Below are 57671 nucleotides of genomic sequence, written 5' to 3' on the forward strand. Positions count from 1 at the left end.
TCCTGAAGTTTTAAGTGCTTTTACTGATATGTGGTTATTCTTTTCATACAACCCGAAAATCGAAGAAGACATGGTAATGGCTATATCCATTACAGCTCCTAAAGAACCGATAAATAACCCTGCCAAAAACACCATTTTATAAGGACGAGTGATAAATTGCATCTCTTCATATCGAAGGCCCTTTTCGGAAGTTAACCACATAACAAGATAAGCAATGAACAGCGATAAAAAAGTCCCTAACAGTGTCGCAATAACCGCTGCATAGGTTTTTTCATTAAAACCATTAACGAGTAAAAGGGAAAAGACCGTAAATAGTATGATACTTATACTGCATATTAAAACCAAACCAATGTTTGATGTATTCAAATAAAAATCTAATGCATATGACAACAATATGGCATTGACTGCCAAACTAATAATTGAAAGCAGGCCTTGTTTTTTTCCAACGATAAGTAATGTAAAGATAAAAACCCATGCTATTATCAACACAAATTTATCCCGTTTTACGTCTTTTATGGTTCCAGTCAACTCTGAATTTCCTTTTGTCTTCGTATCAATCGAAACAAATAAATCATTTCCAACTCGATATTCTTGATCATAAGCTCCGGATTTGGAATATTCATTCTTTAAATGAATAAGTTTTCCTTTTTCTTCTCCATTTTGTAATTCGGCTATTATACTCTGGGTAAATAGGCGATCTTCATTTTGATACATATCATTCAATTCAGTTGTATTTTCCAGATTTGTTTTGATGACTTTGGCTATTGGGCGTTCATAGAATGAATAATTGTGATGAACAAAGAAAACAGACAAGACAAAACAAAGTGCTATGACGGCGTACAAAGAAACATGCTTGTATCCCATTTTTTTAAATTTATTTACGATAACATTCAAAATAAAACCTCCAAATATCGGGTGGGCAAAAAAGGCAGGGAGGAGCCAGGAATTGACTGACTCCACCCCGCCTTACTAGTATTTGATTTATTTATCTTATCATGAATGGATTTGGTTTGCGAAAACAAAGTCCGATTTACCACCTTAACGTCTCCCCAGATAAAACGCTAAGAAGAGATTGAGGTGACATCTCAGGAAAAACAAGCAGAGATCACATTGCGGATCATGAAGACACCCTTACCAGTAACAATCCGCTGACTCAATACCCATTCACGCATTAATGGACATAGAATTTTACCAGAGATGTTTTGTCTTAACTCTTTTGTTGTCTACCCTTTGTTCTCCTTACATATTTACAAACCACCGCTTTGTGTATTATCAAATTAAATATTCTAGCGAGGTCTATATCTAAATATATAATATTCTCTTGTCACTATTAGGCGTATCGTCAGGAAAATGCGGATTTACAACGTTAAGAAAAATACCATTATTAAAAGCCCAATTTCTCACCCTTTAAATTGAGGAATTGGGCTTCTTATAATGAACCTAATGCTGAAAATATGAATATACTTCAGTTGTTAAATGCTTAACTTGTAATACGGTTCACCGTACCTCACAGAACTGCGTTTTTTACTCCAATTTAACATAGTACTTCAACATTAAATCCTCCGGGCGCTTCTACGTAGAAAGTATATCTGTGTAAGTGTTGTGGGAGTTTTACCTTGTATCCATCATCTTTCAACCGCTTATTGATCCTGTTAACTTGTTCTTCATTTTCTTGTATGAATCCAACATGAAATGTCTTGGGGTATTGTACATCGCTTCCTTTCATTAGAGTCAATATGGAGCCATCATCATCTTTCATTGCAGCGAACCCATCTCCTCGACTTCCTGCACATGTTAGTCCAAAATATGTTTCTAAAAAATCACGTGAAGCTGTAACATCATTAACAGTTAAATTTAAATGATTGATCTTCATTACTTCCCCCAATTTTGGTATTATTGTTTTCTCTCGGTAAAAAAGTTAATTTTCCACTGGCTCGTTGTGATGTTGTTAGTCACTTTGTAATCGGACTTGTTATTTCTCCCTCCCTATTTTGTAAGGTATTCCTTCTTTTTAGTGAAAATGACAGTATCATCTTTCCGATTCAGTAAATAATCATCCAAGTTACCGCAATTACAAGATTTAAAAAGGCCAACCAGTAAAAACTGGCTAGCCTTCGATCAACTCAATTACAATATTTTTTCATTTTCAAAGTTAGTGTTTGACTCTACTTTCTTAGCCAATTTAAATTTATAGAATAATATACAGGCTACCAAAAATCCTATTCCATAAAACAGTCCAACTCGTTGAGTAGGGTCAAAGGCAAGGAATACTAGAATCAGTAAACAAAAGCCTAAACAAAATAACGGGACAAATGGGTAAAATGGTACTATGTATTGTAAATCTGCCGTTTTACCACCCGCTTTTATAAACTTCCTTCTAAACATATATTGCGATAAAGCAATCCCCATCCAAGAAATCGTGACGGAAATTCCAGCTATGGACATTAGTATCACGAACACAGTATCCGCCGCAATGAAGCTGGTCAATAACGATAGGAGCGAAAAGCATATCGTAAAAAGAAGGGCATTCAATGGCACTTTCCTTTTGGACAATAGACCAAACATCTTAGGTGCCATTCCATCATGGGCCATCGACCAAAGCAAACGTGTGGAAGCATACAGACATGAATTCCCCACAGAAAGAATGGCTGTCAAAATAATGAAATTCATGATACTTGCTGCATAAGGTATCCCCGCTATCTTCATTAAAGTTACAAAAGGGCTTTCCAATAAGCCTAATTCCGAAGAAGGGAATATGGCGGAAAGGATGATAATGGACGAAATGTAAAAAACAATGATTCTAACTAGTACGTTTCGAATGGCTTTAGGGATGTTCTCTTCAGGTTTTTCACTTTCCCCTGCCGCTATTCCTATTAGTTCTGAGCCTTGATAAGAAAATATCACATTCATCATTGTTACAAAGATAATTGTAATGCCTCCTGCTGGAAAAAGACCAGAAGGTGCCAAATTCTCAAAGAATGGGGTTGGACGATCAGATAAAGAGACAAAACCAAAGATGCCAGCGATTCCAATCAAGATAAACAAAATCACTGCAACGATTTTTATTCCAGCGAACCAATATTCCGCCTCTGCAAAACCTCTTGTCGTTAATGCATTCAATGTAAATAAAAGCACTATGAACACAGCACACCAAATCCAGGTAGGACTATGGGGGAACCATTGTTTCATCAATATTCCTGCTGCCGTAAACTCAACTCCTGCAGTTGCTGCTGAGCCTACGAAATACATCCATCCTAGAGAGAAACCAGCGGAAGGCCCAATATATTCGGCAGCATATTTTTGGAATGAACCTGTAACCGGCATATGAACGGCTAGCTCGCCAAGGCAGACCATGACCATATACAAAATAAGACCGCCGGCTAGATAACCGATCAGGGCTCCTCCTGCCCCCGCTTGGTTAATTGTATAGCCAGCATTTAAAAAAAGGCCTGTACCAATTACGCCGCCAAGTGAAAGCATAAATAAATGGCGTCTTTTCATTGAGCGTTGCAGCTGATCATTATTCTCCAGTCCATACCCCATAAAATCACGTCCTTATCTTATCTATTAGCCTATGCCTTCTCCCAAACCATCTTAGAACCTCAATGAGAGACAACTAAGGCCGCCATCTTGTTTTTGAAATTCAGTCATCTCCACTTCAATCACTGTGTATCCCAAATCTTCAATTTTTTTCTTTGTACCATCAAACCCTTTCGGGACAATAACGCAGTCGTTCATTCTGACGCAGTTACCCGAATATTCTTCTTCCTCTTTTACGATGATTTGATTAAAGCTAGAAAAAGCCTCGTGATTAATGAATTCCCCGGCCACTAATAAATTATTGTCTCCCAGGTAATTGACACCCGTTTTTAAATGAAAGAATTCCTTAAGGGGGATGATGGTCGTATCATAACCATACTTACCCATGATATCTTTGAACTGCAGAGCACCTGCTTCATTCGTTCTGGTTGAAAGGCCGACATAGAAGTGATTTTCAACTTGCATTACATCTCCGCCATCTAGCATACCTGGTGATTGAATATATTCGATTGTTTCATAAAAGTCCTTCAAAACTTCTTTCATTTCAATAATTTCACCATTACGGCTATCTGCACCAGGATTGGTTACAAGTGCACATTTTGGGGTCAACACTGCGGTATCTTCTACAAACGTAGAATCAGGGTATCTTTCATCCGATTCGAGAACGGTCACTTTCACACCGCAGCGTTTTAATGCTTCTACATAAGCCTCGTGTTGTATAAGCGCTTTTTCATAATCCGGGTTTCCTAAATCCGATGTTGTTAAGCCATTTACAAAACTTTTTCCAATCTTTCTTACAATCGCGTGATTAAACATATATTTTCCTCCTAAATAGGTAGTTTATCTTTTTAAAATGTGGAATACCTTTTTGCTCCTGCCGTACTTTAAATGGAGTTTCTTTTATTCCTGAAGCGGAATTATAAAAATATAGGCATGATAGAGAGAAGAGACAACCAAATTCCTCTCTTAAACTATAACGGGTGCCTCTTCTTAGCCCATGCTTTCTCAATTATTTTAATGACTGCACAATTTATCCGCTATTCCTACAAAATAGCTTACACCGTACCCTAAAGCCTTCTCATCGATTTTAAATTTAGGATGGTGTAAAGGATAAGCTTTTCCAAACTCATTATTATGGACGCCTAGAAACTGCATGGAAGATGGAACGATTTCGGAAAAAGCCGAAAAATCTTCTGTTCCAAACATGGGATCATCAACCTTGATGATGTTATTCTCTTCAAAAATACCTTCCATGACCGTTCTTGAAATATCAACAGCAGCTTTATCATTTACCACAGCTGGATACCCTAAATACCAAGTAATTTCACATTTTGCCCCATGCGCTTCCGAAATCCCCTTAACGATTTGCTCAAGATGCTCCCTTGCTTTCACTCGGCTATCCGAGTCCAAGGAACGAATGGTACCACCGATTTCCGCATATTCAGGTATGACATTGAGCGCACTTCCGGAATGGAACTGAGTGACTGAAATGACTGGTGTCCTAAGTGCTGAAATTTTTCTGGAAACGATATGTTGAATATTCGTCGTAATTTCTGCACCAATGATCAGCGGATCTACCGTTAATTCCGGAGTCGACGCATGACCGCCCTGACCAATGATTTTAATTTCAAAATCATCGGCTGCAGCACAGAATACCCCTTCCCTTAAACATATCGTTCCTGTTCGTTCATAAGAAGTAACATGCAGTGCAAAGGTATAATCCACTCCTTCCATGACCCCTTTTTTCACCAACTCCTGAGCTCCACCAGGCAGTACCTCTTCTGCGTGTTGGAAAATAAACCTGATTTCTCCATCAATTGCATCTTTTTTTCCGGAGAGGACTTTAGCAGCACCTAATAACATCGCAGCATGTGCATCATGTCCGCATGCATGCATAACCCCAGGATTTTTTGATTTGAATTCAATTTCTGCTTCCTCTTCAATCGGGAGAGCATCAATATCTGCACGAAAAGTTATGGTATTCGATTTTCGGGAAGATTTTTTAGTTCCTTTAAGAACCGCTAAAACGCTCGTTTCGGTTGGTCTCGTCACTTCCAATCCTGAAAAGGTTTTTAATTTCCTGTAGATAAATTCAGAAGTCTGGTGCTCCTGATATGAGAGCTCCGGATTTTCGTGAAAATGTCGTCTCCATGAAATCACTTCATCCACAACCGTCTCCTGTATTGTCTTCATCATAAACGCCTCCTTTTAGTGCCAATATTCAGATTTTTCAGATCCTTAAAAAGGGCCATACTGTATGCTTTGAGCAATGATCAAAAAGATAATCGCTATCGCAAACTGAATCAGAAGATATGGAAACACCCATTTTACCCATTTCGTAAATGATATGCCTGCCACTGCCAATCCAGCCAATAGCACTCCAGAAGTCGGAAATATCATATTCGAAATCCCATCCCCTAATTGGAAAGCTAATACTGCCGTTTGTCTTGTCACACCCATTAAATCCGCTAATGGAGCCATGATCGGCATCGTCAATGCAGCTTGCCCACTTCCGGATGGAACAATGAAGTTAAGAAATAATTGGACAATGAACATTCCGATTGCATTTATGGCGGGAGGAAGTTGTTCAACCAATCCTGCAGCATAATATAAAATGGTATCCAACAATCCGCCACTTGTAATGATGACCAGGATTGTCTGCGCAACTCCTATTATCAATGCCCCAGAAACCATATCGCCTGCTCCTGAAATAAAACCATTAGCCATCTTGGATGGAGTTAAGCCTCCAATTATGCCCATAATGATCCCGCTTAATAAAAACAAGCCGCCAATTTCACTTATATACCATCCTAATTTAATAACTCCGTATATTAATAGGATGAAATTCACCAATAAAATAATTAAAGCGGCGCTATGTCTTTTACTTATCCTAAAGTTTTTATCAAAATGTGCATGATCTTCACGCCTGAATTTCCCATACTCCCCCAGTTCAGGGTTTCTTTTAACCTTCATTGCATGGAAATAGATGTACAATACTGTAACGACATAAAACACTGCAAGAAGAGCGATTCGCAATCCCATTCCCGAATACATGGGCAGTTCTGCAATGCTTTGGGCAACTCCTACATTAAAAGGGTTCGTGATGCCCGAAATGAATCCAGTCGCCAATGTCCCAAGCATGACGATCGCAAAACCCGTAAGTGCATCAAAGCCTAATGCAATCGTCATCGGAACAATGATTGCGATATAAACTAATGCATCTTCAGCAGATCCGATCAGTGTCCCTAATGAAGCGAAGATCAATACCATCAACGGAATGAGCAATTTCACTTTTGTTCCGAATCGGACAGCCACAAACTTAATGAAAGAATCCAGTGCTCCAGTTGCCTGCATGATTCCCAATGCCCCGCCAAACAAAAAGACGAATAAGATAATTGATGCTCCTTCAATCATCCCTGCGTGAATGCTGCTGAACATTTCCAATAATCCCACTGGTGTTGATTCAATGAATTCAAATGAAGTTGGATCGACTACACTTCGGCCATCCTTTTCAATTCTTTCATATTGGCCTGCAGGCAAGATATAGGTTAAAACCGTCACGATTACAATTACGATAAACATTAAGACAAAGGGATTAATCCCTTTTTCCGGTAACTCCGTTAGTTGGTTAAGTGGCTTATTATTCTGATTAAGCGGCTCGGAAGTGATTTGACCATTAGGCAGGTCATTCATATAAATACCCCCAGTTAAAGTTTTATACTACTAATCCAGTTTTCCTGTCGGACCATCACTTCTCAACCAAACACTTAAACATACTCTTTATTAACTTCTCCAGCATAACGGGCGTATGGACGAAGGCACTATCGATGTGAAGGCGCTCAGTACGCTGGTGGGCATCCTTGCCGAACGGCCCCACATTAAGTACGGGTGCCTGAAGCCTTTGCATATCAGCAAAAGGAATGCTGTAAGTATCGCCCCAGACCGGTGTATTTTTTTCAAAAGCCGTCCAGCCATCAGACTCATCAGTATATTGAACATAGCTTAAATCGCAAATGCCATTAAAATAATGAATTTGGCTGACTTCTTCATCAAGCAATCTAGCAGTTTCCTTCATTAATTTCACAGATTCCATGATAAGCGGATCATCGGACGTATTGACGGCTGGATAATATGGCGGTGCGAACAGCAATACGATGGCGGGTGAAAGCTCCTGACATTGTATCATCAATTTTTCTGCGACCCTAAATGATTTTTCCCGCTCATCCAAATCCATGTTTCCTTTAACTTCACTTTTTATTTGCTCAACAAAACTGCCGCCAAATTTGTCCTCGGCATATGAAAGTAACTTTTCGTAGCGCAATACTTGTACTTCACCTACACCTTCAATATGTTCTCGCAGACAAAGAGCTTTATAAGATTCATTGCATTTTATCGCTGCTTCGTTTGCAACCTGCTCGAATAAATCCATTATTTCTGCAGCTGTCCTTTTCATAATGAACACATTATATAGCGCTGCTGCACGATAGGGTGTCTGTGTTGAATATTGTAGTTTCAGATCTTTTTGCTGAAGCGATACTGGTAAAGGTGTTTCCTCGCCAAGATCACTTTCCTGAAAAAGAGTGTTCCACTCCATGAGCTGCGTAAGGAATGAGGCTATATAGTTAGCCGTTATGCCCTTTAATGGCTCACCCACATGAGTTTCTTTCCCATAAAAAAGGGCAGCCGGCATGATTTTCCCCAAAGTTCCGGAATAAATATAATGTCTATTATCGCCCGGCTTCTGTGAAAAGGAAGGTTCACTATTAAAAAACATTTTATAGGAAAGGTCATATTTATCACGTAAAGACACAAGTTCTTTAACTGCAGCCCTCATTCCCGCAGAATTCACTTCCTCATCAGGAACGGTTAACAGCAGGAGATTGATCGGCCATTTTTCAACGCTTGCCTTTTCGATGATAGCCATATGAAGGGCAAGCCCCATTTTCATATCCATTGTTCCTCTACCAAACAAGTACTTTCCTGATTCAAGATCAATGCGCGCTTCTTCCGGCAGATCATCTTTTCGGTCATGAAGTTTTTTCGTGAGCTCCTCCGGCTGAAATGCAAGAGTCTCAAGATCACCGTATTCTTCAGTATGAACCGTATCAAAATGGCTGATTAATACAACGGTCTCCTTGCTATCGGGATGTTTATAAAAGGCATTGACAAAGTTTCTCCCTAAATCAGCCTCGTGAAGCGATAAGTACGCCGGATTCCTTTTAAAATATTCAAGCTCCCTCAATTTCTCTTGAACCTTATAAGGGAACACTAGCTCCCCTGGTGTAAGAGTACGGCTTTCCCAGCTAACAAGTTCACACAACAAAGCACGAAGCGTTTCTGGAGTACCCCATAGTAATTGACTCATTTCAATCCCCCTTCATCAATATTTGTACGAACCACCGGGCAGGTTAAACAAGTTGGACCGCCAGTGCCTTTGTAACTGATTTCAGTTCCTTTGTATTCATAAACCGTTGCTCCGGCATCAAGAAGCTGTTGCTTCGTGTAAGCGTTACCAGAAGATATAACGCAAACCCGCGGAGCGATGGCAAGCACATTACAGCCCAAGTTCAAGTACTCATCAACCGGCACTTCGATAAGCTGAATGCCTCGTTCAATAAGCAGTTTTCTGAAAAAGACAGGCATAAGGCGGGAATGAACTACGGCTAAATCATGGTCGACAAGGCTGATGAAAGACATTAGATGGAGACACTCTCCCTCTCCTTGATCATGCGGCAGCTGAACTACGATGAAATCATCCACAAGATGTGCGGTCATTTCCTTTAATTGCCGAATGGCTTCTGCGTTTGTACGATAACCATGTCCGACAACCAGGGTTTTATCATCAAGCCAAATGATATCACCGCCATCCGCGACCGCATCACCCGTTAAATACCCAATAATCGGGATGTTCTTTTCCTTGCAAAATTCCTTGTATACATTAGCTTCAGGCTGCCTCAATTCTTTCCCTGACTTTAAAATAATGGCCCCTTGGCTTGTGAATTTGATCGGGTCATGCGCATATAAGGAGTCAATCCCGACTACCGAAGATGCTGGCAAATAATCGATGTTTGGAACATATTTCTCCAAAATGGAAATAAAGTCACCATACTCGGTTAGAGCTTCGTTAAAATCTGGCTCTTCCGCAAAGTTGAAGTTCCGCCATGCTTGGCTTAAATGCTCTTGACTAATAAAAGCTTCTTTCGGATGTTTTACAATGACACGTTCCAATGGTTTGTACATGGACGAACAATAAGTCACTGCCTCCCCCTCCTTTTCCGCATATCGGAAAACGTTTCCGCTAATAGGAATATTTTCTTTTATTATAAAATTAGTTTTGGTATAATGTCAATATGTTTTAAATATTCAAATAAATCAACGTTTTATACAACTTGGAATGAAAGATAGGTGGTTTGTTTATGCAATCGATCGACCGTGCCATGAACGTTATAAAGGTGCTCGTTTCCAATTCATCGGAAAACTGGCTGTCAATTACGGAACTTTCTCAAGAGTGTGATCTTCCTGTCAGCTCCATGCATCGTTTGTTAAAAGCGATGTCCTCGCATGGGTTAATCCAACAGGACGGGCAAACCAAACAATATGGTTTGGGGAATATTTGGCTCGAATACGGTTTACGTATGTATGACAAAATGGATTACATCAGCCAAATAAGGCCTGAACTGGAAAGACTGATGAACAATGTGGAGGAAAGCGTCTATCTTAGCCAGCCAATCGGAATGGAATCACTTGTTATCGAACGAATCGACAGTGAAAAAAGCCAAATCCGGGTTTATGACCAGCTTGGCTCACGAGTTCCTATGCATATTGGGGCAGCCAATAAAGCGATGCTCGCCTATATGCCATATAAACAAGCGAAAAAAATTGTAGATGCTCTTCTGCCAACTCAAGAAAGAGCAGCTTTTTGGGATATATTGCAAGAGACTAAAATGAAGGGACATGGAATCAGTCACAGTGAAAGAACAGAGGGAACATGTTCTGTTTCCGTGCCGATATTGAACCATTTTGGGGAAGTTCATGGTGCGGTGAGCATAGGTTTTGTCAGCTTTAACCTGACAGAAGAAAGACTTGATTTCCTCATTAAGAATGTGATGGAAACTGGCAATCGGGTTTCTGCAAAATTGGGGTATAGGGGACAATGAATAAGCGGGCAGTGGTGGATTATCGGATAAGCCAAAAAAAGAAGATGAATCATTTCATCTTCTTTTCGTTTTTATATTAATCGCTGCCGGTCACGAATAAATCTTCCCTGAAATAGGCAAGGACCTCGCCGGCCACAACAGGTTCTCCCTCCAATACCTCTAATGATTCTATCTTTCCGCTGACACCAATATCAATGATTTCCACACAGCCATCTGCCTTCTTAATCTGAAATAATTGTTCCCATTCATAAAACCTGGAATTTTTGGATATTGAAATTTTTTCAATCCTGCCTTCACAAGGACTTAGAATCACATCAACGTACATTTAAATCATTCCTTCCTTCAGTATTCTTCAAAATGAAATGGGGTTTGTAACACTAACCTGAGAAAGTTTTGGAACTCAGGTATATCTTCTTGTTCAATGCCCAGGGTCGGAGCCCAGTACTGATCTAAATTAATATCATTGGCACAAAGCAGGATCATTCTTCCGCTTTGCATGGAAGTCACCATTGCTTTACCGAAAAACTGGCCCGAATATACAATGGTCACATCATATCTATAATCTTGTGACAATAAGCAGTAATGATGAATAGCCTGGTTTTCTTTATTTTCGGAAAGAATATCAAAATTCAACGGATTGCCTCCTTTCTTGTAAGCCCTAATTCGTTCAGAACCTGATCCAACCCCGAAGCTGGGATGCTTCAGCTATTTTGCGGATCCCTTCAATATAAGCCGCAACTTTCATGTTCACGGAATATTTTTGTGAAGTATGGTAGACATTTAAAAAGCTGGCCGTTATCTTTTCCTTCAATCGTTCATCCACAAGCTCTTCCGTCCAGTAATAGCCTTGGTTGTTCTGGCACCATTCAAAATACGAGACTATCACCCCTCCTGAATTCGCCAAAATATCCGGAACTAGCACTATACCTTTATCATCAAGAATCTTGATTGCTTCCTTTGTGGTCGGACCATTTGCTGCTTCAATCAGGATTTCACATTTTAATCGTATTGCATTATCTTTATTCACCACTCCGCTGATGGCTGCAGGAATCAGCACATCACACTCTTTTTCCAATAATTCTTGATTGGATAACGAATCTTTGTATAAGTTCGAAACGACCCCAAACGAGTCCCTGTTCTCCAAAAGGTAAGGAATGTCCAGGCCATTCGGATCATATAAACCTCCAAGCTCATCCGCTATTCCGACAACCTTAGCCCCCATTTCATGTAAATACATGGCCAAATGACTGCCAACATTACCGAATCCCTGAATGATTACCCGCATGCCTTCAATAGGAATCCCCTTTAAATCACATATCATTTGAAGTGTGTATAATACTCCTTTGGAAGTGGCCTTTTCCCTGCCCTTCGATCCCCCTAACCTCAGAGGCTTTCCTGTAATGAAGCCGGGTGAATCAAATTCCCTGATGTGATCGTATTCATCCAGCATCCAGGCCATGATTTGTGAATTCGTATACATATCAGGTGCCGGGATATCTTTTGTAGGTCCCACTATTTGACTTACTGCCCTGACATACCCTCTGCTTAATCTTTCAAGCTCAGAGGAACTCATCTGTCTGGGATCACACACAATGCCGCCTTTCGCACCTCCATATGGAAGATCTGTTATTCCGCATTTCAAGCTCATCCACCCGGCCAATGCTTTAACTTCTTCGGGAGTGACATCCGGGTGAAACCGAATCCCCCCTTTAGTTGGACCGGCTGCATCATTATGTTGAGCCCGATATCCTTGAAACATCCTTGTCTCCCCATTATCCATTTGAATAGGAATACAGACTTCCAGAAAACGCATTGGCGCTTTTAGAAAATCAAAAACCTGATCTGGATAGTTCAAAACATGAATCGCTTCTTTTAAGATATCCTGGAATTCTTGCAGTGGATTATCCAATTGACGTTTTTCAATTACCTTAATTTTCTCTGTCATCTTAGCACCTCACTTATATTCTTATAACTTATTAAGCAACTTTCATGCCAGCTTTGAGGATATTATGTGGATAGCAATATACCGCCATTTCCCAATCATCAGCATCATCAGGAAATATGTATTAATTCATAAGCAATTCAGATTTGCATATATAAACAGTAATGATTAAATACATAAAAAAAGCATCCTTTTTAGGTTGCGTCAGATTGTAGACAAACTCGATTTTCATCGAGTTTGTCTACAGTCATTTAAGGGGTTGTACAATTTGAAAGTTGCCTCCAGGCACTCGCTCCTATCAAATTTGTATTAAAATTTAGTTAGAACTCCTTTTTTTACAAACTGGATATCGAAGCGATTTTTACCACATTCTTAAAACTAAACCATTGGTTACCCTTTATTTATTTTTACTGTTTTATATGATGAAAACTCGCTGGATTGAAGAAATTTGCGACACTCCTGCCGAATAGTGGCTAGCCGAGACCCGGGAGAAGCTTACTTTAGCTGCCATGAATTTAAAGAAGATTTCCAACTGACAGGCAAGGGACGAAAATGGTTGCGGTCATCTGTTCTCTATACCTGCTTCAAATCCAATTAAAAAATCAAAAAGGTTTCGGAATGAAACCATTCCGAAACCTTTTTGTCTATAAACTGAAGCATCCTTATCGGATGCGTTTTTTCTTGGAAAATCTTATAGCTGAATTTCTTCAACTTGGTATTGGGGCGGAGCTTTCCGGAATGCCTTTGTGATATATAATAGATAACAAAAACCGATAATGAACCAACTTGTCCCCATTATTAGGGAACTTGTCTCAAGGTTGATCCAAAGAATGCCAATTGCTATAGCACCAATTAAAGGCATGATTAAGTATTGAATACACCCCTTTATCGTTCGATGCTTCTTTTCCCGAATGATAAAATGGCTGATCACTGACAGATTTACAAAGGTAAATGCCATTAAAGCACCAAAGTTGATCAGTGACGTTGCTGTGACTAGATCAAAGAATAAAGCCGACATTGAAATGACTCCAACTATGAGTACATTAATGGCTGGTGTCTTCCACTTAGGATGAATAAATCCAAACCATTTTTCCGGAAACACTTTATCACGGCCCATAACATACAAAAGACGGGAAACGCTGGCATGTGATGCTAGTCCCGAGGCTAGCGTATTGACGAAAGTCGTACAAAGAAAAATGGATTGAAATAGCTTCCCGCCTACATAAAGGGCGATTTCCGGTAATGCAGCATCCGGTTCCTTAAAACGGGATATATCCGGAAAAAAGAGCTGAATAAAGAAAGATGCGGTAATGAAGATGATTCCACCCCAAAGTGCAGTTAAAAATATCGCTTTTGGAATCGTTTTTTTCGGATCCGGCGTTTCCTCAGATAGTGTCGTTACCGCATCGAATCCCAAAAAGGAAAAACAAAGGATCGTGGCCCCGGTTATTATGGCCGAGAAATCCATTCCTTCATTTACGAAAGGGATTATTGTAAACACTTCTCCTGTACCTTCTCCATTATTCAAACCTTTGACAACAAGAATGATGAACACTGCCATGATGGCAATCTGAATTAAAACAAAAAGCGCATTAAAGTTAGCAAGTACATTGACGCTCCTGAGATTGAGAATGGTGACGATTGCTACGAACAATAATACCCAAATCCATGTAGGGACTCCTGGAAATAATGCAGTCAGATAAATTTTGGTTAACAATGCATTTACCATAGGTAAAAACAAATAGTCTAACAACGAAGACCATCCTACCAAGAATCCTAAATGCGGGTTTATTGCCTTTTGTGTATAAGTGTAGGCAGAACCTGCAGCAGGAAAAACCTTTACAAGTTTTCCATAGCTGGCAGCTGTAAAAAGCATCCCCACCAATGCAACGATATAGGCAGTCGGCACATGGCCGCCCGTAATCCCAGATACAATGCCGAATGTATCAAATACGACCATGGGGGTCATATATGCTAACCCCATCATAACGATTTGCCATAACTTCAGTGATCTTTTCAATGTAACCTCATTTTCCACCTATCATTCCTCCTTGAAACCGCTTTCAAACTAGTGGGTTCATTTTCTTAACTAGATAAATCTCCATGCCTCCCTCTTTTTTAAAAGTTTTACCTATATACCTAAATGCAATTTCTGTGCCACATGATTTCTGTTTACTTCGACAAACGAAAAACGCCTAAAATGCTACTTAATTCCTGTATTTTTAATCGAAAAAGATTGATTCATAGAAATGAAGTCTTTCAGCATCTCTTCCATCGGCGATTCAATCTCCCATAAATTATTCGCCTTTGCATATTCCAAGCACATGTTACCTGGTTAGAAACCGCAAGAAATCACTGCCTGTGACTTGGCATGGTAATTGCATAAATACCTATATGAGTTTCAAAACTATTAAGTTATAAGAAAATGGAGGAATAGAAAAATGAAATATCCTTTATCACCTGATGTTCAACCAGAGTTTTGTACCACAGGGTCATTTATGCGCTTACCTTCTACAAGAGAAAATGCCAAATTGGCAGTGGTAGGTATGCCTTTTGATACAGCTGCTTCATTCAGGGTAGGAGCCCGTTTTGCTCCACAGGCAGTCCGCCAAGCATCCATGACGTTGTTTCCTTATCATCCCATTCACAAGGTATTTCCGTTTGACGAATGTAATGCAATTGATATTGGGGATGTTTCGGTGATTCCCCATAATATACATCGAAGCTATGAGTTAATTGAAAAGGCCATGTCAGACTTGATGAAAAACGGGATCATTCCAATAGGAATCGGAGGAGATCATTCAGTAACATTGGCTAATCTAAGAGCAGCCGCAAAAATACACGGTCCTGTTGCACTTCTTCATTTTGATTCACATACAGATACCTGGGATACTTATTATGAAGAAAAATACTGGCATGGTTCGCCGTTTATCCGTGCATATGAGGAAGGTTTGCTCCAAACGGATAAAGTTTTCCAGATTGGCATCAGAGGTACGCTCAATCATCCAGGAGATTTAGATTCCAGTACAGATCTAGGCTACAATGTGATAACAACGCCCGAGCTGAAGAAGAGAGGAATCGAAGATGTCGTGAAGGAAGTCAAGAAAACCATTGGGGATACACCATGTTTCTTGACCTTTGATATTGATTTTGTTGATCCATCCTGCGCTCCTGGAACTGGCACATTGGAGGTCGGCGGTCTAAATAGCTTTGAAACCCTAGAGATGATACGCTCTCTGCAAGGGTTCAACTTTATTGGGTTCGACCTGGTGGAAGTCCTCCCGCCGTATGATCCAACACAAATTACTTCACTATTGGCAGCCACCATCATTCATGACTTTGCCAGTTTAGTAGCCTTACAACTAAAAGAAGAACAAAAAAAGGAGAATTCAACCGAAAAAAGCTTATAGGAGCAAACACCCACTATTAACGTAGGGACAAATCAGGTACAAACTGTAATCGTTCAAAAGGCATCTGCTTTTAGTGAAAGCAGATGCCTTTTTTCTATGTAATCTTTTATCTTGTCCTGCTATTTCCACTATAAATCATTTCATATAGTCTGATGAACAAGTTCAAGCTACTAGGGTGTAGGATAATAAAAAAACACATCCCATCTGAAAGAATGGAATGTGTCTTCATTTTATTCGTCCGATTCTAACCCGGGACGATTGGATTGTGTTGGCAGGGTGTCCCAAAAGCTTGCATCAACCGTTTCAATTGAATCATCGGCAATAGCTCTGACAGCTGCATCCAAAGTGGTTACCGTTTGCTTTATTAGATAGCCATTACTTTTTTGTCCAAGCGCTACTGACTCGACATTGTGGTCCGACATACCTCGCATCTCAAAAAGAAGTGTAGCAATATCATAGCGAACGGCTGCACCATTACGGCCTATATTTTCTCCAGAACCGCCATCATACCTACCAATATGCCCCCAACCAGTTGGTTCAATGGAGTTATATACAACAGCACCCAGTTTTTTTGAGGCTTCTAACACTTCAGGCTTTACGTTTGCGTTTGTAGGATAAAGAATTGAACCTGAAACAAGTTCACCGTCCGTTTCGCTTAGCGTCCCTTGATGATGTAAATCTATCATGTAGTCTATATCGTATTTCGCAAATACATTTTCGTGTAAAGCCTTTACCTCTACTTGCATGTTATCAGTTTTTTTATCATGCTCACGGTTCAAGTCGATCCCATTTGCATTTGCCCGTGTTAGATGCCGATCACCTTTTGCTAAATAGTCATCAAGAGGGAAATTAACATCTCCCATGGCCCCATCTGCGTTTAACATGGGGATGATCAGTATATTAACATTTTCCAAAATACCTTTAGTCTTGTTCGTGCCTAGATGTTTAATGAATTCAAGTGCACCCTCAGTAGTCAGTTGTTCATTTCCATGCTGTTGAGTCAAAAATAGTATAGTAGGATTCTTAGGATTTGAGATGTACTTCGCTAGGTAAATATCCCTCCCTTTTACCGTTTCCCCGATTACTTCCAGTGCCAGCCTTTCTTGTTTTGCATCCTGCGTTTTAAGATAGCTTACAAGGCTTTCATATGTATGAAGATTTGAAGTTGTAACTTGTCCATTTCCAGCACTGGGGCCATTTCCAACCGCTCCGACTGGTAGCGCAACAGCTGTTACTGCGCTTAAGGTCATTAAACTAGATAATGAAACTGATAGAACCTTCTTTTTAAAATTCAATAAAAACCCTCCTTATCAAATATAATAAATAGAAAAATAACTATTAATAATATTCTGACATTTTTACTACTTTATGTTAATAGTGAAAAATAACTATGTTTCCAAATAGTTTTCTTCTACACAATATAACTTGAAGGAATTACTTCTGCAAAGGCGATATTCAAATGTTCCCGATGAAGAAAAACCAGGCGGACACCCGTCTGGTTACTTCAATCTAGGCTGGAAGTTGATACACTCACCAAATATTTATTATTGCCTGCCCTCCGTTAATGGAATTGACTCGTATTGTTCCGGATTGATTTTATATACAGATCCATCAGTAACTCCATCAATAATTCCATATAACCCTCTTTCAACTGCTTTAATGAGCATGCCTTTTTTCTTTTGGCCAAAGGACTGTGTTTGGCCTCTAACTTCAAAGAGCACTGTCCCACTTCCATTTAAAGCAAAGGCTCCTAAAGCCGTTCCAGGAAGGTTTTGGTTTTGCGGATATAAGGATATATTTCCATATGGAGAATTACCTTGTTCTTTCATAGCATTATATACCGCTACATTCAATTGTCTGGAAAAATCATAATTATAGTTTTTTGCATATTTGGCATAATCTTGTCCTGAAGACGAGCTTGGATCTGGAACAAATTGAGCGGAAATCGAGTATGTGACTAAATCATCCGTTCCATCAACTTCATAATAGGGAGCTTGGTGATGCAAGTCCACAAAAATCTCCACCTTTCCGTATTGCTTCAGTAGAGACTTGTAAACATCACGTGTTGTTTGTGATTCAGGTGTTATGAACCAGCCAGGGGTGGATGATTTTCCAGGGAAGTCTTTAGCTTGGGGAATATAATTCAAATCAGGATTAAAGTCACGATTGACATCGAAACCAGGTTTGGACTCATAATCGAATGATTCATTTTTGTATGTATAATAGTTCCAAGATGGATTCGCTCCTGCTAACTGTGGAAACTGTTCCACGACCTCTGCCCAGGTCATGTCATTTCCCCGACGGTTCAATTCAGCAGCATCTGGATTCATTTTAGGCAAAGCGACCAGGGTAATTTCTTTACGAATTTTCTCTGCTTCAGGAGAGTTGGTCCCCAAAAACTTCAAGATATTCAAGATGGCATCCGTACCGGTTTTCTCATTTCCATGAATCTCACTTTGAATTAAAACGACTTTGTCGCCAGTTCCCACGGTTGCTTTATAGATTTCTCTATTTCTATTGGAATATCCAGCTATATCCACTTTTACTTTACCTTGGCTATCACTCGCAATTTGTTCTAGCTTTTTCCCTAGTTCAGCATGATCTGTAAAACCTGAAACCGAATAAGTTTGTTGATTGGGTGTTCCCGGGGCTGTTTCATTAGCTGCAAATGTTGGTGCCGCAATACTCGCCGATAAAATGGCAACTCCCAGAGTTGAAATAACTTTCCTGTTTTTCATATTACAACAATCACTCTCCCTTAAATTATTTTTCTATCTCATTATACAAAATGGGAAAGTAGAAATTTGTTGGAATTTGATGTCGTATTATGGCTATTTTATGATTTGGGCATCTGCTTTAAGTTCACGCAAAAAAAAACGTGACATTTTTATCGAGGATTGTTGTTCGCGGTCTGTCGAATTGATGATTTGTACTATAACATCACATTACGTTATAATTAAAGGAAAAATACGAGAAAGGGGAAAATATGAAACTCAACACTAATAGTTCTACGCCATTATACATGCAATTAAAGCAATCTATCATCGAAGATATAAACAAAGGGATTTACTCTTCTGGCGAAAGATTGCCAACCGAAACAGATTTATGCGACATATATGGAGTAAGTCGCATTACTGTAAGAAAAGCGGTTTTGGATCTGGTGGAAGAGGGGCTGCTAATACGCCAACAGGGAAAGGGAACGTTTGTCCAATACCCTAAAGTAAAAAGAGAATTATTTGCTGTAAATGGGCATGCTGAATATATGTCAGAATTAGGGAAGATACCTCAAACTAAAATCCTTTCATTTGGAATACTGCCTGCACCGGCTAATATTTCCAAATCCTTGGAGATTACTCCTGAAAGTGATGTTCTTGAATTACAACGGATCTTATACTATGATAATCAACCTCTCACCTTAGAAATTTCACATTATTCCTTAAAGATCCTGCCAAATTTAAATCAACATGTCCATAACTCTGTTTCCATGTATGATATCATAAAGCATAAATATAATATAACTCCTGTTCATAACACGAAACTTTTAAATATGGTATTGGCAAATGCAGATGAAGCAAAATATTTAGAATGCGAAGTGGGAGATCCCCTTTTCAAAGTGGAGAAAGTGGCATATGACGGTAAGAAGCAGCCTATCCATTCATCCTTCCTATATTATCCTGCTAATCGCGTGACCTTTACGATTGATAGTTCAATATCGCAAGAAAAAGGTAACGAATCCCCCTCCTAATCCGGGATCTCGTTACCTTTATTCATCGATGCATCATTTTAAACCATCATATGATCTGGATTATATACTTTGCCATACCCAAAAGCACCATAATCCTGACAGGTTTGGGAGGCGACTGATGCTCCTTTTTGTAAAGCTTTATATACATCTTGTCCTTGAACGTACGATGAGAGAAAACCAGCAATAAAGGAATCTCCCGCCCCCAACGTATCTACAACTTTGGTTTGGATAATAGCTTGTTCATATATTTGATTTTCAGTCGATAAAAGTGCCCCCTTTTCCCCACGAGTAACACATATCACCTTTGTGCCGAATGAATGAACCTTTTGAATAAGTGCGTTGCACTCTGCCTCGTTTAAATTGCTTCCGGAAAAAAATGCATAATTCACAAACGGACAAACCTTTTGTAAATAGTGATCCTCTTGATTTGTCGAAAAATCAAAAGAAATTTCAATGAATTGGCTTAATATTGGAAGGTTATGCTCTATACGGCTATATACACTTGTATGAAGAAGGTCATGTTGCCGAATATAATTCAAATCCTTGTCATTCAGTACGATCCCCAATCTGGATTGAATTCCCCCTTTATTCGAACCAATAAAAATTCGGTCCCCGTCCTTATCCAACGCGACGACTGCCATACCATTCTCTCCTACTGCTTGTCTTACTCTACTAATCTCTATCTTTTCCTTTTGCAATGCCTCTAACACATGGTCTGCTGCCCCGTCATTTCCTACAATGCCAATATATGAAGATTGCTCATCATTTAAACGATTGCACAATACTGCCACGTTTAATGAATTGCCGCCAGGATATATCTTTCCTTGATCTTTATAAAAATCTACTACGTTATCTCCAATTCCAATTAATTTCATACCTGTTCCCCCTGTTATCATTTTACACTTCCACTAGCAATTCCACGGATAAAGTACTTCTGCATGAATAAAAATAAAATGACGATAGGTGCCGCTGAAATCGTTAATCCAGAAAGTAACACTCCCCAATCTGTTTGCAGTGCATCCCGAAATTGCATTAAACCGGCAGGTATCGTCCGTAAACTATCATCATCTATAAAGATGATCGCGAACATGAATTCATTCCATGTATAGTAGGCTGTTAAAATTGCCGTTGTTAATAAAATAGGCTTACTCATAGGAATGAAAATTCTAAAAAGGATTCCAAGGTTTGTGCATCCATCCAACCGGGCAGCCTCTTCAAGTTCTTTCGGAATGGACAGGAAGTAGGCCCGAATCAACAAGATGGTTAGCGGAATTCTGTATGCTACATAAGGTAAGATTAATGCCCAATGGGTGTTATATATACCTAGCTTCTGAATTATATTATACAAAGGGATCAGGCTTACTTGGGGAGATAGCATCAACCCCCCTAAGCATATGACCAAAATGAAAGCCTTTCCACGAAAATCAAAGCGAGATAATCCGTAGGCACCTAATGCACTTACTAATACCGTTAGAATACATGTCAAACCAGTAACCATGACACTATTTAAAAAGTAGGAAGAAATCCCACTATTCCAGGCTGTTACATAATTTTCAAACAACCATGTATGAGGAAGGGACCAACTATGGTTAAAAATTTCCTCTGTGCTTTTAAAAGAACTGATGACCATCCATAATAAGGGATAGGCTACAACAAGAAAGTATGCGATTAAACCTGCATAGACTAGTGCTACTCTCATATTATAGTCTTTTCTTTTCCTTGCATATTTTAGATTTTTAACAACTAATTCCGGTACTCTGATCGTTGATTTAGGCATCTCCATTATTAGTCCCCCTTTCCTGTTTTAAATATTTTCATTTGAACAAGAGAAATAAGTAACGTAATAATTAGGATAACCGTTGCAATGGCTGAAGCATATCCCATCATATCTTTTGAAAAAGCCGTTTTATATAAATAGGTACTTAGGACTTCCGAAGAAGTTCCCGGACCCCCTCCGGTTAAGATATATGGCTCATTAAACACTGTAAAAGCACCTGTCAGTGTTAAGATTACGGCTACAAATGTCATTTCCTTCGTTTCTGGAACCGTAATGTGAAAAAACGTTTTTATTTTATTCGCTCCATCCATTTCAGCTGCCTCATATAGCTCAGGTGAAATTTTTTGAATGGATACGATATATAACATGGCTATATAACCAATCGATTGCCACTGTGAGACAGCAATGACTGCATAGATTGCCGTATCACTATCGCCCAACCATGGCAGTGCTAAATTATTCAATCCAATCATTTTAAGAAACTGATTTAACAACCCCACTTCCGGGTTGTAAAAAAATGAAAACAGCAACGCTATGACTGTCATTGAAACGACGACTGGTAAGAAATAGACCGTACGAAAGATGGGTGAAAATTTACGGATCAATTTATCTTCTAAAACAGCTGCAACAATTAACCCTCCAAATACCTGGAAAACAATTGAAATGACTGCATAAAGAATATTATTTTTTAAAGCTTCATAAAATACGGGATCTTTAAACAAAGTAAAGTAGTTGTCCAACCCTACAAATGCTTTATTTGGTGAAAAAGTACTCCAATTATACAGACTGTCGCCAATATTCTGGAAAATGGGGATATAAACTAGCAGTAAAAAAACTAACGCTGGAAGAAGATATAGATAAGGTACAAATTTATCGAGTTTTATCATTAAAAGATCACTCCCTTAATAAAACGGAAAAATGATTTCCCTTATTTTCCCGCTTCGATTCTAACAGTATCGGCAGCTTTTTGAACATCACGCATGATTTGTTTAGGTGTTTTATCTCCATTTAACATCATTTGTGCTCCTGTTAAATAAGCATCTGCAATACGCGCATCAATACTCATGTCAAACCATGGAGCCATTTCATTGGCGTTCAATATGCTTTGAACCGCTTCCAGCTGTTCCGGGGAAGAATTATTTTCATTCACTGTACCTTCAACTGCACTATACTTGCCCACATCAGTGACTAGTTTCTCTCCCATCTGTTTAGTGGTTAAAAACTTTAAAAACTCCATCGCCTCTTTAGGATGCTTTGTCTTGGAAGAAATCATAAAGCCCTCAGGCGAACCCGTTAGATTTGTTTGATTGCCCTTTCCGTCTTCTACTTCAGGAAAGTTAAACATTCCAAGTTCAAACTTAGTGGGTCCAAATAGCTTGATTTCTGCCGATTCAGCATAAATCATGGGTGCCTTACCGTTTGAAAATTGCTGCCTAGCATATTCGTGATCTATTGAATTCGTATTCTCATTAAAATAAGGTAATAACTCTTGGAATTTTTCAAGCGCTTTTATGTAGTCGTCATCCTTGAATTTTCCGGTTTTTCGATTATAATCCATTGTCAGCACTTCCGGTCTAACAAGGCGTTGATTCAATGTGCCCAAATAATGTGAAATTGTCCAAGTGTCTTGACTGCCGAATTGAATGGCTGTGTAGTTATTCTTTTTTAACACTTTTAACACGTCGATTAATTCATTCCAGGTTTTAGGCGGGTTTATGTTCAATTTTTCGAAGACATCCTTGTTATAGAAAAACATTTTCCCATCCATTGTTACGGGGACACCATACACCTTATTATTAAATGTATACGGTTTGACTTGGGATGGAACGAGTTGTGAAGACCATTCCGGATCGTTTTCATAATAAGAAGTTAAATCCAAAGCTTTATTCCCTCGCACAAACTGACTGGCAAATTCATCACTCCATGAGAAATAAACATCAGGTGGATTATTTGTACCAGTCATTACTTTAATTTTGTCTTTATACGAATCATTTAGCACTGCTTCGGTTTTAATATTGATATCGGGGTTTTGTTTTTCAAATTCTTTTACAACTTCATTAAAGTAAGTTTTTTCAGGTTCCTTTGGCCACCTATGGAAAAATGTTAAGGTAGTTTTTCCAACATCTGATTCTGAAGATGTTTTTTCACCAGAACATCCCCCTAGCATTAAAGATAAACTTAAAAATGATGCGATTATAAGTTTTGTTTTTCTCATGAATACCCTCCTTATTATAAATGCTTTTATCATCAGGAAATTATACTATAATGTTATAAAACATTATAGTATAATTCGTAAAAAATATACAGAATATTAAGTTTTCTTTAATTATTAGTATTCTACTTTCCACATATAACGCCTCTTGCTTAAAGGATGATTACGCGCTTCCGCTAATTCTTCTGCATATTGACGCAATACACGATTTAAGATAAGCGGCGCAATATAACCTTTTACTTCTTCATCGATACCATCAAGATCATACTGTTTTGCATCTAGCACCGTTAGCTTTTTGCCATAACGCTGAGAAAAAGATAACGCTCTTTCTTCTAATGGTCTTGTTTCATCCAATCCCAATAGAATGATAAACGGTACATTTTCGTCAATAATTTCAAATGGTCCATGGAAGTACTCGCCCGCATGAATGGCATGTGAGTGTATCCATTGCATTTCCATTAAGATGCAAATACTAAAAGAATAGGCTGTCCCGTAGTTGGAACCACTTGCCATTGTATAGATAACAGGTTCTTTTGCGTGAGATTGGGCGAATACTCTTGCATTAGAAGCTTCTTGCTCTAGGGCTTTTTCATACACTGGTTGTAAATTCTCTAAACTAGATACTAGTTTTCCAAACTTCTCATTGTTTTCCGCTATATGAAGTACACCAAAAACTAGTTGATATAAAACACTCAGGTTTGTATCAAAGGCGTTTACACCATTACCCCATTCATATTTAATGAAAAGATCCGCATTTTGGGCTAATGGTGATCCTGGTTCGTTCGTTAATGCCACTGTAAACGCACCTTTACTTTTTGCAAACTTAGCCGCTTCTGCCGTTTCGGGAGTTGTTCCAGACATAGAGCATAAAATTACTAAGGATTCCTTCCCTAGTTGTTGTGGATTACGATGTATAAACTCATTTGAACTATATAGATCAGAAGTTATATTTTCAGCTTCACGATCCAGAATATACTTAGCTGAATACATGATGGCAGAAGATCCCCCGCATGCTACAAAATAAATATTGTTAATTTTCTTGCCCTTTAATTGATCCAATACTGTTTTTACATTACTTTTTACATTAATAACCGATTTACTCATTTTCCCACTCCTCTAATATTTGATATACAACATTATGTAATGTTATATATTGTTATATTAAATCATGAGCTTTCTTTAGTCAATCTATTTGTCAGAATATTTTATTTATTACTTTTTGTTGAATCAGTTAGTTACTATATCTCAGTTTTTTTTCCATCAAGATTTTCATAAAAATTTATTTGTTTAAATAAACTTCCACTAGGACATCTAATGTGCTACACTTCTTACTTTTTTCTTATTTTCCCAACCATTAATAATATCAACGGCAGAATAAAACAAATCGTTAAGGATAATGGTGTCCAAGCTGTAGCCATAAAGTTTTGATAATGCACGATATCTGGATGCGAAAAGATGGTAAAAGTGAGAATTAGAAAAGCTAATGGGAATAGAAGAATTTTGTAATTTTTTAATCCTAGCAATTGAGCTATTCCTAAAGCGAGTCCATAAAAGCATATGGTCAACTTAAAATACTCTGTAAAAACCCAAATGAAGGCAACAATGACCTCGACCCTTTCAAAAAAATTACCGATGCTTATCCTCATCCCCAATTTATAAGAAGGATAGGACAATCTCGCTGTATTATCAGCACCCAATACTAGGATACTGAAAAGGATCACCAAGAATAGAACGCTGCCACCTAAAATTGTCCCTAAATAAAAGTTTTTCTTCACATTAGCCTTTTCGTTTACATATGGAGTGATCATTAAAAAGAAAACAAGCTGAACATAAGGCAGTGCTAAGGAGTGATATGATCCCCTCAATATCGGTTTCATGCCTTTTTCAAATATAGGTTGCAAATTTTCGATTTTGATATCAGGGATAAGAAATACGAATAATATGAAAAGCAGCAGTACAAGCCAAGGAAAAAAGATTAATGCAGTACGGCAGATAACTTCCAACCCTAGCCGTGCACCAAATAAGCTTGTTAATATAAACAAGATCATAATCATTTCCATAGGTGTCTCAACCAGAACCTGTGTTGAAAAAAAATTCCCAATTTCACTAAGTAACGCTGAAGAAAGGTAATATAAATAAAATAGGAAAAGGAGTGCAGAGATCTTCCCGATCCATTTCCCAAATATTTTTTCATTAACTTCTATATAAGTCATGGATGGGTAAAGTGATGCGAGCCGGGTAAATAAGAAAACGAAACATAAACCGATGAGAGTAGCTAAGATATAGGCAATCCAGCCATCCTGTTTTGCTAAAGAGACAAGTACGGAAGGTAAAGTAAGTATCGCTCCTCCTATGGTGAATATGATGACCATTATTAGAAATTCACCAGAGCTGATTTTTCCTTTTTCGAGCATATTCGATACCTCCCTAGGATAAAATACGATCCATGAAATGAGCGAGTGGACTATATATTTTCGTTATCCAGTCTATAGGAGTGGGAATGGTAACATCCTTGATAATTAAAATACTCAACGTCATGCCAACTAAAAGCAATAAAATGAAAATGACAATTTCCTTCCAGCATTTCTTTTTGATAAGGGGTGGTATTTCGAAAAATGAAATAATAGCTCCAGTACACACTGTTCCAATAATTGCCCACATTGATCTTTACTCCTCGATTTCTTTTTGAAAGGATTCTGATATGGTGCCTAAATTGCGAATCTTTGCTTTAACGGTTACATTCACGTCCAATTTTGCGAATTCCTGATCCCAATTTCCTTCTAAACGTTTCCATGCTTTAGGATCGGTTCTATGAATTTCGTCACCAAAACCGAAGATGTCACTTTGATACTTCTCTTGAAGCGTTTTTATCGATCCTTCTATTTTATCCTTAATGTCTTTTGCGTATCTTTTATTCAATTCTTCGATTTTTTCGGGTTTAGTTAAATCAATTGTGCATTCTACTTCACCTATACTCCCTTCTGACGTGACATTTATATCAATTTTCGGATTTCCTTTTTCCATTTTTCCCTTGATTTTCGTTTTTGTACTTGTCGTGTTGACCGTAATTTGGTCACCTTCACATGGAATATTTACCGCGGTGGACTTAACATGATCCGTAATGTAACTAACACCTTTACTGTCGTTCCTGTTTAACCAGCCGACAAGTTTATCCTTCTTGAATACTCCAAGATAATCCAATCGCAGGCCGGATTTCGGGGAGATATCTTGTGCATTCGTTACATTGCTTCCTGCTTCGGGATCACCATAAACGAGAATTCCCGTTAGCATGGCCTGTCTGCCTTTGCTGACGATACTGCTGACCAGCTCATCCAAAGTGACCGTCCTTGTAGGCGCCCATCTTGTCTCTGAATTTTCCAAGGAGTCAAAAACTTTATTTGCCGGTATTTTTTCAAGGGCCGTTTGCACATTAAGCGTATCAAAAGCAGTTGAACCCTTCGCAACGGTCATATAGAAATCGGAACGCAACTCCTTTTGCCGGGAAAGGACATCCAGAGGTTTTGCAATTCCTGCCCTGGCCATTTCCTCACCAAAGACAACTTCACGAAGATGTGCGACATATAACCTTCTTGGTACATCAGTTGATAGGCTTCTTATTGCTTCAGCAATGGTTGCACCGCTTTTCCTGAAGGTTACAACTTCCGTGCGGCCGGACCTGGCATCACCTGCAAGCTCACTCGAATTTAGAACTTGGACGGTTACAAGATACCCATCTTCTTTTTTATCAATTCCCATGGCAGTAACGATGGCAAGTTCGTTCAACTCAATGCTGCTCCAACAGCCGGATAAACAAATTATAGGTAGCATTAAAAATACCTTTAGCATTTTTTTCATCATGAACCCTCATAATCTCATCATTTTATCTAGGTGGTTTAGGAGTACTTACTTCTCCTCTGTCTGTATCATTTTTACTGATCAAACGAGGCCGCTTTAATAATGACCAATGTGGCATACGAATGATGTTGTCTTTTTGATCTTGTAAAATGAATGGTGCATTTGGAGCTAAATATGGTAAACCAAAAGATCTTATGCTATTTAAATGCAGGACCATCACGATCAGCCCTAAAATGATTCCGTATAACCCAAATGTAGCGGCAAGGATCATAAACAAGAATCGAAGCATCCGAAAAGCCATGGCCATACTATTGGCTGGGAACACAAAGCTGCAGATGGCTGTTAAGGACACGATGATAACCATTGTTGCTGAAACGAACCCTGCTTCGACAGCAGCCTGTCCAATAACTAATGCACCAACGATGGAAATGGATGAACCGATTGCCCTAGGCATCCTCACACCTGCCTCACGCAAGATTTCAAATACTACCTCCATCAGCATCGCCTCTACAAAAGCTGGAAAAGGAACACCCTCTCGCTGTGAGGCTAGACTTATGAGTAAAGGAGTAGGAAGCATTTCTTGATGAAAGGTCGAAACAGCAATATAAAGAGACGGTGTAAGCAAAGCAAGGAAAAAGGATAAATACCGTAATACTCGAATTAATGTTGCAATGTCCGCCCGTTGATAATAGTCTTCACTGGACTGGAAAAAATGCACCATCAGTGCTGGAACGATAAGGACAAACGGAGTTCCGTCAATTAGTATCGCAATCCTTCCTTCTAAAATGGCAGCGGCTACAGCATCAGGTCGTTCCGTATTATAAACGGTTGGAAAAGGAGTGTATACTTCATCCTGAATAAGCTCTTCAATGTAACCACTCTCTAGAATCGCATCTATATTGATTCGATTTATCCGGCTTTGCAATTCTGAAACCGTTTTATCATCGGCAACACCTTTTAAATACATAATCGCTACGTCTGTTTGCGTTTTTTCTCCAATCTGTTTTGTTTCAAGCCATAGGTTAGGATCTTTTATTCTCCGTCGTATTAAAGCAGTATTTGTTCGCAGCGTTTCAGTGAACCCATCCTTTGGTCCTCTGACTACTGTTTGGGAGGAAGGTTCCTGAACTCCGCGATCGGCCCAATCTCGTGATCCGAGTGCCATTCCTTTTGGGGAGCCGTCAATCAATAACATCGTGTCTCCCGATAAGACATGGTTAAAAAGCTTTTGAAAATCATTTATTTCCACTATCCCCCCGACAGGAAGAATATGTGATTTTATCATTTCAAAACAGTCAGTGTGATTAAGGAGCGCTACGTCCAACTCCGAATTCCGAATTTCAACCATCAAAGTGTCGAGGATGAAATCTTGGATGGAAGCTGAATCCGTTAATCCATCTGTATAAACGACGCCTAATTTAATTTGCCCATTTTTACCTGCTTGAAAATCCCTTATAACTATGTCTGAGCTATTTCCTACCGTTTTCTTAATATGGTCTAAGTTAAATTGAAGGTCAGAAGAGATAAGTTTTGTTTCATGTTTCTTTGAGTCTTCACTTCGGTTTTGGGCTTGAACCGGATTTTGGTTGTGATTATTAGTTTTGCTGGAGTTTGGATTTTCGTTTTGCTTTGGGTCTGCTTCTTGTTTTTTACTTTTCACTGATTGTTTATCTTCAATTAATTTCCTCAATGGGATAGGAACTCGAGATTTCAATGCTAACCCCCTCATAACCAAATGCCTGTTAAAATTATGTTTTCACCTTGGCAGCAATTATATCCATCTAAGTAAAATAAATTGCAATTAATTTTCAAGCGCAAAATCCAATTAAAGGTTGCTGAAGATGCCTCGAATATTAACCTTTTTGGACCTATTTTTTCCAACAAAATTAAATTACATTAACCACTTCCCGTCATTACTGCAAACTTGGAAGCAACTTCTCTTTTGGAGTCAGTTCAGTAAGCATAACATTAAAAATGGATTTTCTTTGACAACCCCGTTGTAGGCTTTTTCCGATGAAAATGCCTTAAGGTAATTTTGTATATTAATTGTCTTTTATTAATCTAAAACTTTCTTGCTGAAGCACAACTAATGAAATTTATTGGAAGTTATGTTTAAAAGTATCCTATGAGTAAATGCATAGATTGCCAATATTCGCATAATCTATTATCATTTTCGAGGCAACGATTTTAACTTTTGCTTGTTGGACTAAAGTAGTATGAAGTTGGGCTGGTTTAGGGGCACGAAAAAAGATAAATGAAGAAAAACCCTGCAGAGATATCTCCACAGAGTTTCTATAAGAAGCTTTTAACTAATTTTTTGGTGCAGGCACCTTGCCTTTGAAAAGGCGAATGGCGACGAACTATATATGGTAACAAGGCGCCGAATTCAAGATTCCAATGTAATATATTCAGCTCCCTGGTCTTTTGCCCAATTATGTATATAACTTAGCAGATTATATCCAAGGCCACTAGGACGATGATTTACATCAGTAACCAAATCTTGAACATAAACATAGCGCTCATTATGTGAATCTTCACGCCAGCTAATACCTGCTAACGCTACGATGCTCGTATCATGATATAAAGCAAATAACTTTTTACCCTCCTTACGCATATCATTTAATAATTCTAGATATTCCTTAAAAGTCAAATCAGTACGCAACTGACTTAATATAGGATAAGCCTGTAAGAATTGATGTTCTACAGTTAACTCTACTATATTTTCTACTGGTATTTTCATTCTAAAGTTCCCCTACCTTTTTTTCACTTTAATGGATTCGCCTTCCTGATTAAATTTCTGACATATAACCAAGGGCAAACTAAACATCAAATAAATGTTTCAATAATTGTGTGTCTAACAGTTTCCCATTCTTCTCCTTTCTCCATATTTATTAGAAATACACACATAGATATACACATAAATAATATGCAAGAATCGCGCCAACTCAAATCTATTACAAATCAAATATTGTTGCATTTTCCCTTATTTGACTTATCGAAGCAGGTTAATCGGAAAATCTCACCAAATGATATTTGAAGAAAAATTAGGTGTAAGTTAAATCAAATATTCAGTTCCTAAAAAATTATGATGTTGGGGAATTTAAATACTTTCTCTTGGACCAATAGGAGAAGCTGCATAATGGAAGTGGGACAAGTAAAATTATTCTGCTATGTTTTTTCCAGTAATTTACCCAACTCTCGTTTTCAAATTATTTTCCTATGTGTTTGACAATTGTATATTTTGTCTCAGCTTTGAGAAACGACCATATACACATATTTCAAATACAGATTGTTTATTTTTGATTTTGATTCCGGAATAAGAAATAAGAATAATATAAAAAGCAGCAAAATCGAGCCTGAATAATGAGATGGCAATGGATTGTCGAAGTAAAGCCATGACGATTCAAGTTAATTTCCTTGTGAATAACTTGAACATGAATAGCCAAAACTAAGTGGTATTAAGTAGGAAGGAACAAACATTAAGGTGAAAAATAATGCCTGGTAGTTTCAAAATTTCATCACATCAAATGATGATTTTAATCCTTTTGTATTCGGTAGGAACGGTTATTTTACATACTCCTTCTCCTTTAGCTGGTTTTGCAAAGCAGGATGCGTGGCTTGCTGCATTATTTGGGACAGGAATCGCATTAATTTTTGTATGGTTCTACATCAGGGTTGGTAATTTATATCCTGATCTCCCTTTAGATCAAATAAATGAAAAGGTTTTTGGTAAGTTAGTCGGAAAGATGATCAATTTCACATTTTTTATCTGGTCTTTTTCAACTGCTGCCGAGACTATTTATTATGTGGGGAAGTTCATTGAAACTTTTTGGATGCCAGATACCCCACTTGCAGCATTGAATTTATTGTTAGCTGCAGTTGTGATCTTGACAGTTCGCCTTGGTATTGAAACTTTTACACGCACGTTGGAAATATTCTTCATACCCGTATTAATATTACTGACTATTTTTTTGGTATCCATCATTCCTCAAGCCAATATCCAAAACATTCAGCCGGTATTTGAAAATGGAGCCAAACCTGTCATACGGGGGACACTTTTTTTCATAAGCGTGTTCACGCTGTCTCCTGTTATGTTTTTAATGATTTTCCCTTCAAAAGTCAATGATAGTAAAAAAGGGGGTAAAGCCTTTTATATTGGCACATTGATCGGTGGAATCATTTTAATTCTAGTTATCATGCTGGATATTTTGGTTCTTGGACCCGATAACACAGCAAGAAATATCGCTCCAAGTTATACGATGGCAAAAAAAATAAATGTAGGGAATTTCCTAATGCGAATCGAAGCTATAATTGCCACGATTTGGATCTTTACAACCTATACCAGGACGGTTATGTATTTTTATGTTTCGGTTGTTGTATTTTCAAACATATTCAATATAAAAGATTATCGTCCATTTACTACGGCTTTAGGGATGATAATGGTTTTTTATTCATTGATTGTTTTTCCGACGGTCCCTTCATCCGGGGAATTCAATAAAAATATATGGTTATTCCATGCAGCGACTTTTGGTCTGGTCATGCCTTTATTATTATTTATCACGGCTAAATTTAAAAACATCATTAAAAAGCACCATGGCACCAACAATGATAATATCCATAACGGTTAAAAAGAACATAATAAAAATATTCCAGAAGTCCTAATTTACCGGGTAATGAATATTTACGAATGAGGTGAGTATATTGAAACATAAAATAATCATCATTTTTAGTGTTGTTTTTATAGCGTTCATGACTGGTTTACTCATCTTTTACCTCATAAAAGATGATTCTTCCCGATGGATGGTAGCTCTTGGAGGAATATTGGTAAGTGCCCTGCCCATTATATTATTGTTTGTAAAAAATAATCCTTTTAACATTCCAATCATAATCGGTTACTATGTTTTTATTTTCTTTACGACATTTTTAGGGTCCATCGCAAATTTTTATGTGGATTTTAAATGGTGGGACTCTGGCCTTCACTTCTACAAAGGCATTTTCGTGGCCTTTGTTGGAATTGCTCTTTATAAACAATTCATTCCTCAAAAAGCGAGAAAAGATGTTTCAAGGTGGGTCACCTTTCTTTTTGCTCTCTCACTTTCAGCCATCGCCACTGTCCTTTGGGAGATATATGAGTTCGTAGGAGATCTCACTTTTACTCATACCATGCAACGAGGCGGTAATAAAGACACCATGTACGATATAATTTTCGGTCTTACGGGAGGCCTGCTTATCTCCGTTTATTCTATTTTACAAAAATCAAAATTATAATTTATTGAGGTAATCATATGAATCGTAAGCTAGTTATTTCTATAAGTTCAGTGTATGTACTTTTCATGGCAGCTTTATCTATTTTTTACTATACAGACGATGAAAATTTTAAATCACTGGTTTCGATAGGCGGTGTGGTATGTGGAGCAATTCCCCTTTTATTGGCCCTATTTACCAAGCTTCAATTCAATCTGCCAATTATCATTTCCTATTTAATCTTCCTATTCGGTTCACAATATTTAGGATCTATTTTAGGCTGGTATGGACTGGGATGGTGGGATACACTCTTACATTTACTAAGCGGTTCCCTTCTAGCTTTTACGGGAATTGCTTTATATGAACGATTGGTATACAGAAATGCAGGTAAAGATATATCCCCTTGGTTTGTCTTTTTGTTTACCCTCTCCTTCTCAGCACTTGGTGGTGTCATTTGGGAGATTTACGAATTTAGTTCTGATCAATTATTCGGAATGACCCTGCAAGGCGGGGGAAATAAAGATACAATGATAGATTTAATCGCAGATACTGTTGGAGGGCTTATCATTGCAGTATGGGCCGGAGTGCGGACAAAGATTAAGTTAAAGAAAACATAAAAAAACGTTCCAGTTGATTTCAGAAACCTGCTCCCTTTCCGCCGACTGTCTGCCAAAGGGTTGGGGATAACGATATCCCTTTTGTAGACAAACTGAAACGACCATCTTATCGATGGTCGTTTTTACGTTCATTTAAATATGATGGAAATTATTTTTTCCGTCGTCATCGCACTATCCACCACATATGTTCCAGGTCGTAAACCGTTGGCCTTGCCTTTCTTTTCAACCGCGTCAGAAAACTCATTGGCATTTTTAATGACCTTTGCCCTTTGTAGGTTTTTACCCACATCGATGCTTGTCGAGCCTTTAGACACAGTAAGAACTGTACGGTATATGATTTTTTCTGTTGGTTCTTTTACCGCTTCTTTTTCCGCTACCGCTTCCGCTTTATCTTTAACCAACTGTGCTTCAGCAATCTGATCTTCCCATTCTTTTTCTGAATGTATGACATACCCTTCTGAAGCCAGAGACTCTTTCATTTCATCTTCTGATAGTTTCTCTGATGTGCCGGTCGCTTCTCCTGGACCAAAGAAGTACACTGCACCGCATAAACCTGCTGCAACAACAAGGCCTCCGGCAAAGCTGCGCATTGATTTAGATGTCATTGGCCACATTTCTCCTTTCATTCTTCGTTTTTATGTAAGGAGTAAGCATGCTTTCAATTTCATCTTCCGGCTGTTTTGTCTTTAGTGCGATGCTTTCAAATGAGTAGCCTCGCTTATGTAGGTCGAGTACTTCACGCAACAAGTTCCGCTTTTCGGAAGTCATTGCTAGAACGCCTGGCTCTTGCACCGTAATTTCAGCATCTATCTCGATGTTCCTGATTTTTTCCTGTAATACATTCATTTCATCTCCAAAAGTGATAGCAAGCTGTTCCAATTGACTGTCCACTTTTGCAGAATCCTTTTTAATAAACGATAAAATGAACAGTAATACTGCTGCAGCAAACAAAATGATCAGAGCCCATTCCATCATTTTATGTCCCTCCTTAATCTTTGAATCTAATATCTCGCTTTCTAATTATATATGGATTTGTTCCAAAACTCGATTTAAAAGTACTAAATACCACAATAGTCACGTATTTATGACAAAAAAAGGCGCGGCAAGGCCATCCATAACTAATAATAAGCAAAAAACGAAAAATATAACTTCCATTTGAGGACCATTTTACCATAATCCATTCATCATTAATACCATTGTTAGTATATTAAGGCTACATACTGCAATAACGCTGTCTAACTGGGTTATCAAAGTATACATGGCATTCTTATTCACATCACTGCTGTACTTTTCCCTTTATAAGAGTCCAAGGGTTATATTAAATGACAAACACGTTACCAAACGATAAGATATATATTATTAGGTTCCTTTTCCTGTCTCATTGAATAGGTACGATTTCTCAGTGCCATTTTGAACAATATTAAGGAGGATACAATGAATATTAAAATAAATAATATACCGAGTTTCATGCAAGCCGAAATCGAACAACTTCAATCAAAATTATCCCCCTTGTTGAAGAAAAATATGAAATACGGTTTTTTTTCGACGGTGATGATAGGCTTTTCCGTCATTAATCTTTTTTTCCTTTTATTTAAGAACGAATCTTTACCCATCTCGAAAATTGCACTTGGAATCTATGCATTGGTGGGAGCTGTAGGATTTGCCTTATTAAAAGAAAACAAACACAACCAAAAAGAAATAGTGAAAATTAGTCAACAATATATGTTGGATAGAATCAAAAAAAGCAGCTATTTAACAGATGCCAGAAAAAGTAACTACTTTAAAAGAGTAAATGAGCATCCGCTTACTGCCATGAATGTTTTTTTTGAGTTTCTTGCTGAAGAACAACAATGGAAGAACAAATCCTCACACCCGGAATAATATCGGTAGAAATAAGCAAAAAACTCAGCATGAAAAAAACAACTCAACAAGTGTGATCCGATAAACTGCCGAATCACACTTGTTGGTTGCTTAGGCTATTAAATTCAAAAATTCTCTGTATCACGTTTCTTCTTTAAGTGCATCCATTTGCAGCTTAGTTGTTAGTTCTGAGCTTTTTATCAATAAGTTCATGAAAATAGACTGCAGCATGTTCAGTTGGAGAAAAGATACCATTTGTAAATGCCTCGGAACTTAATCCTTTTTGCAGTTTTTCCACCAGTTCAAAGTCTTCCTGCCGTACTTGATCAACAAATTTAAAATAATCTTCTTTTTCTATGGTTATTTTTTCATCGAGGGAGTAATCACGATAAATTCCTAACGACGTCACGGCATCAACAGGAATTACTTGGATGGTATTCACATTCCCGTCTCCTGGATAAACGTTAATCATCATATTTGGCCAAACCCAATAAAAACGCGCTTGATCACCTTCGCCATTCTTACTTGCTGTCATATATTGATAGGTGAATTTGTCGTGTGTCGTTGTGCAAAAGTTTGATATATCAAAGGATTTTGCAAAGCCAGGATGAGCAATGGAACAATGGTCACATTCAAGGTAATTGTCAACAACTGCTTTCCAATTAGCTTTTACTACACGCCTAGTTTCCCTAACTAGTTTCAGTGAATCAAAGAAGGGATACTCTTTCATTTCCTCTAAAAATTCCTGATATGCTTCTGCCATAGAAGGTGCATTTTTATCTAGATTGACAAAAATCATAGCATTCTGAACTTCTAAGCGTATGGATTTCATACAACTGTGTATTCCCAGTTCATTCGTTTTAAAATTAGGAGCTTTATGCACACTTCCATCTAATTTGAACGTCCATCCATGGTAACCGCATTGTAAAATTTTCTTATTTCCTTTATCGGAGTTTTCTACTTTCATTCCGCGATGAGGGCAAATATTATAGAAAGCACGCAGTTCACCATCAGTACCGCGAGAAACGATAATAGGCTCTCCGGCGATGTCTATTGTCATGAAATCGCCTACTTTTTCAACTTGGCTTGCATGACCAGCTAATATCCAACTCTTTCTAAAGATTTTTTTTCTTTCTTCATTGAATGCCTCTGGTTCGACATACCGTGAATAAGGGAGTGTAGGGCTGAACTGTACATTTTCTTTAATAGACATATTGAAAATCCCTCCTGATTATCATCTAATTTAAAAGTTTAAAAAATGCATGGTACCATTTTAGTTATACCCGATCCATATAGACTGTCTTGACCTCTGTATAGAATTCAACGGCACTCTTCCCTTGTTCACGGCTGCCTGCACTTGAATTTTTACATCCGCCAAATGGCATTTGCGGTTCGGTTCCTGCTGTTTCCGAATTGACATGAACAAGACCCACCTCCACATCTTCAATAAACCGTTGAGCCAACGTTAAATTGTTTGTACAAATTGCTGCACTCAATCCATACTCTGTATCATTGGCCATCTTAACTGCTTCCTCATAATTTACGGCCTTAAAAAGGGCGATGACTGGTCCGAAGATTTCTTCACGTGCAATGCGGGCATGTTGTGGAACATTTTCAAAGATAGCCGGCCGGACATAAAAACCGCTCGCCAATTCCTCTTCTGCCGGAATCTCCCCTCCACACAACAGCGTAGCTTCTGATTTCCCAACATCGATCATTTCAAGCACGCCATCACGTTGTGATCTTGAAACCGCGGGACCGATATATGTTTCTTCATTGAGCGGGTCTCCCACTTTTAATTCTTTCGTACGCGCGATAAGCCGTTCCCGGAATACTTCATAAATTCCTTCTTCCACAATCACCCGGCTAGTGGCTGTGCATTTTTGCCCTGTGGATTTAAAAGCTCCGCCTATAGCTATTTCCACTGCTTTTTCAAGATCAGCATCGGCGAGGACGACAAGCGGGTTTTTCCCTCCCATTTCCGCTTGCACTTTCTTTCCATGCTCAATGGCTTGTTTTTGAATTTGCTGACCTACTTGATTCGAGCCGGTAAAAGATATGGCCTTCACATCCGGATGTTCCACTAAAGCAGCACCAATGACGGAGCCCCTTCCGAATACACAATTGATGACACCAGGTGGAAGACCCGCCTCATCGAAGGCTTTCATCACATGGTAGACCGACTTAGGTGTAAAATCAGCCGGCTTAATCACGACTGTATTCCCGTAAATCAGGGCCGGCGCCAATTTCCATACAGGGATGGCGATAGGAAAGTTCCATGGGGTAATCAACCCCACCGGACCTAGCGGGGTGCGAATAGTGTATAAAAATGTATTGGCATTTGCTGAAGGAATTACTTCCCCGATTGGCTGTCGGGCTTCAGCAGCATAATATTCAAGTATGCTGGCAGCACGATTGGCTTCCCCCATCCCTTCCAAGAATGTTTTTCCTTCTTCCTTTATCAAATCTTGACCTACTTCCTGAATATTCTTTTTCAAAATATCAGCTGCTTTCTGCAAGTATGAAGCCCGTTGCTGAAACGACAGCTTTTTCCAGTCAGGAAATGAATTTTTTGCGGCTGCCACTGCAGCATGTAAATCAGCCGCAGCACTTGATGGAAATTCCCCTAAATTTTTTCCATTATGAGGACTAAGATTTTCCTTATACTCACCTGTAGTGGGTTCTTTCCATTTTCCATTAATATAATTTAAGTAACGCATACGATTTCCTCCGTATTCTATTTTTCTACTTTTAAATAATAGGATTACTTATAACCGGTAACTTCTAAATGGATACTTCAACGACTCCTTCTGCATACCCTAACGTTTTCTTTTGTCGGGCACATTAAGAATATTCTCCTATTGAACAAAATCATTGGGCTGATCATTTGTTAAGGCTGGCACCTCCACTTTCCTTCTCGCATATCTAAAATAGTAAAAGATATAGCAAGCAATGACGAAACCTAATCCCCAATACAACGAGGTTCGCTGTGTCGGATCATAAGCGGTGAACACGAAAATACCTAGACACATAATGATGCAGAGAATCGGGGCAAACGGGAAAAAAGGTACTCTGAACTTCAGATTTTCAACCTTTCCGCCTGCTCTGATATACTGCTTACGGAATCTGTATTGTGCGAACGCAATCGCCATCCAAGTAAGCACCCCTCCAACCCCGCTTATGGAAAGTAGTACAACAAATAACGTTTCTTCCGCTACTACACTAGTAAGTAAGGACAGCAAGGCAAAGACCATGGTGACAAGTAAGGCGTTAAAAGGTACACCGCGCCGATTGAGCTTTCCAAATGCAGAATGCGCCATACCGTTTTGAGAAAGGGAGAAAAGGATCCTTGTACAAGCAAACAGACCCGTGTTTCCTACAGAGAGGACCGCCGTCAAAATTACGAAATTCATAATGTCAGCTGCATAAGGAATGCCTACCATTTCAAACACGGTAACAAATGGACTTTCCAGTACCCCAACTTCTTTCCAAGGAACGATGGCCGATAGAACAAAGATTGCCAGTACATAGAAAAGCAGCACACGTATTACGATATTTCTAATCGCTCTAGGAATGCTTTTTTGCGGGTTTTCCGTCTCTCCTGCTGCAACACCCATGATTTCCGATCCCTGGAAAGCATACACAACTGTCATCATCGATATAAACACACCCGTGAATCCTGTAGGGAATAGTCCATCTCCTATAAAATTGGAAAAGAACGGGGCAGGCTGTGCATCCTCCATATGAATCAATCCAAACATCGCTGCTGCACCGATAATAATGAATAGAATGACGGCAAGTACTTTAATCCCGGAGAACCAATACTCTGTCTCAGCGAAACTTCTCGTTGTTAATGCATTTATAGTGAATAAAAGTACCGTAAATATCACACACCATATCCATACTGGTGTATTGGGAAACCATCTAGTCATGAGCAAACCGGCCGCTACAAATTCCAGGCCTACGTAAAGAGCCCAGCTCAGCCAGTAAATCCAGCCAATGACAAATCCAGTGGCGGGACCGATAAATTTCGTTGCATGAACCTGAAAGGATCCGGATACCGGCATCACTACCGATAATTCACCGAGACAAATCATCGCCAAGTACATTAATAAACCACCGACCAAATAGGCAACAATCGCTCCTAAGGGTCCAGCTTCACCGATGGCATATCCTGAGCCCAGGAAAAGACCTGTTCCAATTACCCCACCTAAGGAGAGCATGAATAAATGTCTGCTCTTCATTGAACGCTGTAATTCTTTTGGCTGATTTTCATGTTCTGTTTGCATGATTTCCCCCCGTTTCTGATCGATAATCAGCTTAAACACTTTTATGATTAACACAAGTTAACGAGAGTTCCACGATAACGCTTCGGAAGGCACTGCATATTCTGGAAGGTCGCTGATTGTCGGTTTAAATATTTCATAGGCTACTTCTCTTTGATATTTTTTTTGTTTTTTAGCTTGTGTAAATAAATGATACGTATTTTTCCTGCATAGTTTTTCTATATCATCAACGACAGCTTGTGGATTTGGTTTAACCAGTCCGAAAATAACCACATCATAAAATCTTATCGCCCCAAGGTTGGCAACGAAATCATTGACAACATCTATTCCTCTCTGTTTTATGATTTCGTCTCCCTCTGAAGAAAGGGGAATGTTTGCCGCCTCAACGATCAAGCTCGCTTTTACGCTTTTGGCATTGGATATGTGGATGACATCCTCCAATGCGGACGGAATTAAAATGTCGCAATCTATGTCGAGCCATTCCGTGTTTGACCTTACATCATAATGCGGTTCAAAAAAGGCCTTATCCATTTCCCCGTACATATTCTTATGATCAATAAGCTTTTGGACATCCAATCCTTCTTCACACGTAACCAAAAGGGCTGCATCGGAAATTCCCACAACTTTGTATCCTAACTGGGACATTTTCAATGCGCAGCTTGCCCCTACACAGCCGAATCCTTGAATGACAACTCTCGCTCCTCCTTTTCCGCTTTTAAATTTCCATGCCTCATCTGCGGAAAAAGCCACACCATAGCCTGTTACGACATCGTTTAAAAACAACCCGTCGATTTTTGTCGTCAACAATTCATCGAAGTCTTTTATCCCTTGCAGAACATCCGGATTCTGCTTCATTGATTTCGTTAACGGGATATCAATGCCAAATTCATTAAATATTTTGAGCACATCTTCATACTTGGTACCTAAATCACTTCCTAATGATACCCCTATATCTATATAAGGCATCATCGCAATCAGAAATCTTCTTAACACTGCATATGCGTCTGGCGCTTTATAACCATAGGCAATGCCCGCTTTACAACCGCCAGTCGTCTCAGACTCACAGGCTACATACTTATAAGCCATAGCCTCGGCCAACCTCTCGACCTCTTCTCTTGTAACCGTTGGGTGCATTCTAGTACCGCCGCCTGTGTAACCTTTGACAAAGTTATGGACGACCAGCCAGCCTTTAGCATCTGTTTCCGTATCATTCCATTCCACAACTAAATATGGTTTTAACAACTATGAAACCTCCCTAAATATCTTCTTTTTATTGGTTCCTGCTAACTTCCAATGTTAATTGTTCGACATTAGCTTTTCGTGGACTTCCTTCTTGTCTTGGCCTACAGATTGAATCTTTGGATTGACTGCAACTTCGATTACAGCAGGCAGCCCTGAAGCAATCGCCCTTTGCAACGCTGGCACAAAATCACTATTTTTTTCAACCTTTTCACCATGTGCTCCAAATAAACGCGCCAATTCAGCAAAATCAGGATTAGACAAGTCAGTTCCAACGACCCGATTTGGAAAATGCCTTTCTTGATGTACACGAATTGTTCCGTAAATATTGTTGTTCACAACAATTGATATAGTCGGAATTTTATACCGTACAGCGGTTTCAATCTCTTGGAGAGTCATCATAAAGCCGCCGTCTCCTGAAATAGAAACAACATGTTTGTGAGGCTGCGCCAGCTTTGCCCCAATAGCAGCAGGCAGTCCATATCCCATCGCACCCGAAGTTGGCCCCACGTATGTGTTTTCTTGTTCAAAACGATAATATCTGGATAGCCATCCAAAAAAGTTTCCTGCATCATTTGTAATGATGGTATCCTTCGGCAGACCGACGGCAAGATCATGCATCAATCCGTCCATATCCACGAAATCTTCTGTATAGTCGGCCTTGAGTTCAGAAAATTCCATATATTTATCGTGCAATTCCTTCAAATGATCCTCGCTTGAAATAAAAGATTCTGATTCTGGCGTTAGCAGTGCTTGTTCCAAGAAGCTCTTGGCGTCTGCTTCAATGGCAAGGGAAGGAGCATACACTTTACTAAAAATTTCCGGACAAATATCCACATGGATCAGTTTAGTATTTTTAGAAAGCAAGGTGTAATCTTGGGTTCCTACTTGAGAGAATCGTGTCCCTAATGCCAAAACTACATCTGCGTCACGGATTGCATCAAGTAAATATTGAGGTGTCCCAAACCCAAGCCATCCTGCATAGCTAGGGTGTGAGTTCGGAAACGCGTCAAATCGACGGAAAGCTGTAACGACAGGAAGTTTCATTGTCTCTACAAATTGTACAAGCAGCCTGTTGGCCTTAGCGTGAATCACACCTCCGCCTGCAATCAATACGGGGCGCTCCGCGTTTCGTATCGTATCCATCGCCCGCTTCACATCTTCCATATGTGGTTGAGGAGGACGCGGGCGATAAGATGGATTAATGTTCAACTCTGCCTCATCTTCTAACATGTCATGCGGTAAAGCCACTAATACAGGGCCCGGCCGACCCGATCGCGCAATATGGAAAGCCCGCTGCAATAATTCCGGGATTCTTTCCACACGATCGATCTCTACCGTCCATTTACATAAATGACTGAAAAAACCCGTCAAATTCACTTCCTGAAATGCTTCCTTCTCTTTAAAAGGGCGTTCGACTTGGCCAATAAGCGCAACCAAAGGGGTTGAATCTTGAGCAGCAGTATGAATGCCGATAGCTAAGTTTGTAGCCCCCACTCCACGCGTTGCCATACAAACTCCTACCTCCCCTGAAGCCTTGGCATAACCTTCCGCCATAAAAGAGGCACCGCCTTCATGCCTGGCGGAAATAAGTTCTATTTCAGGATGTTGATATAGTGCATCCATTACACTAAGATAACTTTCACCTGGTACACAAAAAGCTTTTTTCACCCCTTCTATAGCCATTACTTCTACGACTGCTCTTCCTCCACTGACTTTCATAATCAAGCCTCCCGCTTTCAAGTACGTGTTTTTGTTCTCGTAATTTATGATTATATTAATATTGAACTCATTCCCACTATCATTTAATAAGTTTTTCCATACCGGAAACTTGTTTTTTCTCTTCCATCCGAATTGAAGTTTTTCCAGTAACGGCACTCACTCCCAAGTTACTGCAATGTTGATGAATAATACAGCTAACCCCACATCAAGATCTTGTATTCCTTGCGGTAGAGATGGAAATAAAGTAGCAAGCGTCGTACCTGAAGTAGTCGAGTATATGACAATTAGGATTCCAACGATCATTCCGGCAAAAGCTCCTTTAACGGTAATCGGATTCTTTTTCCACAGACTGAAAAATAGTGCTGGAAACAACTGTGCCATGAAGCTATATGCCATAAGATATAACGTAAAAATCGACTCCCCGCCATTGAACGTAAAATATAGAGTCACTATAGAAATGACAGGTACTAACATCCTGCTCAGTCTTTGAAGCTGCTCATCTGTTGTATTCGGCTTCCACACCTTATATACATTTTTTGAAAGGATCGTGGCCGTAGCCGTCAACACGAGTGAACTGGGTATAAGGGCGGCCATCGCCCCTGATGCTCCAATAACTCCGACAAACCAGGGATCAAATGACATCTTCGCCATTTTAAATAAAGCTAAGTCTGCTTCCGCTCCCTGTAAATTCGGAACTTGGAGAATCGCAGAAAAACCAATAAATAACGAAAAAATGATGATTACTTGATAAATTGGCATAATCATCCTTATCAACAAATGCTAAACTCGAATCTTCCAAACCCTATTTATCAGAAAAAACAGATAATTATCACTGTATTATTACATTGACACCCCTTTAGTTAAGGGCTCATTTACAGCCCAGTTCGGTTTTACGCCAGTAAGAACTTGTTCCACCTGCATTGCTGCATGTACAGCCATGCGTACGGAACCTTCCTTCGTCAATGCCGCATTATGAGGACTGACAATCACATTATCCAATTTAAAAAGGGGATTCCATTTATCAGGAGGTTCAACTTCAAATACGTCTATTCCAGCTCCGGCAATCTCGCCTGCTTGCAAAGCGTTTACTAAATCAATTTCCTTCACCACTCCGCCCCTGGAAGCGTTTACAAAAAAGGAGGAAGGTTTCATCCAGGAAAACTCACGGCTTCCTATTATTCCTTTTGTTGTTTTCGTTAACGGCAGATGTAGACTAATAACATCAGAGTTTCTGAATACCCGTTCTAAATCTGTTGCTATCTCCAGCTCAGAATTCGGGCTGGCTGTAACATAAGGGTCGTAGCCAATCACTTTCATATCGAAGCCTTCGAAAGCCTTTTTTGCCAGTATTCTACCGATTCTACCTAGTCCGATAATCCCCAAAGTCTTGCCTTCCAAGTCCATGCCAAAAAGTTGATTACGGATAGCAAAATTCCCGCTGCGCAGCTCTTTATCAGCCAAGCTTAAGTTTTTGGACAATGATAAAATTAATGCCATTACATGTTCAGCTACAGAATTCGCATTCGCCTCTGGGGTATTTGTTACATATATGCCACGCTCTGTAGCGGCTTCGATATCGATATTGTCCAAGCCCACTCCATACTTAGCTATTACTTTGAGGTTTTCAGCTGCTGTAATAACTTCTCTATTTATTACAGCCGTTGATCTCGTTAATACTGCATCACAACCCTTGATTTCTTCCATAAGAATTTCTTGCGACAAATCAGACCCTACTTTAATCTTAAAGCCTTTTTCTACTAAATAACTTTTCCCCTCTTTCTCAATATCTTGAGGAATATACACTAAATGACTCACATTCCCACCAACCTTTCATGTTAACCTTGAAGGAAAAGCCTTTCCTACTACATTGTTTATATACAATTATTGTGCCAACATAAAAAACATCCGTTTATTCAAGAAAGAAGCCAATTAGTCCTCAAATTAAGAGATAAATAAAGTAAACAATTTGTTTCATAATGAATTAATTTGTTTCAATACGTTTCAATTTGTTTCAATCTTCAAGCTTTTCATCTTTCTCCATAATGTCGTGCGACTCATGCCTAACTCAAAGGCGGCTTTTCCTTTATTAAAATTAACCTTCGTTAACGTTTGAACAATTCTTTCACGCTCGGATAAATGTATTCCGGGTGACATATCTCTCTCTCCGTCTTGTTGCGACAGCGGTATTTTCTTTTTAACTCTATTCGGAAAATACATTTCGATATCGTACACATCAATTAATTTGTTCTTATAAAGAGCACATAATCGCTCACAAAAATTTTGCAATTGGCGAATATTCCCCTCCCAATTCCCTTCACTTAGCTTTTTCATGGCACTATCCGTGATCTTGATTTGTTTTTGTTCCGAATGACCTTTCCGAATAAAGGCATTCACCAATAACGGAATATCTTCTCTGCGTTCCCGAAGCGGAGGCAATACAAGGTCCAGCACACTCAAGCGATAATACAGATCCTCCCGAAAGTCATTACTTTTTACCATTTGCATGAGGTCTTTGTTCGTTGCCGACACAATTCTCACATCAACCGGAATTACTTTATCATCACCGATGCGCATGATTTCCCGCTCCTGCAGGACACGTAGCAGCCGGCTTTGCATTTTTGGGGAGATTTCTCCGATTTCATCTAAAAAAATCGTACCTCTATGGGCCAGTTCAAAAAATCCTTGCTTTCCGCCTTTCATGGCTCCCGTGAAAGCTCCTTCTGCATATCCGAAAAGCTCACTTTCCAATAGATTTTCGGGAAGGGCTGCGCAATTAATGGCTACAAACGGGTTATTTTTACGGTTGCTATGATTATGTATGCTTTGGGCGAATATTTCCTTGCCCGTTCCAGTTTCTCCAATTATAAGAATGTTTGAATCTACTTCACTATAACGTTGAGCCGTTTCAATCGTCCTCTTGATTTCCGAACTCCGATACAATATATCATCAAATGTGTACTTCGCCACATGTCCGCGTGAATGAAGCTTTCTAAAGAACTTCCCTTCCATCTCCTGAATGCGGGTAACATCTTGAAAGGCGACCATATCCCCCACTTTTTTACCTTTTAAAAATATCCCGACTTTTTTTACCGATAATTGAATGGATTGGTAAGCAACCGTATCTTTTTCGTATTCATCATCGCTTAAAAGCATATTACGAAATTTCCCGGGCTTTATTATATCGTATATGGAATTTCCAATTAAGCTCCCCTTGGCAATGGACAAAATCTCCTGAGCCGCCGTATTAAATACGGATATTTGTCCCTTTAAATCTATAGCAATAACCCCTTCATAGGCATAATTAAGAATCGTTTGGTAACGCTTGGTCTTCTCCTGTTCCCTTCTGCTGACAAGAGCTACTCGTTTCGCCTCAATCAACGCCTGCCGAAATGATTCCTTTCCAGTATCAACCAGAATGGCTCCCAACCCTATTTCTTCGGCATATTTACATGTACTTAAACCACTTAACACAACCTCACAGCCATCTCTGGCTGCTAAATCCACTAAACTGACTGAGGACTCGATATCATTTAATATATAGGATTGAATTGGCAAATCAACGATATCCGAAAGGTTTTCAACACCATAAATCATATTTAACGCACCTATGACAGCCACTTTTTTACTGCCAAAACGAGCCTTGCAATCATACAGGGAACGAATGAGATCGATACCCTGCACTGGTATATCAACGATTGGAATGAATTCATTGCTTTCTTTTAAAAGTTTCGTGATTAACCCCCTTGAGATGATTACATCAGCATCAAGCTTCAGCTTTCCAATCTTATCGGCATCCTCAACTACCTCCTCTAATACAAACTTCACCGATCCGTTATCATTGTTTTCCGATGCTTCCAACTTGTTGAATTCCTCAAATCTTTCAAAGGCGTCCGTAATATACCCTTTTCGAGGAACAACGAGTTTTATTTTTATCAAAACACCCACCTCCAACCTAAAATCATTTTGCTTTATTGGATAAAGCTCAAAGCCCTGGTCATACAAGGTCTTGATAGTTCGAGTTAGCTAAGAATGCCGTAAAGTTTTTCAAAGCCAGAATATGAAAAGTTAATGCCTTAAGTACGCATGAGATTAATTCCCCATTTTATCAAGATATTCCATCTTTCACTTTTAAAAATAAAAAACCCTGTTATCGTGGGTTTTTTCATCACAAGGATTTCGATTGGTATTAAATATCACAATAAGAATGGTCATTCAATTCTTCTCAATAAAACTTGCTTTTCATCACTGGAAAACGCTTTTTAACATTATAATCAGTATAATGATTCTCAAGGGGAAAATCATCATATATAAAATATCTATAATTTCTTAAAGTGGCATCGGCTTCTGCTTTTTCACCATAATCCCCCTCCCTTTCTCGCTAATAGGACTATATTCCTTTATTCTTCATACCAATGTGGAATTCCTTTTGATTTTATCGTTAGTGACAATAAAATTAGCCTACAAAAAGATTAACCCCGTTCAAGAATTCTGAACGGGGTTTTTAAATAAATAAGAGCTGTTTAATTTTGAGTTTTTATGGAGTTTAGTTCTCAAACATCATAAGTCTGTTCATTCAAGGTGGTTTTACTTGCGAACTTAAAAAGGATCGGCTATGACAAGGATTTTCCCTGCTTTAATATCCTCCATATATTGATCGACTTCGGCTTCCTCCAGCCCAAGATCCAATAATGGCTTCCTCAATCCGCCTGCTCCCGATGCTGCCCCGGCTGCGGCTCCGCCAAATGTGGTGAAAATCGGACCCGCTGCCAATATCGGACCAATTCCTGGTACGGCTAATGCACTCATTCCAATAAGCAGGCCTGTCAACCCGACAGCTCCGCCGGCTGCTGCCCCAGCTACTAATCCATCAGTTTTTGCCGGGCTGACTTCCTCGGCTTCAGTTGGTAATTTATCGATGTTTTTTGCCACTAATGATATTTGATCGGATGTATATCCTTGTTCCTTTAAATTTTTGACTGCTGAAGTCGCTTCATTTTCATTATCATATATTGCTATAAACCTCTTGTCCATGGTATCTGCTCCTTTAAAAGTAATGTATTGTACAATACCCTTAATTGAGGTTTAATAACCTTCCATGAAAGAAATGAATTTCATTCCCGGATTTGCCCCTGGCCGTATATGAAGTACTTGCTTGATGTTAAGGCCGGTAACCCCATTGGTCCACGTGCATGCAGCTTTTGTGTGGAAATGCCGATTTCTGCGCCATAACCGAATTCAAAGCCGTCTGTAAAACGGGTGGAAGCATTGTGATAAACTGCTGCGGCATCTACTTTATTCAAAAATGCGTAAGCATTTTGTTCATCCCTCGTTAGGATTGCCTCAGAATGCTTGGAACCGTACCGGTTTATGTGATCAATGGCATCGGATACACCTTTTACAGTTTTCACGCTGAGTTTTAAAGCCAGGTACTCAGTTGACCAATCTTCCTCCGTAGCCGTTTTCGCTCTCGGAAAGGAGCTGCAAACCGCTTCATCTCCATATAATTCAATACCCTTTTCGTCCAGGAGTTCCAGAATACGCACTCCATTTTCTTTAAACCATTCTTCATGGATTAGAAGCCCCTCAATAGCATTGCATACGGATGGGCGCTGAGTTTTACCGTTTAAGACAATTTTCTCGACCATCGTGATATCTGCGGTCTGATCGATGAAGATATGGCAATTGCCTGCACCTGTCTCAAGGACGGGAACAGTGGACTCCTTAATGACCGTTTCAATTAAATTCTTTCCGCCGCGGGGAATCAAAACATCTAAATACTCATTAAGATGAAAAAGTTCCTTAGCGGTTTCACGACTTGTATCCTCGATCAACTGAACAGCTTCTACAGGGATTTCCGTATTCTCCAATGCTTTATGAATGGAAGAGACTAGTGCCATATTGGAGTATTTAGCTGAAGAGCTGCCTCTTAAGATGACAGCATTCCCCGTTTTCAAGGATAATGTAGCTGCATCGATGGTCACGTTAGGCCTTGCTTCATAAATCATTCCGATTACCCCGATCGGCACCCGTTGCTTTTTAATCAATAAACCATTCTCTTTTTTGATCGTCTCCAATCGTTCCCCAATCGGATCATTTAAATCGATTAAAAGCATAATGGCCGCTGCCATGTCATCAATACGGTTAACATTCAACATAATTCGATCTAATATAGACTCGCTGAGACCTTTTTTCCTGCCATCTTCCAGATCCTTTTGGTTTTCCTTTATCAAAAAATCTTTATCGATAATAAGTTGTTTAGCAATTTTTCCAAGTGCCTCATTCTTCTTTTCCGTACTCAAACCGATTAGCTGATAACTGGCTTTTTTGGCTGCCTTTCCTTTCGCCGTCACTTCACTCATTTCCAAATTCCCCCTTTTTTCTTGAAATTTATTTTTTATGCTTTCACCCATTTATCGCGATGGATAACTTCTATGGAAGTGATTATAAGCTCGGATGTCCTCTTTCCCATCGCCTGTTTTAATTCTTCGTCGGAATAAAGGACCTCACCCCGCCCTAATAACCCATTTGCACCAAAGACTTCGACAACATCACCCTTATTGAAGACTCCTTTAATTTCATAAATTCCAGCTGGCAGCAGACTGCTGCCATTTGAAACTAAGGCCCTTTCGGCACCTTCATCAACGAAAATTTTCCCGGATACTTTTGAATGAAGTGATATCCATTGTTTGTTTTTCGTTACCGTCGTCAAGAGATCATTCCCAATATACGTGCCATCACCATTGCCTTCAAGGATTGTTAGAAGTTTATCACTCCCCAAACCAGAACCGATGAATACTTTCACCCCTAGAGACAATGCAGTTTGCGCTGCAATCAGCTTCGATTTCATCCCACCGGTTCCGACATTGGAACCTGCACCTTCTGCCATTTGCAATAAATCATCCGTTATTTCGGATAGCTTATCAAATCGTTTAGCCCCTGGATTTGTCTGTGGATTGGAATCATAAAGCCCATTAATGTCCGTTAATATGATCAAGTTGGACGCGTGGACCAGGCCGCTTACTAAGGCGGATAGCATATCATTATCACCAAAAGTCAACTCCTCGACCGATACTGTATCATTTTCATTTATGATCGGAAGGATGCCGCGTTCAAGCAATTCCATCAATGTGGCATATGCATTTTTATATCTATCTTTTTTCGAGAAATCTTTCCTTGTTAATAAAATCTGCGCCGGAACGATTCCAAAATGCCCCAATTGTTCCATATACGATTGAATCAATAGGCTTTGACCTACAGCTGCAGCAGCTTGTTTTCCTTTGAGAGTGACAGGTCTCGTCGGGTAGCCAAGCTTGCGAAAACCTGTCGCTACAGCACCTGATGAAACAAGGACAACTTCATGTCCGGCTTTCCTTAAAGCTGCCACTGCCTGGATATGATCGGAAAATTTATTCTGGTCGATTTCACCTTGTGTGTTGGTCAAAGAACTACTTCCTATCTTTACAACGATGCGTTTCTTTTCCATCGATTACTTCCTCCAATAAATATCTAAGACATGAAAAAAAGCCCTTTTCATCCTCGAAATAAGGACGAAAAGGGCTGCTCTCCGTGGTACCACCTTCATTGAATGCAAATTCATGCATTCCACTTTGCCTGATAACGCCAGGATTTGCGCCTATGTTTTGCATAGGACTCAAGAAGCAGGTTCTGCGCATTCCTGTCGCGGGCCTTCCAGCAATTGACGCCGCTCTCTGTCACAGTGATTCTCGCATACTAATCTTCTCTCAACGTTCATTGTTTTAATATAGTATGCAAAATTATCTTCTTGATGTCAATAACATTCCTTCGATGAATGAACCTTATAGCGCCATGGCTGGGCCGAAGAATTCATAGTGAATTTTATCCGTATCTACCCCAAGCTCTTTCAGGTAAGTGATGATGGCCTTCATGAAAGGCACAGGGCCGCACACATAATAATCAGCCTCAGGTTTAACAATACTGCTCAATAATTCCTTATCAACATACCCTTGCTTTGCAAAATTCGGCAGGTTCTTATCATCCTCACTCGGATTTTTAAAGACAAAGGATAAATGATAACTGGCAAGCTTGTGCGTTAGTTCTGTCAGTTCCGTTCTGAACGGCTGTAAAGTGCCTTTATCGGATGCGTGAATGAATTGGACATCACGCTCAGGTGTTTGTTCAGCTACTGCATGAACCATACTCATGAAAGGCGTTATGCCAACGCCTCCGCTCAAGAATACTGCCGGAGTTCGTTTTCCCAAATCAATGGTGAAATCACCTGCAGGAGCCGTTACGTCTATACTGTCACCCATCTGAATGGATTCATGCAAGTAGTTAGAGACCCTTCCATCTGGAGAGGTTCCAGGCTTTTCTTTTTTAACGGAAATCCGGAAGTAATCTTTTCCCGGAACATCAGACAAACTATACTGACGGTTGAATAAATAGCGTTCACCCGGTATCTCGATACGAACGGTAATATATTGTCCAGGAAGAAATGCTGGAACCTTGTCACCATTTGATGGCTTTAAATAAAAGGAAGTGATTACGTCACTTTCCCGTACTTTTTCCACCACTGTGAATCGTTTGAAATCAGACCATCCGCCGACCTGATTGGAAGCTTGATCGTACATTTCCTTTTCAATGCTAATGAAAACATCGGCAATGACTCCATAGGCCTCTCCCCAAGCTTGGAGGATCTCTTCTGTAGCCGAATCTTGTAATACTTCCTTGATTGCTCCTAATAGATATTCTCCAACAATAGGATAATGCTCAGCTTTAACAGCAAGACTTCTGTGTTTTTGTGCTATTTGCTTCACGGCAGGTAAGATTGTTTCAAGTTGATCTATATGTTTAGCCGCTGCCAAAACCGTGTTGGCAAGTGCAGTTTGCTGACGCCCCTTTTTTTGATTGGCGTGATTAAAGACATTTAACAATTCAGGATGTGCTTCGAAAAGATTTTTATAGAATACAGTTGTGATAGTTGCACCATGCACTTCTAATACGGGTACGGTTGATTTGATAACATCGATAGTTTTCTGGGATAGCATAGGTAAACCCCTCTTCATAAACAAGTATTTTAAATACATGTTTATATTAGAACTTAAATGCATTAAAAGCAATATTTTTTATACATCTTTTTATATAATAAGTTTTCATGTTTATAAAATGTTCACATTTATGATATAGTCTAATGGGGATAGAATGTGAGGCGATAAACATGAGGTTGACGAGTTATTCCGATTACTCACTAAGAGTGTTGATTTACCTGGCTTCCCACGACCAAAGCAAATTGTCAAATATTAAAGAGATATCTGAAGTTTATCAACTGTCTAAAAATCACTTGATGAAGATTGTTCATAATCTAGGTAAATTAGGCTATATTGAGACCATACGTGGAAGAAATGGCGGTTTCCGGCTTGCAAAATCACCCGCCGAAATAAATGTAGGGGAACTGGTACGGAGAACTGAAGAAGATTTTTATTTAGTGGAATGTTTTAAAGATCACGATAACTGTGTGATTTCTCCCGTTTGTTCATTGAAATTTGTCCTTAATAATGCCTTGGATGCTTTTTTAAAGGTCCTTGATCAATATACGATTGCAGACTTCAGCGAAAATAAAGTGATGCTCAAAACTTATTTCGATTCAGTTAAGCAGCATGACGAAAAGCCCGATTTTTTATAATCGGGCTCTTTTTCATTAACCGATGATACGTTCAATCTGCCATTCCTTTTCCATTCGCAAATCCATGATCCCTGAACCCGTTTTCAATAGGACTTTAAGGGGATCGTATGGATTGATCATGATGATCGTCCCGTTTCGTCCATTGGTAAGCGAGACTTCTTTTCCGACTAAAGTGGACATTAATCGGTTTACAAACTCCAGCAGTATCTCTGGATTGAATTTACCGAACTTATCGCTGTTCATTTGCTCAATCACCTTATAAAACGGCATGGCCTGATGATATACACGATTTGAAGACATCGCATGGAATACATCGGCTATTGCGACGATTTTCGAATGATGATGGATATCATTCCCCATCAGACCATGTGGATAGCCTTTTCCATCTTCCCGTTCATGGTGCTGAAGGGCTGTTAATGCAATCGATGGTGGGATTCCTGGGATACTTTTAAGTAATTCATAACCATAAATGGCATGGCGTTTCATTTCTTCATATTCTGCCGCAGTCAGTTTACCCGGCTTTTCCAATATACTATCCGGAATCCTTGTTTTACCCACGTCATGCAGTGTGGCTGCCAGTGTCAGTGCTGAAAGGTTTTCTTTCGATAATCCAAGCTTCATCCCTAGATAAGTGGCAATTATTCCGACACCGATATTATGCTTATACGTGTACTCGTTATTTGCTTGCAGCTCTTCGAAAAGGTAATAAACATCAGGATTCTTTGCAGCTTGTGCAATGACAGGTGCTACCTCCGCTTTAATCTCTTCAACATTTTCAAGCTGTATTTTTCCTTCATTACGTATATCTTGAAAGATGTTTTTGATTTGAATAGAAGCTTTATTGATTCTTTCATGAATCTTTACTTTAGGTTGTACATGATCTTCAGTTAGATTAGATTCACCTTTTTTCAATTCTTCCATTTTGAAATCAATTTCAGGTATGGTAAGAGGCGGATTCGCTTTATTAATTAGCTTCCCTCTTCTATTTTTCATCGCTCTCACACTTTTCTCTATTTTTTACCTATAATACCATATCTGACATTGTGTCTTAATGAAAACAATTTTTTGGCACTTAAGTTCGGTCACTAAGTTCATTGCCTAGGCGTTTTAATTTTTCACCAACCGTACATTCTGAAATACAAAACTGATGGGCATACGTACGCCCCTTCTCTTTTCGAAAATGCTTTCGCAAAAAACAATCCTGGCAAAATGAAGCAAGAACATCTTCCACTTCTTCATATATTTTTTTCCTGTTCATTGTTGTTATGGCTCCTTTGATTCAACAATCTCTATTTTGCTGAAAATAGCTTTTCCCTGCAGTGCAAGTGTTGCCAAGCGATCAGCTTCCTGGTTTTCCTTCCGAGAAATTGGTTTGCAGACCGGAATGATCTTTAATTTATCCAGTTTCGCTTCAATGCGGTCCAGCCATTTATTTAAGTTTTCTTCCATACAGGGCCATTCACCGGAAAGTTGATTTAAGACAACGAGAGAATCCCCTTTAAAGACACAGCTTTGATGATGCACCCCAAGTTCTTCCATCTGACTGACCGCTTCATGAAATGCCGCATATTCCGCTTCATTATTGGATTCGAATTGGTCCAATTTCACGTTGGTGCGTAACCGCCAGAACTTCTTACCTTGTCGAAAGTAAATAGCTACACCGAGTCCTGCCACCCTTTCATCTTTTTGAAAACCGCCATCAAAAAAAACCGTCACATCCTGCGGCTCTTCCTCAACTTCCGTCAGGAGTTTCTTTAGCTCTTTCTTCGTCCATGTTGTATCGAATTCATCCTTGAATTCCACTTCTTTCAGCCTTCCTGCCTTTTCAAGATCCTCCGTAATGACCAGTGCAGTCCCGGCATCAAGCCAATCTGAAACGAAATCGGCAGATGGTTTTTTTGAAGCATGATATGTCCATTGCATAATTACCTTCAAAGATTTCCAGCTCCTTATCCATTCACCATTCATGCAGAACAGCTTACAATTTTCATACCTTTTTTTCGTCATACCCTTTATAATATATTGTAAGCATTTGAATCACTCTTTTTAATTATAGTTCCCATATCAGCCTGAAATTCTCATGTTTCAATCTTATTTTATATGAAACATTTTTTATAAAGGCATATTGACAGTTAAACTCGAGGAGGAGCATATATTGATCGAAGTGTATATTGATGGTGCCAGTGCGGGCAATCCCGGGCCGAGCGGCGCAGGTGTTTTCATAAATAATAACGGTGTGGTCGAGAGGCATTCATTTCCGCTTGGAAATATGGAAAACCATGAAGCGGAATACCATGCTTTAATCAAAGCATTGGAAATTTGTGTAGCCAATAAGTATCAAATCGTTTCTTTCCGTACTGACTCCCAAGCCATCAACCAGGCCATTGAAAAAAGATTTGCAAAAAATAAGTATGCGATATTGCTGGAACGGGCGCTAAAGCTTTCCGACGAGCTTGAATTATTTTTCATGAAATGGATTCCAAACCTTGAAAACAAGTCCGCGGATGAATTGGCGAGACGGGCCATTCGCATGAATAAGGCTGAGGAAATTCATGAACAAGACAGCTGATTTTTCGTTATTATTCGTTGTATTCATCTGGGGCGTGACTTTTGTCATGGTTCAAAACGCCCTGTCATTTCTTGACCCATTCACGTTTAATGCCGTCCGTTTCTTCATGGCCTTCGTTTTCTTGCTCATTCCATATATATCGACTTTACACAAAAAAGGGAAAACTTGGAATAAAGGCCTCATTATAGCCGGGTTTCATATTGGGGTTTGGCTTTTTCTGGGATATGGGCTTCAAACGATCGGATTGAATTATACGACTCCTGCAAAGACAGGCTTCATAACAGGATTAAGTGTCGTCATGGTACCGGTTTTTTCCTTGCTGCTTTTAAAACATCGGCTTTCCCGCAATACATTGATCGGTGTCGCAGCGGCAACCATTGGGCTTTATCTAATGACTTTCGCTGACCGCTCCAATTTGAATATCGGTGATTTACTGGTATTTTTATGCGCAATCAGTTTTGCCATGCAGATCATTACTACCGCTAGATATGCCAAGACCCTACCCGCTTTACCGTTGACGCTGATTCAGGTTTCGACCGTATCTTTATTATCATTTGTTTCAGCCTTCATTTTCAACGAGAATCATTCCGTAATCTTCAGCTCAGAGGTCATGTTACAGAAGGATGTATGGACTGCTTTATTGGTTACTGCAGCCCTTGCCACGGCGTTCGCCTTTTTCGCACAAACCTTCTTCCAAGCTTATACGACACCTACAAGAGTGGCGCTGATCTTTTCTATGGAACCGGTTTTTGCTGCGTTATCCTCATACATATTGATAGGGGAAAAATTGACTACCGCCTCCATCATCGGCTGCGCATTCATTTTCTTGGGAATGATTTTCGCTGAACTGCCTGTTAAGAAAAAGAAATCGGTGACACAGGAGTTTTCTTGAAAAGCCCAATTAAATAAATCGGACTCCCAGTTACGAAGTCCGATTTATTTAAGCAGCCCCTGTTCTTTTGCAAACGATACCGCTGCACTACGCGTTTCAATGCCATTTTGTTTTAAGTTTTCCAAAAAGGAAATATAAAAACTGCCATCAAAATTCTTTTGTACCTTCAATGTCAATTCTATTGCTGCATTGACTAAAATATCACTTGCATCCGTGTAGCGCTTACCAAAATAAATAAAACCAATAGCATCATTACCAAAAGTGAATCCCTTACCCTCTAAAAAACTAACATACTCTTCAGTTGACTTCGCCAATTCTGCATCCACTCCATACTTCATACCTTATTTTCATCTTACCGTATATCAAAGATTTTGACTATCCATTTTTCGACAAAAAAATCACCATACAAAATAACGGAGCACCCATTGGGAAGCTCCGCTTGTTTGATTAAATCATTCGCAGTAAAGCCCTGAATTCATGATCATTAGCCAGATTTTTTACCTTCTCGCGATCATACTGATAGACCGCATCGTCCAAAGAACATGAAATTGGTACATCACATTTTATTTCTGCTAGCTTTCTGGATAAATGAAGCATATCGACGGCGGATTCAATTTTAGCCCGCTGCCCATTCGTCAATGAAGCAACATTTTCAAGAATCCCTTCGATATTTTGATACTGGATCAATAATTTCAACGCTGTCTTTTCCCCTATTCCTTTAACTCCGGGATAGTTATCAGCTGTATCACCCATTAAAGCTTTTAAATCGATCATTTGTCTTGGTGTAATCCCTTTCCATTCAAAAAAGCTATCGGGATTATGCACCTCATAGTTACCATACCCTTTTTTTAACAAAAGTACGGAAATGTTTTCATCTATTAACTGCAGCATATCTTGATCGCCAGTCAATATACCCACACGGCTATTTTGGGCAGATGCTTTGGCAATTGTCCCGATACAGTCATCCGCCTCATATCCAGAGAGCCCTATGTTAGGGATATCAAATGCTTCAACCGCTTTTTTCGCCAGGTCGAATTGAGGAATCATTTCGACTGGAGCTTCTGATCGATTAGCCTTGTATCCATCAAATAATTCATTTCTGAAGGTCTTGCTGCCCATATCCCAACAAACCGCTACATGACTGGGTGAAAAGTGATTCACCGCCGTCAGCATATGCTTCAAAAAACCTTGAACGGCATTGGTTGGTATGCCTTTCGAGTTAATCATGAATTGACCAGTAACAGCCGTTGCATAAAAAGCTCTAAATAAAAGCGCCATCCCATCGACAAGCATAAAGGAAGGGTGCTGCTCGTTTTCTTTCATTAACACATTATCACCTCTATCATGATGTACTTCCATTTTAACATAACCGTCCCCTTTTTTAAGGATCGTTTAATTGGAAAAAATATTATTCAATTGGATTATCATCATAGGAGATCCAGTCACTGAAACTGCCAATATAAATCTTCACATCTTTAAAACCCGCTTCTTTCAGGGCGATATAATTTGGTGATGCGGTTACACCTGAACCGCAGTATACAATGATTTCATTATCATTACCGATGCCTGTGAAATTCGACTGAAGATCTTCCTTCTTTTTAAAATAGCCATTTTCCAGAACGTTCGTCCACACCTTATTTACGGCACCAGGTATATGGCCGGCTTTTTTATCAATCGGCTCCTCAATTCCCTCGTAGCGTTTAGATTCCCTTGAATCGATTAAAATGACATCGTCTGGCCTATTCATTGTGTAATTCTTTACTGTTTGGAAAGAAGCAAAAACGGACTCATTTAAATCGATATGATATTCAGCTGGCACATAATTCGTTTGATTCGAGTCAATGGGATAGCCCGCATCCCTCCAGGCGCGATATCCCCCGTTAAGAACAAAAACTTTCCTATGTCCAAGGTAGCTCAGCAGCCAAGCAAACCTGGAAGCAAAA

Annotated in this window: 54 protein-coding genes (2 of these 54 cut by a window edge); 10 read left to right on the plus strand and 44 right to left on the minus strand. The window is 39.3% G+C overall.

Going from position 1 to position 57671, the window contains the following annotated elements:
• The 8 genes from LQ188_RS11530 to LQ188_RS11565 all read right to left on the minus strand — a co-directional run.
• Window positions 1-864 carry the 5' portion of a YibE/F family protein gene (locus tag LQ188_RS11530; protein ID WP_230177081.1) on the minus strand. Its footprint begins 243 nt before the window's first position, so 864 of the gene's 1107 nt are visible here — the first part of the coding sequence; its start codon is at window positions 862-864; its stop codon lies off the left edge, out of view.
• Window positions 865-1534: 670 nt separating this feature from the next.
• Entirely contained in the window at window positions 1535-1873 is a 339-nt protein-coding gene (locus LQ188_RS11535; RefSeq protein ID WP_230176890.1) for a VOC family protein, read from the minus strand.
• Window positions 1874-2127: 254 nt separating this feature from the next.
• Window positions 2128-3543 (minus strand): amino acid permease, encoded by a 1416-nt coding sequence (locus LQ188_RS11540; protein WP_230176891.1) that lies wholly within the window; start codon window positions 3541-3543, stop codon window positions 2128-2130.
• Between the two features lie 51 nt (window positions 3544-3594).
• Complete coding sequence (locus tag LQ188_RS11545) at window positions 3595-4356, minus strand: arginine deiminase-related protein (RefSeq protein ID WP_230176892.1); 762 nt, start codon at window positions 4354-4356, stop codon at window positions 3595-3597.
• A 198-nt stretch (window positions 4357-4554) separates the two neighbouring features.
• Entirely contained in the window at window positions 4555-5733 is a 1179-nt protein-coding gene (locus LQ188_RS11550; protein WP_230177083.1) for an amidohydrolase, read from the minus strand.
• Between the two features lie 45 nt (window positions 5734-5778).
• Entirely contained in the window at window positions 5779-7233 is a 1455-nt protein-coding gene (locus LQ188_RS11555; RefSeq protein WP_230176893.1) for a C4-dicarboxylate ABC transporter permease, read from the minus strand.
• A gap of 55 nt (window positions 7234-7288) precedes the next feature.
• Window positions 7289-8905 carry a M20/M25/M40 family metallo-hydrolase gene (locus LQ188_RS11560; RefSeq protein ID WP_230176894.1) on the minus strand — a complete coding sequence of 539 codons (1617 nt, stop codon included), beginning with the start codon at window positions 8903-8905 and terminating at the stop codon, window positions 7289-7291.
• Window positions 8902-9780 (minus strand): arginine deiminase family protein, encoded by an 879-nt coding sequence (locus LQ188_RS11565; RefSeq protein ID WP_230177085.1) that lies wholly within the window; start codon window positions 9778-9780, stop codon window positions 8902-8904. The genes LQ188_RS11560 and LQ188_RS11565 overlap by 4 nt, the downstream gene beginning before the upstream one ends.
• 176 nt (window positions 9781-9956) lie before the next feature.
• Here LQ188_RS11565 and LQ188_RS11570 point away from each other — a divergent pair, with 176 nt between their 5' ends.
• Window positions 9957-10697, plus strand: a complete 741-nt coding sequence (locus tag LQ188_RS11570) for an IclR family transcriptional regulator (RefSeq protein ID WP_230176895.1) — start codon at window positions 9957-9959, stop codon at window positions 10695-10697.
• Between the two features lie 76 nt (window positions 10698-10773).
• Here LQ188_RS11570 and LQ188_RS11575 read toward each other — a convergent pair whose 3' ends face one another.
• From LQ188_RS11575 to LQ188_RS11590, 4 genes are all read right to left on the minus strand, one after another.
• Entirely contained in the window at window positions 10774-11022 is a 249-nt protein-coding gene (locus LQ188_RS11575; protein WP_101222318.1) for a hypothetical protein, read from the minus strand.
• Window positions 11023-11039: 17 nt separating this feature from the next.
• Complete coding sequence (locus LQ188_RS11580; protein ID WP_101222319.1) at window positions 11040-11330, minus strand: SAV0927 family protein; 291 nt, start codon at window positions 11328-11330, stop codon at window positions 11040-11042.
• A 34-nt stretch (window positions 11331-11364) separates the two neighbouring features.
• Window positions 11365-12642, minus strand: coding sequence for a Glu/Leu/Phe/Val dehydrogenase (locus LQ188_RS11585; RefSeq protein WP_230176896.1), 1278 nt, complete (start codon window positions 12640-12642; stop codon window positions 11365-11367).
• 688 nt (window positions 12643-13330) lie between these two features.
• On the minus strand, window positions 13331-14677 hold the full coding sequence (locus LQ188_RS11590) for an APC family permease (RefSeq protein WP_290370117.1): 1347 nt from the start codon (window positions 14675-14677) through the stop codon (window positions 13331-13333).
• Between the two features lie 403 nt (window positions 14678-15080).
• On the opposite strand from LQ188_RS11590, the gene speB reads away from it, so the two are divergent.
• A complete protein-coding gene (gene speB, locus LQ188_RS11595; RefSeq protein WP_230176897.1) occupies window positions 15081-16049 on the plus strand; it encodes an agmatinase in 969 nt (322 codons plus the stop codon).
• 230 nt (window positions 16050-16279) lie between these two features.
• Here speB and LQ188_RS11600 read toward each other — a convergent pair whose 3' ends face one another.
• Both LQ188_RS11600 and LQ188_RS11605 read right to left on the minus strand, forming a co-directional pair.
• A complete protein-coding gene (locus LQ188_RS11600; RefSeq protein WP_101222322.1) occupies window positions 16280-17344 on the minus strand; it encodes a M14 family zinc carboxypeptidase in 1065 nt (354 codons plus the stop codon).
• Between the two features lie 249 nt (window positions 17345-17593).
• Complete coding sequence (locus LQ188_RS11605; RefSeq protein ID WP_230176898.1) at window positions 17594-18787, minus strand: M14 family zinc carboxypeptidase; 1194 nt, start codon at window positions 18785-18787, stop codon at window positions 17594-17596.
• A gap of 248 nt (window positions 18788-19035) precedes the next feature.
• Here LQ188_RS11605 and LQ188_RS11610 point away from each other — a divergent pair, with 248 nt between their 5' ends.
• A complete protein-coding gene (locus LQ188_RS11610) occupies window positions 19036-19794 on the plus strand; it encodes a GntR family transcriptional regulator (protein WP_101222324.1) in 759 nt (252 codons plus the stop codon).
• A gap of 38 nt (window positions 19795-19832) precedes the next feature.
• On the opposite strand, the gene LQ188_RS11615 is transcribed toward LQ188_RS11610, so the two are convergent.
• The 10 genes from LQ188_RS11615 to LQ188_RS11660 form a co-directional block, all read right to left on the minus strand.
• The gene (locus tag LQ188_RS11615; protein WP_230176899.1) at window positions 19833-20669 is read right to left on the minus strand and encodes a PfkB family carbohydrate kinase; all 837 of its coding nucleotides are present in this window, start codon (window positions 20667-20669) and stop codon (window positions 19833-19835) included.
• Window positions 20670-20686: 17 nt separating this feature from the next.
• On the minus strand, window positions 20687-21493 hold the full coding sequence (locus LQ188_RS11620) for a carbohydrate ABC transporter permease (RefSeq protein WP_230177088.1): 807 nt from the start codon (window positions 21491-21493) through the stop codon (window positions 20687-20689).
• 86 nt (window positions 21494-21579) lie between these two features.
• Window positions 21580-22458: a sugar ABC transporter permease gene (locus LQ188_RS11625; protein ID WP_101222327.1), complete on the minus strand. Its 879-nt coding sequence runs from the start codon at window positions 22456-22458 to the stop codon at window positions 21580-21582.
• Window positions 22459-22499: 41 nt separating this feature from the next.
• Complete coding sequence (locus LQ188_RS11630) at window positions 22500-23786, minus strand: extracellular solute-binding protein (protein WP_230176900.1); 1287 nt, start codon at window positions 23784-23786, stop codon at window positions 22500-22502.
• 114 nt (window positions 23787-23900) lie between these two features.
• Entirely contained in the window at window positions 23901-24887 is a 987-nt protein-coding gene (locus LQ188_RS11635; RefSeq protein ID WP_230176901.1) for an SIS domain-containing protein, read from the minus strand.
• Between the two features lie 224 nt (window positions 24888-25111).
• Entirely contained in the window at window positions 25112-26197 is a 1086-nt protein-coding gene (locus LQ188_RS11640) for an endospore germination permease (RefSeq protein WP_230176902.1), read from the minus strand.
• A gap of 13 nt (window positions 26198-26210) precedes the next feature.
• Window positions 26211-26444 carry a hypothetical protein gene (locus tag LQ188_RS11645; protein ID WP_063575803.1) on the minus strand — a complete coding sequence of 78 codons (234 nt, stop codon included), beginning with the start codon at window positions 26442-26444 and terminating at the stop codon, window positions 26211-26213.
• A 6-nt stretch (window positions 26445-26450) separates the two neighbouring features.
• Window positions 26451-27638: a Ger(x)C family spore germination protein gene (locus LQ188_RS11650; protein WP_230176903.1), complete on the minus strand. Its 1188-nt coding sequence runs from the start codon at window positions 27636-27638 to the stop codon at window positions 26451-26453.
• A gap of 25 nt (window positions 27639-27663) precedes the next feature.
• Window positions 27664-29352 carry a spore germination protein gene (locus LQ188_RS11655; protein WP_230176904.1) on the minus strand — a complete coding sequence of 563 codons (1689 nt, stop codon included), beginning with the start codon at window positions 29350-29352 and terminating at the stop codon, window positions 27664-27666.
• Between the two features lie 672 nt (window positions 29353-30024).
• The gene (locus tag LQ188_RS11660) at window positions 30025-30378 is read right to left on the minus strand and encodes a GNAT family N-acetyltransferase (RefSeq protein WP_101222333.1); all 354 of its coding nucleotides are present in this window, start codon (window positions 30376-30378) and stop codon (window positions 30025-30027) included.
• Window positions 30379-31132: 754 nt separating this feature from the next.
• On the opposite strand from LQ188_RS11660, the gene LQ188_RS11665 reads away from it, so the two are divergent.
• The 3 genes from LQ188_RS11665 (at window position 31133) to LQ188_RS11675 (ending at window position 33499) form a co-directional block, all read left to right on the plus strand.
• A complete protein-coding gene (locus LQ188_RS11665; protein WP_101222334.1) occupies window positions 31133-32266 on the plus strand; it encodes an endospore germination permease in 1134 nt (377 codons plus the stop codon).
• A 64-nt stretch (window positions 32267-32330) separates the two neighbouring features.
• The gene (locus LQ188_RS11670; protein ID WP_230176905.1) at window positions 32331-32906 is read left to right on the plus strand and encodes a membrane-spanning protein; all 576 of its coding nucleotides are present in this window, start codon (window positions 32331-32333) and stop codon (window positions 32904-32906) included.
• Between the two features lie 17 nt (window positions 32907-32923).
• Window positions 32924-33499 carry a hypothetical protein gene (locus tag LQ188_RS11675; protein WP_230176906.1) on the plus strand — a complete coding sequence of 192 codons (576 nt, stop codon included), beginning with the start codon at window positions 32924-32926 and terminating at the stop codon, window positions 33497-33499.
• Window positions 33500-33627: 128 nt separating this feature from the next.
• Here the strand turns inward: LQ188_RS11675 and LQ188_RS11680 are convergent, their stop codons facing one another.
• Both LQ188_RS11680 and LQ188_RS11685 read right to left on the minus strand, forming a co-directional pair.
• On the minus strand, window positions 33628-34104 hold the full coding sequence (locus LQ188_RS11680) for an endolytic transglycosylase MltG (protein ID WP_101222337.1): 477 nt from the start codon (window positions 34102-34104) through the stop codon (window positions 33628-33630).
• Window positions 34094-34474 carry a hypothetical protein gene (locus LQ188_RS11685; protein ID WP_230176907.1) on the minus strand — a complete coding sequence of 127 codons (381 nt, stop codon included), beginning with the start codon at window positions 34472-34474 and terminating at the stop codon, window positions 34094-34096. The genes LQ188_RS11680 and LQ188_RS11685 overlap by 11 nt, the downstream gene beginning before the upstream one ends.
• Before the next feature lie 459 nt (window positions 34475-34933).
• On the opposite strand from LQ188_RS11685, the gene LQ188_RS11690 reads away from it, so the two are divergent.
• Window positions 34934-35380, plus strand: a complete 447-nt coding sequence (locus LQ188_RS11690; protein WP_101222338.1) for a DUF5392 family protein — start codon at window positions 34934-34936, stop codon at window positions 35378-35380.
• Window positions 35381-35534: 154 nt separating this feature from the next.
• Here the strand turns inward: LQ188_RS11690 and LQ188_RS11695 are convergent, their stop codons facing one another.
• The 12 genes from LQ188_RS11695 to hmpA all read right to left on the minus strand — a co-directional run bounded on the left by LQ188_RS11695 (window position 35535) and on the right by hmpA (window position 51632).
• Window positions 35535-36572, minus strand: a complete 1038-nt coding sequence (locus tag LQ188_RS11695) for an SRPBCC family protein (protein ID WP_230176908.1) — start codon at window positions 36570-36572, stop codon at window positions 35535-35537.
• A gap of 64 nt (window positions 36573-36636) precedes the next feature.
• On the minus strand, window positions 36637-38079 hold the full coding sequence (locus tag LQ188_RS11700) for an aldehyde dehydrogenase family protein (protein WP_230176909.1): 1443 nt from the start codon (window positions 38077-38079) through the stop codon (window positions 36637-36639).
• Window positions 38080-38217: 138 nt separating this feature from the next.
• Window positions 38218-39648: an amino acid permease gene (locus tag LQ188_RS11705; protein ID WP_230176910.1), complete on the minus strand. Its 1431-nt coding sequence runs from the start codon at window positions 39646-39648 to the stop codon at window positions 38218-38220.
• A gap of 57 nt (window positions 39649-39705) precedes the next feature.
• Complete coding sequence (locus LQ188_RS11710) at window positions 39706-40887, minus strand: Glu/Leu/Phe/Val dehydrogenase dimerization domain-containing protein (RefSeq protein ID WP_230176911.1); 1182 nt, start codon at window positions 40885-40887, stop codon at window positions 39706-39708.
• A 54-nt stretch (window positions 40888-40941) separates the two neighbouring features.
• Entirely contained in the window at window positions 40942-42606 is a 1665-nt protein-coding gene (locus tag LQ188_RS11715; RefSeq protein WP_230176912.1) for a thiamine pyrophosphate-dependent enzyme, read from the minus strand.
• Window positions 42607-42762: 156 nt separating this feature from the next.
• Window positions 42763-43365: a hypothetical protein gene (locus tag LQ188_RS11720; protein ID WP_230176913.1), complete on the minus strand. Its 603-nt coding sequence runs from the start codon at window positions 43363-43365 to the stop codon at window positions 42763-42765.
• A gap of 81 nt (window positions 43366-43446) precedes the next feature.
• On the minus strand, window positions 43447-44421 hold the full coding sequence (locus tag LQ188_RS11725) for a hydroxyacid dehydrogenase (RefSeq protein WP_230176914.1): 975 nt from the start codon (window positions 44419-44421) through the stop codon (window positions 43447-43449).
• A 186-nt stretch (window positions 44422-44607) separates the two neighbouring features.
• The gene (locus tag LQ188_RS11730; RefSeq protein ID WP_230176915.1) at window positions 44608-46542 is read right to left on the minus strand and encodes a sigma 54-interacting transcriptional regulator; all 1935 of its coding nucleotides are present in this window, start codon (window positions 46540-46542) and stop codon (window positions 44608-44610) included.
• A 660-nt stretch (window positions 46543-47202) separates the two neighbouring features.
• Window positions 47203-47637 (minus strand): general stress protein, encoded by a 435-nt coding sequence (locus LQ188_RS11735; RefSeq protein ID WP_230176916.1) that lies wholly within the window; start codon window positions 47635-47637, stop codon window positions 47203-47205.
• A gap of 80 nt (window positions 47638-47717) precedes the next feature.
• Window positions 47718-48965: a glutamate-5-semialdehyde dehydrogenase gene (locus LQ188_RS11740; protein WP_230176917.1), complete on the minus strand. Its 1248-nt coding sequence runs from the start codon at window positions 48963-48965 to the stop codon at window positions 47718-47720.
• 35 nt (window positions 48966-49000) lie between these two features.
• Window positions 49001-50089: a glutamate 5-kinase gene (gene proB / locus LQ188_RS11745; protein ID WP_063593971.1), complete on the minus strand. Its 1089-nt coding sequence runs from the start codon at window positions 50087-50089 to the stop codon at window positions 49001-49003.
• A gap of 334 nt (window positions 50090-50423) precedes the next feature.
• Entirely contained in the window at window positions 50424-51632 is a 1209-nt protein-coding gene (gene hmpA, locus LQ188_RS11750) for an NO-inducible flavohemoprotein (protein ID WP_230176918.1), read from the minus strand.
• Between the two features lie 170 nt (window positions 51633-51802).
• On the opposite strand from hmpA, the gene LQ188_RS11755 reads away from it, so the two are divergent.
• Entirely contained in the window at window positions 51803-52267 is a 465-nt protein-coding gene (locus LQ188_RS11755) for an Rrf2 family transcriptional regulator (RefSeq protein WP_101222351.1), read from the plus strand.
• Between the two features lie 15 nt (window positions 52268-52282).
• Here LQ188_RS11755 and LQ188_RS11760 read toward each other — a convergent pair whose 3' ends face one another.
• The 3 genes from LQ188_RS11760 to LQ188_RS11770 all read right to left on the minus strand — a co-directional run bounded on the left by LQ188_RS11760 (window position 52283) and on the right by LQ188_RS11770 (window position 54202).
• Window positions 52283-53260 carry an HD-GYP domain-containing protein gene (locus tag LQ188_RS11760; protein ID WP_230176919.1) on the minus strand — a complete coding sequence of 326 codons (978 nt, stop codon included), beginning with the start codon at window positions 53258-53260 and terminating at the stop codon, window positions 52283-52285.
• A 79-nt stretch (window positions 53261-53339) separates the two neighbouring features.
• Window positions 53340-53525, minus strand: a complete 186-nt coding sequence (locus tag LQ188_RS11765) for a zinc-finger domain-containing protein (RefSeq protein WP_101222353.1) — start codon at window positions 53523-53525, stop codon at window positions 53340-53342.
• 5 nt (window positions 53526-53530) lie between these two features.
• Window positions 53531-54202, minus strand: a complete 672-nt coding sequence (locus LQ188_RS11770; RefSeq protein ID WP_230176920.1) for a ribonuclease H family protein — start codon at window positions 54200-54202, stop codon at window positions 53531-53533.
• 220 nt (window positions 54203-54422) lie between these two features.
• Between LQ188_RS11770 and LQ188_RS11775 the strand changes: the two genes are divergently transcribed.
• Together LQ188_RS11775 and LQ188_RS11780 are read left to right on the plus strand one after the other, a co-directional pair.
• The gene (locus tag LQ188_RS11775; protein ID WP_230176921.1) at window positions 54423-54836 is read left to right on the plus strand and encodes a reverse transcriptase-like protein; all 414 of its coding nucleotides are present in this window, start codon (window positions 54423-54425) and stop codon (window positions 54834-54836) included.
• Window positions 54820-55728, plus strand: coding sequence for a DMT family transporter (locus tag LQ188_RS11780; protein WP_101222355.1), 909 nt, complete (start codon window positions 54820-54822; stop codon window positions 55726-55728). Before LQ188_RS11775 ends, LQ188_RS11780 begins: the two co-directional genes overlap by 17 nt.
• Before the next feature lie 44 nt (window positions 55729-55772).
• Here LQ188_RS11780 and LQ188_RS11785 read toward each other — a convergent pair whose 3' ends face one another.
• From LQ188_RS11785 to LQ188_RS11795, 3 genes are all read right to left on the minus strand, one after another.
• Window positions 55773-56054, minus strand: a complete 282-nt coding sequence (locus LQ188_RS11785) for a DUF6123 family protein (RefSeq protein WP_230176922.1) — start codon at window positions 56052-56054, stop codon at window positions 55773-55775.
• 121 nt (window positions 56055-56175) lie between these two features.
• Window positions 56176-57051 (minus strand): 5'-3' exonuclease H3TH domain-containing protein, encoded by an 876-nt coding sequence (locus tag LQ188_RS11790; RefSeq protein ID WP_101223445.1) that lies wholly within the window; start codon window positions 57049-57051, stop codon window positions 56176-56178.
• An 85-nt stretch (window positions 57052-57136) separates the two neighbouring features.
• Window positions 57137-57671: the 3' portion of a sulfurtransferase gene (locus LQ188_RS11795; protein ID WP_230176923.1), read on the minus strand. It continues 293 nt past the right edge of the window; 535 of the gene's 828 nt are visible here — the last part of the coding sequence; its start codon lies beyond the right edge, outside the window; the stop codon is at window positions 57137-57139.

Origin of the sequence: Peribacillus sp. Bi134 (assembly GCF_918698065.1) — a bacterium.
Classification (GTDB): Bacteria; Bacillota; Bacilli; order Bacillales; family DSM-1321; genus Peribacillus.

Coding starts and splice junctions, on each gene's coding strand:
- LQ188_RS11535 (WP_230176890.1), bottom strand. CDS start 1,873: ATGAAGATCAATCATTTAAATTTAACTGTTAATGATGTTACAGCTTCA.
- LQ188_RS11540 (WP_230176891.1), bottom strand. CDS start 3,543: ATGGGGTATGGACTGGAGAATAATGATCAGCTGCAACGCTCAATGAAA.
- LQ188_RS11545 (WP_230176892.1), bottom strand. CDS start 4,356: ATGTTTAATCACGCGATTGTAAGAAAGATTGGAAAAAGTTTTGTAAAT.
- LQ188_RS11550 (WP_230177083.1), bottom strand. CDS start 5,733: ATGAAGACAATACAGGAGACGGTTGTGGATGAAGTGATTTCATGGAGA.
- LQ188_RS11555 (WP_230176893.1), bottom strand. CDS start 7,233: ATGAATGACCTGCCTAATGGTCAAATCACTTCCGAGCCGCTTAATCAG.
- LQ188_RS11560 (WP_230176894.1), bottom strand. CDS start 8,905: ATGAGTCAATTACTATGGGGTACTCCAGAAACGCTTCGTGCTTTGTTG.
- LQ188_RS11565 (WP_230177085.1), bottom strand. CDS start 9,780: ATGTACAAACCATTGGAACGTGTCATTGTAAAACATCCGAAAGAAGCT.
- LQ188_RS11570 (WP_230176895.1), top strand. CDS start 9,957: ATGCAATCGATCGACCGTGCCATGAACGTTATAAAGGTGCTCGTTTCC.
- LQ188_RS11575 (WP_101222318.1), bottom strand. CDS start 11,022: ATGTACGTTGATGTGATTCTAAGTCCTTGTGAAGGCAGGATTGAAAAA.
- LQ188_RS11585 (WP_230176896.1), bottom strand. CDS start 12,642: ATGACAGAGAAAATTAAGGTAATTGAAAAACGTCAATTGGATAATCCA.
- speB (WP_230176897.1), top strand. CDS start 15,081: ATGAAATATCCTTTATCACCTGATGTTCAACCAGAGTTTTGTACCACA.
- LQ188_RS11605 (WP_230176898.1), bottom strand. CDS start 18,787: ATGAAAAACAGGAAAGTTATTTCAACTCTGGGAGTTGCCATTTTATCG.
- LQ188_RS11610 (WP_101222324.1), top strand. CDS start 19,036: ATGAAACTCAACACTAATAGTTCTACGCCATTATACATGCAATTAAAG.
- LQ188_RS11615 (WP_230176899.1), bottom strand. CDS start 20,669: ATGAAATTAATTGGAATTGGAGATAACGTAGTAGATTTTTATAAAGAT.
- LQ188_RS11620 (WP_230177088.1), bottom strand. CDS start 21,493: ATGAGAGTAGCACTAGTCTATGCAGGTTTAATCGCATACTTTCTTGTT.
- LQ188_RS11625 (WP_101222327.1), bottom strand. CDS start 22,458: ATGATAAAACTCGATAAATTTGTACCTTATCTATATCTTCTTCCAGCG.
- LQ188_RS11630 (WP_230176900.1), bottom strand. CDS start 23,786: ATGAGAAAAACAAAACTTATAATCGCATCATTTTTAAGTTTATCTTTA.
- LQ188_RS11635 (WP_230176901.1), bottom strand. CDS start 24,887: ATGAGTAAATCGGTTATTAATGTAAAAAGTAATGTAAAAACAGTATTG.
- LQ188_RS11640 (WP_230176902.1), bottom strand. CDS start 26,197: ATGCTCGAAAAAGGAAAAATCAGCTCTGGTGAATTTCTAATAATGGTC.
- LQ188_RS11645 (WP_063575803.1), bottom strand. CDS start 26,444: ATGTGGGCAATTATTGGAACAGTGTGTACTGGAGCTATTATTTCATTT.
- LQ188_RS11650 (WP_230176903.1), bottom strand. CDS start 27,638: ATGAAAAAAATGCTAAAGGTATTTTTAATGCTACCTATAATTTGTTTA.
- LQ188_RS11660 (WP_101222333.1), bottom strand. CDS start 30,378: ATGAAAATACCAGTAGAAAATATAGTAGAGTTAACTGTAGAACATCAA.
- LQ188_RS11665 (WP_101222334.1), top strand. CDS start 31,133: ATGCCTGGTAGTTTCAAAATTTCATCACATCAAATGATGATTTTAATC.
- LQ188_RS11675 (WP_230176906.1), top strand. CDS start 32,924: ATGAATCGTAAGCTAGTTATTTCTATAAGTTCAGTGTATGTACTTTTC.
- LQ188_RS11680 (WP_101222337.1), bottom strand. CDS start 34,104: ATGACATCTAAATCAATGCGCAGCTTTGCCGGAGGCCTTGTTGTTGCA.
- LQ188_RS11685 (WP_230176907.1), bottom strand. CDS start 34,474: ATGATGGAATGGGCTCTGATCATTTTGTTTGCTGCAGCAGTATTACTG.
- LQ188_RS11690 (WP_101222338.1), top strand. CDS start 34,934: ATGAATATTAAAATAAATAATATACCGAGTTTCATGCAAGCCGAAATC.
- LQ188_RS11695 (WP_230176908.1), bottom strand. CDS start 36,572: ATGTCTATTAAAGAAAATGTACAGTTCAGCCCTACACTCCCTTATTCA.
- LQ188_RS11700 (WP_230176909.1), bottom strand. CDS start 38,079: ATGCGTTACTTAAATTATATTAATGGAAAATGGAAAGAACCCACTACA.
- LQ188_RS11705 (WP_230176910.1), bottom strand. CDS start 39,648: ATGCAAACAGAACATGAAAATCAGCCAAAAGAATTACAGCGTTCAATG.
- LQ188_RS11715 (WP_230176912.1), bottom strand. CDS start 42,606: ATGAAAGTCAGTGGAGGAAGAGCAGTCGTAGAAGTAATGGCTATAGAA.
- LQ188_RS11720 (WP_230176913.1), bottom strand. CDS start 43,365: ATGCCAATTTATCAAGTAATCATCATTTTTTCGTTATTTATTGGTTTT.
- LQ188_RS11735 (WP_230176916.1), bottom strand. CDS start 47,637: ATGGACAAGAGGTTTATAGCAATATATGATAATGAAAATGAAGCGACT.
- LQ188_RS11740 (WP_230176917.1), bottom strand. CDS start 48,965: ATGAGTGAAGTGACGGCGAAAGGAAAGGCAGCCAAAAAAGCCAGTTAT.
- proB (WP_063593971.1), bottom strand. CDS start 50,089: ATGGAAAAGAAACGCATCGTTGTAAAGATAGGAAGTAGTTCTTTGACC.
- hmpA (WP_230176918.1), bottom strand. CDS start 51,632: ATGCTATCCCAGAAAACTATCGATGTTATCAAATCAACCGTACCCGTA.
- LQ188_RS11755 (WP_101222351.1), top strand. CDS start 51,803: ATGAGGTTGACGAGTTATTCCGATTACTCACTAAGAGTGTTGATTTAC.
- LQ188_RS11760 (WP_230176919.1), bottom strand. CDS start 53,260: ATGAAAAATAGAAGAGGGAAGCTAATTAATAAAGCGAATCCGCCTCTT.
- LQ188_RS11765 (WP_101222353.1), bottom strand. CDS start 53,525: ATGAACAGGAAAAAAATATATGAAGAAGTGGAAGATGTTCTTGCTTCA.
- LQ188_RS11780 (WP_101222355.1), top strand. CDS start 54,820: ATGAACAAGACAGCTGATTTTTCGTTATTATTCGTTGTATTCATCTGG.
- LQ188_RS11790 (WP_101223445.1), bottom strand. CDS start 57,051: ATGAAAGAAAACGAGCAGCACCCTTCCTTTATGCTTGTCGATGGGATG.